The 56,868-nt window shown below is 59.2% G+C and carries 51 protein-coding genes, 2 tRNA genes and 4 pseudogenes (1 of these 57 cut by a window edge); 36 read left to right on the top strand and 21 right to left on the bottom strand.

Features of this window, described 5'->3' with window-relative positions; translation table 11 throughout:
• From JZ00_RS20240 to JZ00_RS31565, 3 genes and pseudogenes are all read left to right on the top strand, one after another.
• A protein-coding gene (locus tag JZ00_RS20240; RefSeq protein WP_200900493.1) for a methyl-accepting chemotaxis protein crosses the window boundary here: on the top strand, nt 1–1,222 show its 3' portion. The gene continues 671 nt to the left of window position 1, outside the view; only the last 1,222 of its 1,893 coding nucleotides appear in the window; the start codon falls outside the window, past its left edge; the stop codon is at nt 1,220–1,222.
• 98 nt (nt 1,223–1,320) lie between these two features.
• Nucleotides 1,321–1,601 (top strand): annotated as a pseudogene (locus JZ00_RS20235) (type II toxin-antitoxin system Phd/YefM family antitoxin).
• Nucleotides 1,592–1,714: pseudogene (locus JZ00_RS31565) on the top strand (type II toxin-antitoxin system RelE/ParE family toxin); the annotation flags it as partial. The pseudogenes JZ00_RS20235 and JZ00_RS31565, both read left to right, overlap by 10 nt.
• Nucleotides 1,715–1,722: 8 nt before the next feature.
• On the opposite strand, the gene JZ00_RS20225 reads toward JZ00_RS31565, so the two are convergent.
• From JZ00_RS20225 to JZ00_RS20205, 5 genes are all read right to left on the bottom strand, one after another.
• Nucleotides 1,723–2,319: a DUF924 family protein gene (locus JZ00_RS20225; protein WP_039592722.1), complete on the bottom strand. Its 597-nt coding sequence runs from the start codon at nt 2,317–2,319 to the stop codon at nt 1,723–1,725.
• 3 nt (nt 2,320–2,322) lie between these two features.
• A complete protein-coding gene (locus JZ00_RS20220; protein WP_030141457.1) occupies nt 2,323–3,333 on the bottom strand; it encodes a class 1 fructose-bisphosphatase in 1,011 nt (336 codons plus the stop codon).
• Between the two features lie 239 nt (nt 3,334–3,572).
• Entirely contained in the window at nt 3,573–4,943 is a 1,371-nt protein-coding gene (locus JZ00_RS20215) for a DUF3999 domain-containing protein (protein ID WP_039592721.1), read from the bottom strand.
• The gene (locus tag JZ00_RS20210; RefSeq protein WP_039592720.1) at nt 4,940–8,563 is read right to left on the bottom strand and encodes a DUF2339 domain-containing protein; all 3,624 of its coding nucleotides are present in this window, start codon (nt 8,561–8,563) and stop codon (nt 4,940–4,942) included. The genes JZ00_RS20215 and JZ00_RS20210 overlap by 4 nt, the downstream gene beginning before the upstream one ends.
• Nucleotides 8,564–8,758: 195 nt before the next feature.
• The gene (locus JZ00_RS20205) at nt 8,759–11,209 is read right to left on the bottom strand and encodes a glycogen/starch/alpha-glucan phosphorylase (protein ID WP_039592719.1); all 2,451 of its coding nucleotides are present in this window, start codon (nt 11,207–11,209) and stop codon (nt 8,759–8,761) included.
• Nucleotides 11,210–11,463: 254 nt separating this feature from the next.
• On the opposite strand from JZ00_RS20205, the gene JZ00_RS20200 reads away from it, so the two are divergent.
• Nucleotides 11,464–11,901, top strand: coding sequence for a YkgJ family cysteine cluster protein (locus JZ00_RS20200; protein ID WP_039592746.1), 438 nt, complete (start codon nt 11,464–11,466; stop codon nt 11,899–11,901).
• Nucleotides 11,902–12,008: 107 nt separating this feature from the next.
• On the opposite strand, the gene typA is transcribed toward JZ00_RS20200, so the two are convergent.
• Both typA and thiI read right to left on the bottom strand, forming a co-directional pair.
• Nucleotides 12,009–13,829 carry a translational GTPase TypA gene (typA, locus tag JZ00_RS20195; RefSeq protein ID WP_039592718.1) on the bottom strand — a complete coding sequence of 607 codons (1,821 nt, stop codon included), beginning with the start codon at nt 13,827–13,829 and terminating at the stop codon, nt 12,009–12,011.
• Between the two features lie 134 nt (nt 13,830–13,963).
• Complete coding sequence (thiI, locus tag JZ00_RS20190) at nt 13,964–15,418, bottom strand: tRNA uracil 4-sulfurtransferase ThiI (RefSeq protein WP_039592717.1); 1,455 nt, start codon at nt 15,416–15,418, stop codon at nt 13,964–13,966.
• A 328-nt stretch (nt 15,419–15,746) separates the two neighbouring features.
• Between thiI and glnA the strand changes: the two genes are divergently transcribed.
• From glnA to ntrC, 6 genes are all read left to right on the top strand, one after another.
• A complete protein-coding gene (gene glnA / locus JZ00_RS20185; protein WP_039592716.1) occupies nt 15,747–17,153 on the top strand; it encodes a type I glutamate--ammonia ligase in 1,407 nt (468 codons plus the stop codon).
• A 118-nt stretch (nt 17,154–17,271) separates the two neighbouring features.
• Nucleotides 17,272–17,829, top strand: coding sequence for a chorismate mutase (locus JZ00_RS20180; protein ID WP_039592715.1), 558 nt, complete (start codon nt 17,272–17,274; stop codon nt 17,827–17,829).
• A 101-nt stretch (nt 17,830–17,930) separates the two neighbouring features.
• Nucleotides 17,931–18,449: a DUF4124 domain-containing protein gene (locus JZ00_RS20175; protein WP_039592714.1), complete on the top strand. Its 519-nt coding sequence runs from the start codon at nt 17,931–17,933 to the stop codon at nt 18,447–18,449.
• Nucleotides 18,446–19,072 carry a DUF4124 domain-containing protein gene (locus JZ00_RS20170; RefSeq protein WP_039592713.1) on the top strand — a complete coding sequence of 209 codons (627 nt, stop codon included), beginning with the start codon at nt 18,446–18,448 and terminating at the stop codon, nt 19,070–19,072. The genes JZ00_RS20175 and JZ00_RS20170 overlap by 4 nt, the downstream gene beginning before the upstream one ends.
• Before the next feature lie 253 nt (nt 19,073–19,325).
• Nucleotides 19,326–20,411, top strand: a complete 1,086-nt coding sequence (glnL, locus tag JZ00_RS20165) for a nitrogen regulation protein NR(II) (protein ID WP_039592712.1) — start codon at nt 19,326–19,328, stop codon at nt 20,409–20,411.
• Entirely contained in the window at nt 20,408–21,844 is a 1,437-nt protein-coding gene (gene ntrC, locus JZ00_RS20160; RefSeq protein WP_039592711.1) for a nitrogen regulation protein NR(I), read from the top strand. Before glnL ends, ntrC begins: the two co-directional genes overlap by 4 nt.
• A gap of 407 nt (nt 21,845–22,251) precedes the next feature.
• Here ntrC and JZ00_RS20155 read toward each other — a convergent pair whose 3' ends face one another.
• The gene (locus tag JZ00_RS20155; protein WP_039592710.1) at nt 22,252–22,692 is read right to left on the bottom strand and encodes a hypothetical protein; all 441 of its coding nucleotides are present in this window, start codon (nt 22,690–22,692) and stop codon (nt 22,252–22,254) included.
• On the opposite strand from JZ00_RS20155, the gene trmL reads away from it, so the two are divergent.
• Complete coding sequence (gene trmL, locus JZ00_RS20150; RefSeq protein WP_039592709.1) at nt 22,691–23,146, top strand: tRNA (uridine(34)/cytosine(34)/5-carboxymethylaminomethyluridine(34)-2'-O)-methyltransferase TrmL; 456 nt, start codon at nt 22,691–22,693, stop codon at nt 23,144–23,146. The genes JZ00_RS20155 and trmL overlap by 2 nt on opposite strands.
• 142 nt (nt 23,147–23,288) lie before the next feature.
• Here the strand turns inward: trmL and secB are convergent, their stop codons facing one another.
• The 3 genes from secB to JZ00_RS20135 are packed head-to-tail and all read right to left on the bottom strand — an operon-like array spanning nt 23,289 to nt 24,474.
• Complete coding sequence (gene secB, locus JZ00_RS20145) at nt 23,289–23,768, bottom strand: protein-export chaperone SecB (RefSeq protein WP_039592708.1); 480 nt, start codon at nt 23,766–23,768, stop codon at nt 23,289–23,291.
• Nucleotides 23,769–23,804: 36 nt separating this feature from the next.
• Nucleotides 23,805–24,059 (bottom strand): glutaredoxin 3, encoded by a 255-nt coding sequence (gene grxC, locus JZ00_RS20140; protein ID WP_039592707.1) that lies wholly within the window; start codon nt 24,057–24,059, stop codon nt 23,805–23,807.
• A 1-nt stretch (nt 24,060) separates the two neighbouring features.
• Complete coding sequence (locus JZ00_RS20135; protein ID WP_039592706.1) at nt 24,061–24,474, bottom strand: rhodanese-like domain-containing protein; 414 nt, start codon at nt 24,472–24,474, stop codon at nt 24,061–24,063.
• 152 nt (nt 24,475–24,626) lie between these two features.
• On the opposite strand from JZ00_RS20135, the gene gpmI reads away from it, so the two are divergent.
• The 4 genes and pseudogenes from gpmI to JZ00_RS20110 all read left to right on the top strand — a co-directional run bounded on the left by gpmI (nt 24,627) and on the right by JZ00_RS20110 (nt 29,793).
• Nucleotides 24,627–26,156, top strand: a complete 1,530-nt coding sequence (gene gpmI / locus JZ00_RS20130; protein WP_039592705.1) for a 2,3-bisphosphoglycerate-independent phosphoglycerate mutase — start codon at nt 24,627–24,629, stop codon at nt 26,154–26,156.
• A gap of 215 nt (nt 26,157–26,371) precedes the next feature.
• Nucleotides 26,372–27,663: pseudogene (locus JZ00_RS30370) on the top strand (murein hydrolase activator EnvC family protein).
• A gap of 32 nt (nt 27,664–27,695) precedes the next feature.
• Nucleotides 27,696–29,012, top strand: coding sequence for a S41 family peptidase (locus tag JZ00_RS20115; RefSeq protein WP_039592703.1), 1,317 nt, complete (start codon nt 27,696–27,698; stop codon nt 29,010–29,012).
• Between the two features lies 1 nt (nt 29,013).
• A complete protein-coding gene (locus tag JZ00_RS20110) occupies nt 29,014–29,793 on the top strand; it encodes a divergent polysaccharide deacetylase family protein (RefSeq protein ID WP_039592702.1) in 780 nt (259 codons plus the stop codon).
• A 36-nt stretch (nt 29,794–29,829) separates the two neighbouring features.
• On the opposite strand, the gene JZ00_RS20105 is transcribed toward JZ00_RS20110, so the two are convergent.
• From JZ00_RS20105 to JZ00_RS20075, 7 genes are all read right to left on the bottom strand, one after another.
• Nucleotides 29,830–30,576: a substrate-binding periplasmic protein gene (locus JZ00_RS20105; protein WP_039592701.1), complete on the bottom strand. Its 747-nt coding sequence runs from the start codon at nt 30,574–30,576 to the stop codon at nt 29,830–29,832.
• A gap of 63 nt (nt 30,577–30,639) precedes the next feature.
• Nucleotides 30,640–31,410 carry an imidazole glycerol phosphate synthase subunit HisF gene (hisF, locus tag JZ00_RS20100; protein ID WP_003196830.1) on the bottom strand — a complete coding sequence of 257 codons (771 nt, stop codon included), beginning with the start codon at nt 31,408–31,410 and terminating at the stop codon, nt 30,640–30,642.
• 9 nt (nt 31,411–31,419) lie between these two features.
• Entirely contained in the window at nt 31,420–32,157 is a 738-nt protein-coding gene (gene hisA, locus JZ00_RS20095; protein WP_039592700.1) for a 1-(5-phosphoribosyl)-5-[(5-phosphoribosylamino)methylideneamino]imidazole-4-carboxamide isomerase, read from the bottom strand.
• A gap of 42 nt (nt 32,158–32,199) precedes the next feature.
• Complete coding sequence (locus tag JZ00_RS20090) at nt 32,200–32,454, bottom strand: DUF2164 domain-containing protein (RefSeq protein ID WP_039592699.1); 255 nt, start codon at nt 32,452–32,454, stop codon at nt 32,200–32,202.
• Nucleotides 32,454–33,092 carry an imidazole glycerol phosphate synthase subunit HisH gene (gene hisH / locus JZ00_RS20085; protein ID WP_003196824.1) on the bottom strand — a complete coding sequence of 213 codons (639 nt, stop codon included), beginning with the start codon at nt 33,090–33,092 and terminating at the stop codon, nt 32,454–32,456. The genes JZ00_RS20090 and hisH overlap by 1 nt, the downstream gene beginning before the upstream one ends.
• Complete coding sequence (hisB, locus tag JZ00_RS20080) at nt 33,092–33,685, bottom strand: imidazoleglycerol-phosphate dehydratase HisB (protein WP_003186751.1); 594 nt, start codon at nt 33,683–33,685, stop codon at nt 33,092–33,094. The genes hisH and hisB overlap by 1 nt, the downstream gene beginning before the upstream one ends.
• Before the next feature lie 216 nt (nt 33,686–33,901).
• The gene (locus tag JZ00_RS20075; protein WP_039592698.1) at nt 33,902–35,563 is read right to left on the bottom strand and encodes an OFA family MFS transporter; all 1,662 of its coding nucleotides are present in this window, start codon (nt 35,561–35,563) and stop codon (nt 33,902–33,904) included.
• 260 nt (nt 35,564–35,823) lie between these two features.
• Between JZ00_RS20075 and panM the strand changes: the two genes are divergently transcribed.
• From panM to JZ00_RS20020, 11 genes are all read left to right on the top strand, one after another.
• The gene (panM, locus tag JZ00_RS20070) at nt 35,824–36,222 is read left to right on the top strand and encodes an aspartate 1-decarboxylase autocleavage activator PanM (protein ID WP_039592697.1); all 399 of its coding nucleotides are present in this window, start codon (nt 35,824–35,826) and stop codon (nt 36,220–36,222) included.
• Nucleotides 36,223–36,331: 109 nt separating this feature from the next.
• Complete coding sequence (locus JZ00_RS20065; protein ID WP_039592696.1) at nt 36,332–38,557, top strand: AsmA family protein; 2,226 nt, start codon at nt 36,332–36,334, stop codon at nt 38,555–38,557.
• Nucleotides 38,554–39,621 carry an A/G-specific adenine glycosylase gene (gene mutY / locus JZ00_RS20060; protein WP_039592694.1) on the top strand — a complete coding sequence of 356 codons (1,068 nt, stop codon included), beginning with the start codon at nt 38,554–38,556 and terminating at the stop codon, nt 39,619–39,621. The genes JZ00_RS20065 and mutY overlap by 4 nt, the downstream gene beginning before the upstream one ends.
• Entirely contained in the window at nt 39,618–39,890 is a 273-nt protein-coding gene (locus tag JZ00_RS20055) for an oxidative damage protection protein (protein ID WP_039592693.1), read from the top strand. The genes mutY and JZ00_RS20055 overlap by 4 nt, the downstream gene beginning before the upstream one ends.
• A 102-nt stretch (nt 39,891–39,992) precedes the next feature.
• Nucleotides 39,993–40,068, top strand: a tRNA-Phe gene (locus JZ00_RS20050).
• A gap of 116 nt (nt 40,069–40,184) precedes the next feature.
• Complete coding sequence (locus JZ00_RS20045; protein ID WP_039592692.1) at nt 40,185–40,514, top strand: DHCW motif cupin fold protein; 330 nt, start codon at nt 40,185–40,187, stop codon at nt 40,512–40,514.
• Between the two features lie 61 nt (nt 40,515–40,575).
• Nucleotides 40,576–40,983 (top strand): hypothetical protein, encoded by a 408-nt coding sequence (locus JZ00_RS20040; RefSeq protein WP_039592691.1) that lies wholly within the window; start codon nt 40,576–40,578, stop codon nt 40,981–40,983.
• Between the two features lie 201 nt (nt 40,984–41,184).
• Nucleotides 41,185–42,282, top strand: a complete 1,098-nt coding sequence (locus JZ00_RS20035) for a PDDEXK nuclease domain-containing protein (RefSeq protein WP_046509944.1) — start codon at nt 41,185–41,187, stop codon at nt 42,280–42,282.
• 51 nt (nt 42,283–42,333) lie between these two features.
• Nucleotides 42,334–42,942: a biliverdin-producing heme oxygenase gene (locus JZ00_RS20030; protein WP_039592690.1), complete on the top strand. Its 609-nt coding sequence runs from the start codon at nt 42,334–42,336 to the stop codon at nt 42,940–42,942.
• On the top strand, nt 42,939–45,173 hold the full coding sequence (locus JZ00_RS20025; protein ID WP_039592689.1) for an ATP-binding protein: 2,235 nt from the start codon (nt 42,939–42,941) through the stop codon (nt 45,171–45,173). The genes JZ00_RS20030 and JZ00_RS20025 overlap by 4 nt, the downstream gene beginning before the upstream one ends.
• A 40-nt stretch (nt 45,174–45,213) precedes the next feature.
• Nucleotides 45,214–45,660, top strand: coding sequence for a hypothetical protein (locus tag JZ00_RS20020; protein WP_039592688.1), 447 nt, complete (start codon nt 45,214–45,216; stop codon nt 45,658–45,660).
• A 9-nt stretch (nt 45,661–45,669) separates the two neighbouring features.
• Here JZ00_RS20020 and JZ00_RS20015 read toward each other — a convergent pair whose 3' ends face one another.
• A complete protein-coding gene (locus tag JZ00_RS20015) occupies nt 45,670–46,110 on the bottom strand; it encodes a hypothetical protein (RefSeq protein WP_039592687.1) in 441 nt (146 codons plus the stop codon).
• Nucleotides 46,111–46,486: 376 nt separating this feature from the next.
• On the opposite strand from JZ00_RS20015, the gene JZ00_RS20010 reads away from it, so the two are divergent.
• The 6 genes from JZ00_RS20010 to JZ00_RS19985 all read left to right on the top strand — a co-directional run bounded on the left by JZ00_RS20010 (nt 46,487) and on the right by JZ00_RS19985 (nt 51,196).
• Nucleotides 46,487–47,260, top strand: coding sequence for an ABC transporter ATP-binding protein (locus JZ00_RS20010; protein WP_039592686.1), 774 nt, complete (start codon nt 46,487–46,489; stop codon nt 47,258–47,260).
• A 13-nt stretch (nt 47,261–47,273) separates the two neighbouring features.
• Nucleotides 47,274–48,029 (top strand): ABC transporter substrate-binding protein, encoded by a 756-nt coding sequence (locus tag JZ00_RS20005; RefSeq protein WP_039592685.1) that lies wholly within the window; start codon nt 47,274–47,276, stop codon nt 48,027–48,029.
• A gap of 78 nt (nt 48,030–48,107) precedes the next feature.
• On the top strand, nt 48,108–48,803 hold the full coding sequence (locus JZ00_RS20000) for an ABC transporter permease (protein ID WP_039592684.1): 696 nt from the start codon (nt 48,108–48,110) through the stop codon (nt 48,801–48,803).
• The gene (locus JZ00_RS19995) at nt 48,800–49,489 is read left to right on the top strand and encodes an ABC transporter permease (RefSeq protein ID WP_039592683.1); all 690 of its coding nucleotides are present in this window, start codon (nt 48,800–48,802) and stop codon (nt 49,487–49,489) included. Before JZ00_RS20000 ends, JZ00_RS19995 begins: the two co-directional genes overlap by 4 nt.
• Nucleotides 49,470–50,723, top strand: coding sequence for a methyltransferase (locus tag JZ00_RS19990; protein WP_039592682.1), 1,254 nt, complete (start codon nt 49,470–49,472; stop codon nt 50,721–50,723). The genes JZ00_RS19995 and JZ00_RS19990 overlap by 20 nt, the downstream gene beginning before the upstream one ends.
• Before the next feature lie 397 nt (nt 50,724–51,120).
• Nucleotides 51,121–51,196 (top strand) — tRNA-Thr (locus tag JZ00_RS19985).
• A 172-nt stretch (nt 51,197–51,368) separates the two neighbouring features.
• Here the strand turns inward: JZ00_RS19985 and JZ00_RS19980 are convergent.
• Complete coding sequence (locus tag JZ00_RS19980; RefSeq protein ID WP_039592681.1) at nt 51,369–52,010, bottom strand: BRCT domain-containing protein; 642 nt, start codon at nt 52,008–52,010, stop codon at nt 51,369–51,371.
• A gap of 132 nt (nt 52,011–52,142) precedes the next feature.
• Here JZ00_RS19980 and JZ00_RS31560 point away from each other — a divergent pair.
• The 4 genes and pseudogenes from JZ00_RS31560 to JZ00_RS19965 form a co-directional block, all read left to right on the top strand.
• Nucleotides 52,143–52,415 (top strand): annotated as a pseudogene (locus tag JZ00_RS31560) (integrase domain-containing protein); the annotation flags it as partial.
• Nucleotides 52,412–52,687, top strand: coding sequence for a hypothetical protein (locus JZ00_RS30360; RefSeq protein WP_082112114.1), 276 nt, complete (start codon nt 52,412–52,414; stop codon nt 52,685–52,687). The pseudogene JZ00_RS31560 and the gene JZ00_RS30360, both read left to right, overlap by 4 nt.
• Nucleotides 52,688–53,058: 371 nt before the next feature.
• The gene (locus JZ00_RS19970; RefSeq protein WP_039592679.1) at nt 53,059–53,790 is read left to right on the top strand and encodes an FRG domain-containing protein; all 732 of its coding nucleotides are present in this window, start codon (nt 53,059–53,061) and stop codon (nt 53,788–53,790) included.
• Nucleotides 53,787–54,296, top strand: coding sequence for a YfbU family protein (locus tag JZ00_RS19965; RefSeq protein ID WP_039592678.1), 510 nt, complete (start codon nt 53,787–53,789; stop codon nt 54,294–54,296). Before JZ00_RS19970 ends, JZ00_RS19965 begins: the two co-directional genes overlap by 4 nt.
• Before the next feature lie 453 nt (nt 54,297–54,749).
• Here the strand turns inward: JZ00_RS19965 and JZ00_RS19960 are convergent, their stop codons facing one another.
• Nucleotides 54,750–56,735, bottom strand: coding sequence for an ATP-binding protein (locus tag JZ00_RS19960; protein WP_039592677.1), 1,986 nt, complete (start codon nt 56,733–56,735; stop codon nt 54,750–54,752).
• Nucleotides 56,736–56,868: the final 133 nt, after the last annotated feature.

Raw genomic sequence — 56,868 nt, 5'->3', positions numbered from 1 at the left:
CGCGCCTCAAATCAGTCCGGGCGTTAAAGAAGTCGAGCTCGACGGTAAGACCCAGTTCATCTCTTTCACCCAGGTCAACGGCGTCCCCGGTGCCAGCTGGTACGTGGCGCTGGTGCTTGATAAAGACACCGCCCTGGCAATGCTCAGCGAATTCCGCACCTCGGCGTTGATTGCCATGGTCATCGCCGTGGTCTTCATCATCGCCCTGCTGGGCATGCTCATCCGCGTATTGATGCAACCGCTGCTGGCCATGGGCCGCGCCATGCACGATATCGCCGAAGGCGAAGGCGACCTGACCCGCCGCCTGACCATCCATGGCCATGATGAATTCGGCGCGCTGGGCACCTCGTTCAACCGCTTCGTCGAGCGTATCCACACCTCGATCCGAGAGGTGGCTTCTGCAACCGGCCAGGTCAATGAAGTCGCCCTGCGTGTGGTCAGTGCATCCAACTCGTCAATGTTCAACTCGGACCAGCAGGCGTCGCGCACCAGCAGCGTGGCCGCGGCCATCAACCAGCTCGGCGCCGCCGCCCAGGAAATCGCCCAGAACGCCGCCCTCGCCTCGCAACATTCCAGCGAGGCCCGCAACCTGGCCGAAGACGGTCAGCAAGTTGTGGATAAAACCATCACGGCGATGCAACAGCTGTCGGCCAAGATCAGCGATTCGTGCGGCAACATCGAAACCCTGAACAGCAACACGGTGAACATCGGCCAGATTCTCGAAGTGATCACCAGCATCTCCCAGCAGACCAACCTGCTCGCCCTCAACGCCGCCATCGAAGCGGCCCGGGCCGGTGAAGCCGGTCGCGGCTTCGCGGTGGTGGCCGACGAAGTGCGCAACCTGGCCCACCGCACCCAGGATTCGGCGCAGCAAGTGCAGAAGATGATCGAGGAGCTGCAAGTCGGTGCGCGGGAAGCGGTACTGACCATGACCGACAGCCAGCGCCAGAGTGAAAGCAGCGTCGGCATCGCCAACCAGGCCGGCGAACGCCTGGGCAGCGTGACCCAGCGCATCGGCGAAATCGACGGCATGAACCAGTCCGTTGCCACCGCCACCGAAGAACAGACCGCCGTGGTGGAGTCGATCAATGTCGACATCAACGAGATCAACACGCTGAACCAGGAAGGCGTGGAAAACCTGCAAGCCACCTTGCGTGCCTGTTCCGACCTTGAACAGCAGGCGGCGCGGTTGAAGCAGTTGGTGGGGAGTTTCCGGATCTAGCGCTTTGCGGGCCCTCAGCGGAAATCAGACCGACACCCTGACGAAAGACTGAATCAAGACTAAATTCAGTCCGTTCAACTCTTCCGAGGCCCCGCACCATGAAACTCTCATCACAAATCAAACCCATCAGCTATTTGAAGAGCCATACCGCCGAAATCGTCAAGAGCATCACAGAGAGCAGAGAGCAGAGAGCAGAGAGCCGTTGATCATCACCCAAAACGGTGAAGCCAAGCTCGTGGTCATGGATGTAAAAAGTTTCGAAGAACAAGAAGACACTATGGCCCTGTTGAAGCTGCTGGCGATGGGCAACCAGGAAATTGAAGAGGGTAAATTCAGGGAAATCGAGGATATCTTCAGCGAACTGGACAATCAGGGATGAACCGAATCATTTATGAGGTGCGGGGCCAAACGATCTATATCCATATCATCGCCGATAGCCGCAAGAGCTTGCCCGCCCTGCTGATGAAGCGATTGCTTCGAAGCAGCCCCTAAACAACTGACTAAAACCTCGACCCAGGCCTCTTCAAAAACTCCACTTCCTCAGCCGTGGACTCGCGCCCCAACACCGCATTGCGATGGGGAAAGCGTCCAAACCGGGTAATGATCTTCTGATGCCGCTCGGCATAATCCAGATTGTCTTCAAACACCGCCCGCTGCGCCTCGGGTTGCTCTCGAACCAGTTCGATGAACCGCGATACGGCTTCGTTCTGCACCGCGAGGTTTTCGCAGTGTTCGAGGACGAGGTAGATGAATACCCGCTGGATCGGTTTGAGTTGCTGGTCGAAACCCGCCGCCAAACCCTGGGCCACCAGCGCTTGGGCTCGCAGGTCGCCGGAAAAGCTCTTGGGCGTGTTGCGAAAGATCATCCGCGGGAGTTGATCCAGCAGCAGCACCAGGGCCAGCCAACCTTCCGGGCGTTGCGCCCAGTCGGTCAATCCGCCGGCCAGTGCTTGCTCGACCAGGTCGCCGAAGCGCTCTCGCGCCTGGCGATCATGGCCTTTGCCGAACCACAGCTTGCCCTTGTCAGCCGCGATCTCATCTGGTTTTTCGGCTGTGCCAAACCACCAATCGAGCAACGGCTGCCAGGGCTCGGCCATGGTTTACTCCTTGTGGTAAGCCGTGGCGCGGGCCACTTCTTCCTTCGAACCGAGGAACACGGCCACGCGCTGGTGCAGGCCTTCAGGCTTGATGTCGAGGATGCGCTGGTGGCCGTCGGTGGAAGCGCCACCGGCCTGCTCCACCAGGAACGACATCGGGTTGGCTTCGTACATCAGGCGCAGCTTGCCCGGCTTGGAGGGCTCGCGGCTGTCGCGCGGGTACATGAACAAGCCACCACGGGTCAGGATGCGGTGTACATCGGCAACCATCGCGGCGACCCAGCGCATGTTGTAGTTCTTTTTCAACGGGCCTTCTTCGCCGGCGAGCAACTCGCTGACGTAGCGTTGTACCGGGGCTTCCCAGTGACGCTGGTTGGACATGTTGATGGCGAATTCCTGGGTGGTTTCAGGAATGGTGATGTCTTCGTGGGTGAGTACGAAGCTGCCCATTTCGCGGTCCAGGGTGAAGCCCTTGACGCCGTCGCCCAGGGTCAGCACCAGCATGGTCTGAGGGCCGTAGATGGCATAGCCGGCGGCGACCTGCTCGGTGCCTGGCTGCAAGAAGGCCTTTTCATTCAGGGCTTCGTTCTGGCTCAGGTACTCGTTCGGGCAACGCAATACCGAGAAGATCGTGCCGACCGGCGCGTTGATGTCGATGTTCGACGAACCGTCCAGCGGGTCGAATACCAGCAGGTAGGCGCCTTTCGGGTATTTGCCCGGGATCTGGTAGGCATTGTCCATCTCCTCGGACGCCATGCCGGCCAGGTGACCGCCCCATTCGTTGGCCTCCAGCAGGATTTCGTTGGAGAGCACGTCGAGCTTCTTCTGCACTTCGCCCTGCACGTTTTCGGTGCCCATGCTGCCCAGGACACCGCCCAGCGCGCCCTTGGACACGGCGTGGCTGATTTCCTTGCATGCACGCGCCACCACTTCGATCAAAAAGCGCAGATCGGCAGGGGTATTGTTGCTGCGGGTCTGCTCAATCAAATAGCGACTCAAGGTAACGCGGGACATGGACGGCTCCGAAGAATAGGGGGCGGAAAACCCGCGCAGTTTAGCGCGAGTCGTGACTTAATTCCTCCTATGAGACGGGATATGGAGGATTGAGTTCACGGGGTGTCGGTTCGCTTGGGTATTTTGATGGAAGGAAAACCGCTTTCGCGAGCATGCCGGCTCCCACATGAGGAAAGCGGACTCCTGTGGAAGCCGGCTTGCTCGCGAAACGGGCGACTCGGTTTGTCGGTTGTCTCGACTCAGGATTTGACTGGCGGCTTGCGCAGCAGACTGAAGGCCATCGCCGCGAGGAACACCACGCTGAGCAGCAGCACCGCCCACAAGCCGATCTTTTTCCAGTCGGTATCCGCAGTCGCGGGTGTGGCTTCAACCACAGGCGTCGAAGTGGCCGTTCCGTTGACCGTCGCGGCGCCCAGCGTCGCCAGGCGCGACGGCTTGTAGTCTGGAATCAGCGTGGTCAACGGCAGGCTGGCCGCCTTTACCGTCGCGCTGCCCAGCGCCAGCGTATAAGGCCCTTCGCCACGAGCCAGGAACACCACCTGGGTCGCACGCACGGCAAACCGCAGTGCAGGGGCTTCGGTGCCGAGGCCGCCGCCGCGCTCATCCACCGTCAGCTTCAACTGTTGAACGGTCTGGCCGGACAGCTGCAGTTGGTTTTGCAGCACGTCCTGGCCGTTCTGCGTCAGGCGATAAAGCAAACCACCGCCCATTGGTTGCCAGGGATGGCTGCTTTCACGGCGACCGGCCAGGGTCACCGGCGCCAGGCTGTTGGCCTCGCTGAGATCCACCTGCACCTGTTCGACGTCCAACCCCATCGGCAACTGCCAGGTGTATTCGCCGGCCTTCGTCGTGCTGCCGGCGAGCGGTTGCGACCAGATCAACGGCAACGGCAGGCTTTCGCGGCTGGCGCTTTGCAGTTGGGCCGAGGTCAGCACCGGCGCCGAGGACGGCGAATCCCACAGCAACCGCAAGTACCGCGCCGATTGGCCGGGCAAGCTCACCTCGTGCTGCTCGACCCGCTCGTCGGCAAACGTCAGCCGTGCGACCTGGCCTTCACCCCAGGCCTGCCAGTGTTGCAAGTCGTCGCTGGCTTCGATGCTGAAACGCTGGAAGCCGTCGCGTTCGCTGGTCCAGTCGAGGATCAGTTGCTGCAGCGGGGCCTTGATTGCGCTGGCGTCGAGCAGCCAGCCGCGCAGTTCTTCTTCCCCCGCTTCGAGTCGGCTGGACGGTTGTACTTCAACCAGCGTGCCGTTGGCGTTCGATTGGACCCGCACGCTGGGCGCGCGCTCACTGTCATCGGCCGCGTTGTACAGCGGGAACCACTTCACATCGGTGAGGGTGCGATTTTCTCGACTCCGGGCCGACTCACGAACCAACGCGTAGGCCTGGGCCTGCCCGGCGGCGTTGAAGACCCGCAGATCACTGAGGTCGGTTTGTCGCGCCCGCAACTGGACATCCAAGGGCAACGGCAAGCGATACCACGGCCCCTCGCCGCTCAAGGCCAACGGCACCTGATGGGCGAAATCCTGCGGTTGCTCCTGCGCCGTCGCCGACAAGGCTGCCCACAGCCCGACCACGCCCAGCCCGATTCGACTCAACTTGCGACTCAAGACGACACTCCCTCACTGACAGGCATCGGCGGCTCGGCATCCGGGGCCGACTCCGGGCGCTTGGGCGGCAGCGGCGCAAAATAGCCGACCACCAGCAGCAACACCCCCACGCCGATAAACGACACGATCCGCGCCAGACCGCCACGGTTACTCAATTCAACGAAGAACAGCTTGGCCACGACGACAGCGATCAACGCCGCGCCGATCAGCCACACCTCTCGGCGATGGCGCAAGTGCCCGCCGATCATCAGGCCCAAGGCAATCAAGGTCCAGACGATGGACAAGCCGGCCTGTACGAACATGGACTCAAGCAACGCGTCCAGCTCGTACGGGACATCCATCCACTGGTGGGCCGTGCGCATCACCAGGGCGGTGAAGAACGCGAACAGCGACACACCGGCGATCAACTGGGCAATGTGACCGATACGACTCCAACGGGTCGTCGTTTGCTCCACGGCGTTGCGGGCCCACACATAGATACCGAACAAGGCGAACAACAGGCCCAGCTCCAGAGGATTGAGCAGCGGCACATAAGGCAGTGGCTCCGAGTTGCCGTCGCTGAAAGTGTTGGTCAGCCAGAACCAGCCGAGCATCAACAACGCCATGGGCGCCGCCGCGTAGACGCGGTATTCCCGTGGTTGTGCAGATACCGGCCACGGCAAGGTGCGCGGCGAGGACACCAGCACCAGGTAAAGGCCCGGCAGGATCGCCCAGGCCAGCCAGCGCCAGGCGTTGTACTGCTCGGACAACTGCAGCAGGCCGTAACGCAACTCCAGCATCAACACCGCCATCAGCAACCAGCAACCGAGTACATGAGCTGTGCTGCGCACCTGGGCCGGCAGCGCCGACGCCAGCCGCTTCAAGGAAACGAAATGCACAGCGAACACCGCCAGCCAGGCCAACCAGCCGAAATCCGCCGCCGGATGATAACGGCTGTGCCCGGTCGCCAACAGCACACAGCCCGCCGCAGGAATCAGCAAGGTGCACAACAGCCCCAACGCCGGCCATTTCAACCGCAGCGACAAGACGCTCCATACCGCCACGCTGGTCGCCGCCACGATCAACAGTAAGCTGCCTTGCAGGTTGGCCGGGGCAAAGCGCAGCACTTCGCTGACCCACGCCAGTGCCCACCAGCCGGCACCCCAGACCAGCAACAACTCGGACAGGCGCTGCAAGCTCAAGACGTCCAGCTCCTGCGTCGAGTGCGCACGTTGCAGTCGCCACGCGCCCACCAGCGCCGCCAGCCCCAGTACCAGTGGCGTCCAGAAGCCGCTATGGGCCAACGGACGGAGATCCTCGGCATTGAGCGGGCCCAGCAGTGCTGGCCCTGCCGTGAGGAACGCCGCACCGCCAAGCAACTGCAACAGCAGGCCGAAGACAAAGCTCACACGTTGCTTCAGGTACAGGCTCAACCAGATGATCAACAGGCCGCTGGCCGCCCATACGCCGCTCGCCGTTTGCCACGGCAGGACGAACAGCACCGCGAGATTGATCAGCACCAGCCCCGCCAGCAGTACCACGGACAAGCCGCGCAACAAGCGGACATCGTTGCGCACCATGTCGTCGCGAGCCGCCAGTAGCATGCCGCCGATCAGTGCCAGGCCGATCAGCGAAGCACTGAGCAAACCGCTCCAGCCAGCACTGAACACGGCCGTCGAATCCCCGTCCGCGCCTTGCAGGCGCATCAGGAACAACGCACCACCCAACAGTTGCACGGCGAACGCGGTAAACAGGAAGGTCCTTGATTGCAGGCGCAGGCCGACAAACAGCGTCGCCAGGCCGGCAAAGGCCCAGGCAATGGCGGTGCCGTGGGTAAAGAAGAACAGCGGCGCCAGCAAGTACAGGAAGCCCAGCCCCAATACCGCCAGCACAGGCTGAGCCTGACGCTCCCAGCTCGCGACATGCCCGGGCTCGGCCTTGTGCAATTGGTAGAAGCTGAACAGCAAGGCACAACCGAGCATCAACGCACCCAGCCACGATCCCTCCAGCAGGCTGCCTTCACCTGGATGCAATTCACTGACGAAGGCCAGCGCCGATCCCAGTTGCAGCAACAGGGCAAAGATGCGCGCGAAGGGTCGCTGCTGGCGCAGGCCCAGCCAGAAGATGCCGGCGCCCTCCACCGCCCACGCTGCGGCAGTCCAACGGGCATCGAGGCCAAGCGGAATCGCCAGGCTGCCGAAAATCACGCCCAAGGCGAGGCAGGTTTCAGCCAACAATACAGCGCGACCGCCCATCAAAACGCGGGCCAGCCCCATGTAGATCATGCCCAGGGCCAGGGCACTGAACGCCGCTGCGAACTCCAGATGCTGCACCAATGCGAACTGCAAGCCGAAGCCTACCAAGGGCGGGCCGAACAGCATGCTGCCGTCGACGTAGTCGCCCTTGCGTGCCGACCAGCGCAACATCGCGTCCCGGCTGTCATCTTCGGGCGCATCGCTCATTTCCAGCAGCTTGCGCCGGGTGAACAGCAAGCCGATCACCAGGTACAACAGGAAAAACACGATGAGGAACGGTTCGGTGCTCCACAGCAGTTCCGGCGTGTAGGAACGCAGGCCCCAGGCGAAACCGATACCGAAGGTGCCGACAAAGCCGATCAGGTTAAGCAGGCGCCAGGCCTTGAACCAGGCAATCGCGAGGATGCCGGCATTGAGCAGGATGAAATAGCTGAACAGCGCGACGTGGTTGCCACTGCCGGTGGAGGTCAGGATCGGCGCGGCAAACCCGCCCAGCGCCGCAGCCGCCGCCAGGCCCATGGCGTTCTGGGTAACCGCCAGGATCGCCGAGAACACCGTGACCGCCACCAGCAGGCCCAGCGCAGCCTTCGCATCGAGCAGCGGATGCAAGCGCATGGCGGCGAACACCGTCAGGTACAGCACGGCTATCCCGGTCCCCTGCAGCATCAGCGCATAGTTGCTGTTGCGGTGGCGCAACCACCACCCCAGGCCCAACAGGCCCAACGCGCTGGCCGCGACGCCGGCATAACGCAATTCGATCGGCACTACCATGCCTTCGGTGGCGTAGCGCAGCAGGAACGCCAGGCCGAGGAACAACAGCACCACGCCGACCCGCAGCACGGTGTTGCCGCCGAACAGCCAGTTGCGCGCGCCCGTGATGGCGCGGTCGAAGAGATTCGGGCCTTGGGGGGCTGCAGGCGCAGGCGCCGTCGGTTCAAGGGGCAACGGCGCGAAATCGCGATCGGCGCGCCGAGTGGAAGCGGCTGGCGCAGGGGTCCAGATATCGTCAGGCAGCGGCTGGCTGGCCTGGGTGCTCATCGTGGAAACGGGTTCGAGGTCTGGCGGCAATTCCCAGACCAGTTCCGGCTCGGTGCGGGTTCGTGGTTGCGCCACTTGAGGCGCGACAACCTCGGGGGCCGGCGCCGGAGCGCTCGGTTCGGCGACCTTGCCACGCTCGAGAACCGCCAGCCGCGCCTCCAACGTGAGCACGCTCTGCTGGGTCTCTTGCAACAGGATCTGTTGCTTGGCCGCCTGGTTACCCAGGCGCCCCAGGCGAAACGACTGGGCGATGCCGAGCCCGACCAACGCACCTATCAGCGCATCGGCGAACGACTCATCCACCACCCAGCCGAGTGCCAGGCCCAACAGTGTCAAAATCCATTGCATATGGTCGATATCCCTAAGCGGCCCGTTGCGGGCATGACCGGGAAGAGCGATGCCTGACTCAGTCTAGTGGAACAGCCCGCTCCCACATCGGCGCTGCCAATTACTGAATCCAGCCACACCACCCGGCGAATCTGGCGCTTAGTATATCGACGAAGCCCAACCGCCGTTGGGCTTCGCTCACATTTCTTGCAACGTTTACTCCAGAGCCTTCCAGATGTCGGTGGCGTATTCGCGAATGGTCCGGTCCGAGGAGAACCAACCCATGCGTGCGGTATTGAGCACCGCCGAGCGCCACCACTGCTTGGAGTCGTGCCACTTCTCTTCGACCTTGGCCTGGGCGTTCCAGTAGGCGTCGAAATCGGCGCAGACCAGGAAGCGGTCGTAATCCACCAGCGAGTCCACCAGCCCGGTGTAGCGCATCGGATCGTCCGGCGAGAACACACCGCCACGAATCGCCTGCAGCACATCGTTGAGACGATGGGACGCGGCGATGTCCGGCGCGGCGCTGAATTCACCGTTGCGCTTGCGCGCTTCCACTTGCTCGGCGGTCAGGCCGAAGATAAACATGTGCTCGCCACCGACGCGGTCGTGCATCTCCACGTTGGCGCCGTCCATGGTGCCGATGGTCAGCGCGCCGTTGAGGCCGAACTTCATGTTGCTGGTGCCCGAAGCCTCGAAACCGGCCGTGGATATCTGCTCCGACAGGTCCGCCGCCGGAATGATGCTTTCGGCCAGGCTGACGTTGTAGTTGGGCAGGAACACCACTTTGAGCAAGCCGCGCACGGTCGGGTCGTTGTTCACTACCCGGGCGATGTCGTTGGTCAGCTTGATGATCAGCTTGGCTTGGTGATAACTGGCGGCAGCCTTGCCGGCGAAGATCTTCACCCGCGGTACCCAGTCCACTTCCGGCTCGGCGCGAATTGCCTGGTACAGCGCCACGGTGTGCATCAGGTTGAGCAATTGGCGTTTGTATTCGTGGATCCGCTTGACCTGGACGTCGAACATCGCCGCCGGGTTGACGGCGATGCCCAGGCGCTCGTGAATCAGATAGGCCAGGGCTTTCTTGCTGTGCAGCCGCTGCTCGGCGAACTGCTTGCGGAACGCCGGCTTGTCGGCGAACGGCTCCAGTTCGATCAGGCGTTCCTCGGGGTTGTCGAGCACGCTTGGGCCGAGGGCGTCGACCATCATCGAGGTCAACTCGGCGTTGGCCTGGAACAACCAGCGGCGGAAGGTGATGCCGTTGGTCTTGTTGTTGATCCGCTCGGGGTAGAGTTTGTGCAGCTCGGAGAACACCGTGCTGCGCATCAACTGGGTATGCAGCCCGGACACGCCGTTGACGCTGTGGGAACCGAGGAATGCCAGGTTGCCCATGCGCACCCGGCGACCGTTGTCCTCTTCGATCAGCGACACCGAGCGCAGCACGTCGAAATCGTGCACGCCCTTGGCTCGCAGTGAATCGATGTGTTGGGCGTTGATCAGGTAGATGATCTGCATGTGCCGCGGCAACATGCGCTCCATCAGCCCCACCGGCCAGGTTTCCAGGGCTTCGGGCAGCAACGTGTGGTTGGTGTAGGACAGCGTGTCCTGGGTGATCTGCCAGGCCGCATCCCACGCCACATCGTAGACATCCACTAGTTGGCGCATCAGTTCGGCCACGGCGATGGATGGGTGCGTGTCGTTGAGCTGGATCGCGGCGTGATCGCCCAGGGTCAGCACCGAGGTGTGCATGTTGCGATGACGGCGCAGCAAGTCCTGCAACGAGGCGGCGACGAAGAAATATTCTTGGCGCAGACGCAATTCCTGGCCGGCCTCGGTGCTGTCGGCCGGGTACAGAACGCGGGAGATACTCTCGGCCCGGGCGACTTCGGCCACGGCGCCGAGGTGGTCGCCGGCATTGAAGCGCTCCAGGTGCAACTCTTCCATGGCCCGGGCCCGCCACAGGCGCAGGGTGTTGACGCTGGCACCGCGCCAACCCACCACCGGCGTGTCGTAGGCGATGGCGCGCACGGTTTCGGCCGGAGACCACACCTGGCGGGTCTTGCCGGTGTCGTCGGTGACGGTTTCGACGCTGCCCCCAAAGCCGATCGGGTAGACCACTTCCGGCCGTTCGAACTCCCATGGGTTGCCGAAATCGAGCCAGTGCTCGGTCTGCTCCTGCTGCCAGCCATCGACAATCGCCTGGCGGAACAAGCCGTGCTCGTAACGAATACCGTAGCCATGGCCGGCGATGCCCAGCGTGGACATGCTCTCCATGAAGCACGCCGCCAGACGGCCGAGACCACCGTTACCCAGGGCCGCGTCGGGCTCCAGCAGGCGGATGCGCTCAAGGTCCACGCCCAGTTCCGTCAACGCTTCGCGAGCGGTGTCCAGCAGGCCGAGGTTGCTCAGGCTGTCGTAGAGCAAGCGACCAATCAGAAATTCCAGAGAGAGGTAATAGACGCGCTTCTGGCCCTTGCGGTAGATCTGCCGCGTGTGGTCCATCCAGTGTTCGACCATGTGGTCGCGGGCGGCAAGGGCTATGGCTTCGAACCAATCGTGATCAAACGCATGATCGGGGTCCTTGCCGACGGCATAAGTGAGTTTGGTCAACACGGCGTCGCGAAATGCCGCAACCTCAGCTTCGCGAACAAGTGGTTCTTGAGTCATTGATGAGACCTCGAACGAGCATGGAATTGTCTGAGCCTAGTCGGTCTGACAGACGGTACAGGCTCTTGGTTCGGTGGTTTTTCCGCGAGCGTCGGAGAATCGTCGCCAAGGAATTGCCGATGGGCGAATGAATGCAGGGGCCGTGCCGCTGCGGGGAGGTTTTGTCGGGACGCAAAAAAAACCGGCAGATGGTCGTTCAAAATTTCACCAGTCCCGGTATGATCGCGCGCCCTGATGCATGCTGGTACACACCGATGATGAAGCCCAACCTGATCGCCGCCGCGGAGATCGACCGACTCGATACCTGGGCCAAGTACTCCGCCCCGATGTGCGGTTCCTGCATATCGAGCTGCTGCACGCTGCCGGTGGAGGTCAAGATCAAGGACCTGATCCGGATTGGCATCGTCGATGAGTTCGAACTGGGCGACCCGCCGAAGAACATCGCCAAGCGCCTGCAAAAAGAAGGGATCGTCGAGCGCTACAACCAGAAGTCGGAAATCTTCACGTTGCAACGCATGAGCAACAACGACTGCCTGTATCTGGACCGCAAGAGCCGGTTGTGCACCATTTACGAAAAGCGCCCGGACACCTGCCGCAACCATCCGCGGGTCGGGCCAAGGCCAGGCTATTGCGCCTATAAGCCCAAGGAAGTGGAGCGCGAGCGTAATCCGCGGACGCTGGATCGGTTTTGATTCCCTGATGGTTTGGCGCTGACAGACACAACATAAATCCCAGGCATAAAAAAACGCCCCCGGTCTCACAACCGGGGGCGTTTTTCATTCAGCCGAGGCTAAGGCAATCAGGCCTTGGCTTTCTTGGCGGCGCGGGTACGCTCGCTTTCGTCCAGGATCTTCTTGCGCAGGCGGATCGACTTAGGCGTCACTTCGCACAGCTCGTCGTCCTGGATGAATTCCAGGGCCTGTTCCAGGGTGAAGCGAACAGGTGGAACCAGGGCGATGGTTTCGTCTTTACCCGAAGCACGCATGTTGTCGAGCTTCTTGCCCTTGGTAGGGTTCACGCCCAGGTCGTTGTCACGGCTGTTCAGACCCACGATCTGGCCGCCGTAGATTTCCTGGCCATGCTCGACGAACAGCTTGCCACGCGCCTGGAGGGTTTCCAGGGAGTAGGTCAGTGCCTTGCCGGTTTCAACCGAAACCAGAACGCCGTTCTGACGGCCGGACATGTCGCCCGACTTCATCACGTCGTAACGGTCGAAGATCGAGGTCAGGATGCCAGCACCGTTGGTCAGGGTCAGGAACTGGTTACGGAAACCGATCAGGCCACGAGCAGGGATGTTGTATTCCAGACGTACACGGCCCTTGCCATCCGGCACCATGTTGGTCAGGTCGCCCTTACGCAGGCCCATCTCTTCCATCACCTTGCCCTGGGATTCTTCCGGCAGGTCGATGGTGACGTTTTCGAACGGTTCGTGCTTCACGCCATCGACCAGACGGATGATCACTTCCGGACGGCCTACAGCCATTTCGAAGCCTTCGCGACGCATGGTTTCGATCAGTACCGAGAGGTGCAGTTCGCCACGGCCGGAGACCTTGAACTTGTCAGCCGAGTCGCCTTCTTCAACGCGCAGTGCAACGTTGTACAGCAGCTCTTTGTCCAGACGTTCCTTGATGTTACGGGACGTCACGAACTTGCCTTCTTTACCGCAGAATGGCGAGTCGTTGACCTGGAAGGTCATGGAAACGGTTGGCTCGTCGACGGTCAACGGCTTCATCGCTTCGACGGTGTCCGGGTGGCACAGGGTGTCGGAGATGAACAGCGAGTCCATGCCGCTGATGCAGACGATGTCGCCAGCTGCTGCTTCTTCAACGTCTACACGGTGCAGGCCGTGGTGACCCATCAGCTTCAGGATACGACCGTTGCGGCGCTTGCCGTCGGCGCCGATAGCCACGACAGGAGTGTTCGGCTTGACGCGACCACGGGCGATACGGCCAACACCGATAACACCCAGGAAGCTGTTGTAGTCCAGTGCGGAAATCTGCATCTGGAACGGACCGTCACGGTCGACTTTCGGTGCTGGTACGTTGTCGACGATCGACTGGTACAGCGGGGTCATGTCTTCAGCCATTTCGGTGTGGTCCAGACCGGCAATACCGTTCAGGGCCGAGGCGTAGACGACTTTGAAGTCCAGCTGTTCTTCGGTGGCGCCCAGGTTGTCGAACAGGTCGAAGATCTGGTCCAGGACCCAGTCCGGACGCGCGCCTGGACGGTCAACCTTGTTGATGCATACGATCGGACGCAGGCCGGCTTCGAAAGCCTTCTTGGTCACGAAACGGGTTTGCGGCATAGGGCCGTCTTGAGCGTCAACCAGCAGCAGCACGGAGTCGACCATCGACATCACGCGCTCTACTTCACCACCGAAGTCGGCGTGGCCCGGGGTGTCCACGATGTTGATGTGGTAGCCGTTCCAGTTGATGGCGGTGTTTTTCGCCAGGATGGTAATACCGCGCTCTTTTTCCTGGTCGTTGGAGTCCATCACGCGCTCGTCGTTGAGCTCGTTGCGCTCCAGGGTGCCGGATTGACGCAAGAGTTTGTCTACCAGGGTGGTCTTACCATGGTCAACGTGAGCAATGATGGCGATGTTGCGTAGATTTTCGATCACTTGTGTATCTCGATCAGAGGATTCGGTGTGCTGACAGGTCGTGGCAGCGATTTACAGTAGAGTCCGACAGTTACAGCGTGTCGGCGGCGTCGGGGGGCCGGTGACGCAGGCCACAGGCAAACAGCCCCGGGCACTTAGCTCGGTCGATAAACGCGCACATTGGCATGCCCCTCACTGAGCAAATGGTGGGCATGCAGGCGACTCATCACGCCTTTGTCGCAATACAGCAGGTACTGGCGAGTAGGGTCCAGTTCCTTGAAACGCGCGTTCACTGCATAGAACGGCATCGTTTGTACCTCGACGCCGGCAACGCTCAGCGGATCGTCTTCAGCATCGTCCGGATGACGGATATCGATGATGATCTGACCGGCCAGCGCTTCGCCGACTTCTTCAATCTGGATGTCCTGGCCCAACTCGTCGATGACCCGATCGATCGGTACCAGCCTGGCGTTCTCGATCGCGCGTTCGAGTACCGCCATGTCGAATTCTTTCTCTTCGTGCTCCACGCGCCCGCGCTTGGCTGCCGTCTTCGGATTGACCGAGATGACTCCGCAATACTCCGGCATGTGCCGGGCAAAATCGGCGGTGCCGATCTCATTGGCCGTGTCGATGATGTCCTGCTTGTGGCTGGCAATCAGCGGACGCAGCACGAGCTTTTCGGTCACGCAGTCGATCACCGACAGGTTCGGCAGCGTCTGGCTCGACACCTGGGAAATCGCCTCGCCGGTCACCAGCGCGTCGATGTGCAGGCGGTCGGCGATGCTCGTCGCGGCACGCAACATCATACGCTTCAAAATGACGCCCATATGACTGTTATCGACTTTGCCGAGAATCTCGCCCAGGACTTCCTCGAACGGCACGCTCACAAATAACACGCGCTGGGAGCTGCCGTACTTCTTCCAGATGAAGTGCGCCACTTCCATTACGCCCAGTTCGTGGGCACGACCGCCAAGGTTGAAAAAGCAGAAATGGCTCATCAGGCCGCGACGCATAATCTGGTAGGCGGCAACGGTGGAGTCGAAGCCACCGGACATCAATACCAGGGTCTGCTCCAGGGAGCCCAGCGGGTAGCCGCCGATGCTGTCGTGCTGGCTGTGGATCACGAACAACCGCTGGTCACGAATTTCGATGCGCACTTCGATCTGCGGGTCTTTCAGCGAAATACCGGCGGCGCCGCATTGCCGGCGCAACTGGCTGCCGACGTACTTTTCCACGTCCATCGAACTGAACGGGTGCTTGCCGGCGCGCTTGCAGCGTACGGAAAAGATCTTCCCGGCCAGGGCATCACCATAATGGAGCATGCATTTGGCGAGGATGTCGTCGAAGTCCCCCAGCGGATATTCGTCGACCTGCAGGAAATGCGCGATGCCCGGCATGCAGCTCAGGCGCTCGGTCATTTCCTTGAGGAGCTTGGGTTCGCTGACGCGGGTTTCCAGTTCGAGATTGTCCCACACGCCGTTCACCACCACGGCCGGGTCCAGGTCACGGAGCACGGCACGGATGTTCTTGGCCAACTGGCGGATGAAACGCATCCGTACCGGGCGGCTCTTGATGGTGATCTCGGGGAAGACTTTTACGATTAGTTTCATGAAAACAGCGCGCGAACGGCCAGCCGAAAAAGGGGGGCGCGGATTATAGCGGAAATTGCTCAAGGTTTAACCAGTTAATGTGAAGATGGTTTTGCATGCACCAAAACAGGTCATTATCGATTGACTGCGCAACATTGCAGTGCGTTATTGTCTGACAATCTTTGATTTACGCCTTTAAAAGCGTGGATTTGGTGCAAAAAACCCATGGTGGGGCACTGGCATGCAATTTGCTCCCTTGTGAGGCAGGTTGCCTTGGCAGAGTATTCGCGCCGGCATCAACCATATCTAAGGGCACTCCACTACCCGCCCGAAGCCACCCGGAGGACATATGTCGAAGACGGTTCAACTCATCAAAGATCATGACGTCAAATGGATTGATCTGCGCTTCACTGACACCAAAGGTACTCAACATCACGTGAGCATGCCGGCCCGTGATGCGCTGGATGAAGATTTCTTCGAAATCGGCAAGATGTTCGACGGCTCCTCCATCTCCGGCTGGAAAGGCATCGAAGCCTCCGACATGATCCTGATGCCGGACGACGAAACCGCCGTCCTGGACCCGTTCACCGAAGAGCCGACCGTGATCCTGGTCTGCGACATCATCGAACCTTCGACCATGCAAGGCTATGACCGCGACCCACGCGCCATCGCCCACCGCGCCGAGGAATACCTGAAGTCCACCGGTATCGGCGACACCGCTTTCTTCGGTCCAGAGCCTGAGTTCTTCATCTTCGACTCGGTCAAGTTCAAGTCCGACATCTCCGGTTCCATGTTCAAGATCTTCTCCGAACAGGGTTCGTGGATGTCCGACCAGGACGTGGAAGGCGGCAACAAAGGCCACCGTCCAGGTATCAAGGGCGGCTACTTCCCGGTTCCACCGTTCGACTTCGACCACGAAATCCGTACCTCCATGTGCAACGCACTGGAAGAAATGGGCCAGACCGTCGAAGTTCACCACCACGAAGTGGCGACTGCCGGCCAGAACGAAATCGGCGTGAAGTTCAACACGCTGGTAAAGAAGGCTGACGAAGTCCAGACCCTCAAGTACTGCGTACACAACGTTGCCGACGCCTACGGCCGCACCGCGACCTTCATGCCGAAGCCTCTGTACGGCGACAACGGTTCGGGCATGCACGTGCACATGTCGATCTCCAAAGACGGCAAGAACACCTTCGCAGGCGAAGGTTATGCCGGCCTGTCTGACACCGCCCTGTACTTCATCGGCGGTATCATCAAGCACGGCAAGGCCCTGAACGGCTTCACCAACCCGTCGACCAACTCCTACAAGCGTCTGGTCCCAGGCTTCGAAGCCCCGGTGATGCTGGCCTACTCGGCTCGCAACCGTTCCGCCTCGATCCGTATCCCTTACGTGAACAGCCCGAAAGCCCGCCGTATCGAAGCGCGTTTCCCGGATCCGGCTGCCAACCCATACCTGGCCTTCGCTGCACTGATGATGGCTGGCCTGGACGGTATCCAGAACAAGATCCACCCTGGCGATGCCGCTGACAAAAACCTGTATGACCTGCCGCCTGAAGAGGCCAAGGAAATCCCACAGGTTTGTGGCAGCCTGAAAGAAGCCCTGGAAGAGCTGGACAAGGGCCGTGCGTTCCTGACCAAGGGCGGCGTATTCAGCGATGACTTCATCGACGCTTACATCGCACTGAAAAGCGAAGAAGAAATCAAGGTCCGCACCTTCGTACACCCACTGGAATATGAGCTGTACTACAGCTGCTGATCCGGTAAGCGCCGCCACGCACGGCGCGAACTAAAAAGAGGCCTCCTTCGGGAGGCCTTTTTCATGGGCGCAGGATAAGTGCATGATGCCTCGTCCCCCCTACAAGACGAGATTGCCAATGACTCCCCGCTTGAAGATTTGCCTCGCCCTGTCTGCCGCACTGCTGTGTTCCACAGCCGAGGCCGGCAACGCCCCGGACGCCCTGACCCCGTTACTCAATGCCATCGGCGAACGTCTGCTGATCGCCGATCAAGTGGCACTGAGCAAATGGGACAGTGGCAAACCCGTGGAGGACCGTCCGCGCGAGCGCGAAGTGATTGCCGCCGCCGTGGCCCAAGCGCCGATCTACAAGCTGGACGGCGAAACCGTGGAAACGTTTTTCGCCGCCCAGATAGAAGCCAACAAACTGGTGCAGTACATCAACCTGTCCGACTGGGCCCTGGATGGCAAGGCACCAGACCTGCCACGGCCGGACCTGGTGGGCGAGATCCGCCCCAAGCTCGACCGCCTGCAAAAGCGCCTGCTGCAACAACTCTCCGACTTCGCCCCATACCGCGCCGACCCGCAGTGCCCGCAATGGCTGGCCCAAGCCACCCACCACAACAAGCAGCATCCAGTGCACCGGCTGGCCCTGATCCGGGCGACCGGCGGGCTGTGCATCCCCCCAAAATCCTGAGCCACCCCACCTCCCTTCGTGGGAGCAGCACAACAACTTGGGCCAACCATCCGCCCTGGCCTATGCTGCATTCATCACTTTTTATTTTCGGTCGATTTTCCATGGGTCGTGGTTTTTCAATCCTGCTCTTGTTGCTGCTGGCCCTGCCCGCCGCCGCACAGATCTACAAATACACCGACGCCGACGGTAACACCGCCTACAGCAACCAGCCCCCCGACGGCGTGCCGGCCCAGGCGGTGGAGCTGCCGCCGCTCAACAGCGTTGAAACCCAGGCTCCGACCACCCAGGAAGCGCCCCCGCTCCGGGAAAGCGACGACGCGCCGCGCAACACCTACGACCTGCTGGAATTGGTCGACATCCCCACCGAAGAGGCCCTGCGCGCCAACAATGGCACGTTCACCGTCAGCGTCCGGACACAACCGCGCCTGCAAAGCCCCCATCTGTTCAGGTTGCTGCTGGACGGCCAGCCCTACGGCCAGCCGAGCAATGTGCCACGGCTGCAATTGGTGAACATCGACCGCGGCGAGCACAGCCTGGCGGTCCAGGTCATTGACGGTGAGCGCCTCGTGCAGCAGAGCGAAACGGTCACCTTCACCGTGCAGCGGGTACACCTTCCGTGAACCGCTGGCTGCTCGCCGTCGGCCTGTTATTGAGCGCATCGCCGGGCCTGGCGCAGGTCTATACCTACATCGACGCCCAAGGCAATCGCGTCTTCACCGATCAGCCACGCCCCGGCAATGCCAAGAAGCTGCAACTCTCGCCAGGCAACAGGATGCAGGTCCCGCCCTCCGGTGCGACCTCGACAGCGCCAGCCGAGGAATCAAAACCCGAACCCCTGTTTCGTTACGAGATGCTCCGGCTGCTGATTCCCGAACCGGACGCCACGATACGCAGCACCGCCGGGGAGCTGATCGTCACCGCCACCAGCGAACCCGGCCTGCAGAAAGGCCATCGCTATCGCCTGTTGCTGGACGGCAAACCCACTGGCGCACCGGGGCCCAGCCCGGTATTCGCGCTGAAAAACGTCGATCGAGGCACCCACCGCCTGGCCGTGGAGATCCTTGATGAGCGCGACCGGATCGTCGAACGCACCGCCAACCAACCCTTCCACATGCAACGTATGTCCCTGGCGCAGAAGCGCCGCGTCAAGCCCTGCGCAGAGGCCGACTATGGGAAACGTCCCGAGTGCCCACTCGCCGACAAACCAGAGGAAGAAGAAAGCAGCATCCTGCCGTTCTTCTAATGCCCTATAAAGTGGAGCACCATATTGGTGCACCGCTGCGCACCCTACTCAAATTCCAACCCATTTTGGTTCGAAACTACCCGAAAAAGCTGGCATAACGCCACGCAAACGGGCGCATAACGCCTGATTGAGGCTATAAACGCTTCTTTTCGGAGCCTTGGTTTGGTTTTTGCATTTTCCTGGTATCAGCGCATTAATCGCGCGCGCAATTTGAGGGCTTGCCTCCGATTGCTACGCTTTAAAAGAGGTCCTGATGACCATTAGCGACGCACTACACCGCTTGCTGCTCGACAACCTCACCACCGCGACGATCCTGCTCGACGCCGAATTGCGCCTCGAGTACATGAACCCGGCGGCGGAGATGCTCCTGGCCGTCAGCGGCCAGCGCAGTCACGGGCAGTTCATCAGCGAACTGTTTACCGAATCTGCAGAAGCGCTCAACTCGCTGCGCCAGGCCGTGGAACAGGCCCACCCGTTCACCAAGCGCGAAGCGATGCTCACCGCCCTGACCGGCCAGACCCTGACCGTCGACTACGCGGTCACGCCGATCCTGAACAACCACGCCACCCTCTTGCTATTGGAAGTCCATCCCCGTGATCGCCTGCTGCGCATCACCAAGGAGGAGGCGCAGTTGTCCAAGCAGGAAACCAGCAAGATGCTGGTACGGGGCCTGGCCCATGAGATCAAAAATCCGTTGGGTGGCATTCGTGGCGCGGCGCAATTGCTCGCTCGGGAGCTGCCGGAAGAAAGCCTCAAGGACTACACCAACGTCATCATCGAGGAAGCCGACCGCCTGCGTAACCTGGTGGACCGCATGCTTGGCTCGAATAAGCTGCCGTCGCTGGCCCTTTGCAATGTCCACGAGGTTCTGGAACGCGTCAGCAGCCTGGTCGAAGCCGAAAGCCAGGGATGCATCACTTTGGTGCGCGACTATGACCCAAGCATTCCCGACGTCTTGATCGACCGTGAACAGATGATCCAGGCGGTGCTGAACATCGTGCGCAACGCCATGCAGGCCATCAGTAGCCAGAACGAGCTGCGCCTGGGCCGCATCAGCCTGCGCACCCGCGCCATGCGCCAGTTCACCATCGGCCACGTGCGCCATCGCCTGGTGACCAAGATCGAAATCATCGACAACGGCCCGGGCATCCCTACGGAGCTGCAGGAAACCATCTTCTTCCCCATGGTCAGCGGCCGCCCGGACGGTACCGGGCTGGGGCTGTCCATCACCCAGAACATCATCAGTCAGCATCAGGGCTTGATCGAATGTGAGAGCCACCCCGGCCACACCACTTTTTCGATCTTCCTGCCACTGGAACAAGGAGCCACATCGACATGAGCCGTAGTGAAACCGTGTGGATCGTCGATGACGACCGTTCTATCCGCTGGGTCCTGGAAAAAGCCTTGCAACAGGAAGGCATGACCACCCAGAGCTTCGACAGCGCCGATGGGGTGATGAGCCGCCTGGCCCGTCAGCAGCCGGACGTGATCATCTCCGACATCCGCATGCCCGGCGCCAGCGGCCTGGACCTGCTGGCGAGGATCCGCGAGCAGCATCCACGGTTGCCGGTGATCATCATGACCGCCCATTCCGACCTGGACAGCGCGGTGGCGTCCTATCAGGGCGGCGCGTTCGAATACCTGCCCAAGCCGTTCGATGTCGATGAAGCCGTTTCCCTGGTCAAGCGCGCCAACCAGCACGCCCAGGAGCAACAAGGCCTGGAAGAAGTGCCGGCCCTGGCTCGCACACCGGAAATCATCGGCGAAGCGCCGGCGATGCAGGAAGTGTTTCGCGCCATCGGCCGCCTGAGCCACTCCAACATCACCGTGTTGATCAACGGCGAGTCGGGTACCGGCAAGGAGTTGGTGGCCCACGCCCTGCACCGCCACAGCCCGCGGGCGGCGTCGCCGTTCATTGCCTTGAACATGGCGGCGATCCCAAAGGATCTGATGGAATCCGAGTTGTTCGGCCATGAAAAAGGCGCGTTTACCGGCGCGGCCAACCTGCGACGCGGACGCTTCGAACAGGCTGATGGCGGCACGCTGTTCCTCGATGAAATCGGCGACATGCCGGCTGACACCCAGACCCGCTTGCTTCGGGTACTGGCGGACGGTGAATTCTATCGAGTGGGCGGCCATACGCCGGTGAAGGTCGATGTGCGAATTATCGCCGCGACCCATCAGAACCTCGAAACCCTGGTCCACGCCGGCAAGTTCCGGGAAGACTTGTTCCACCGCCTGAACGTGATTCGCATCCACATCCCGCGCCTGGCCGACCGCCGCGAAGACATTCCGACCCTGGCCCGGCATTTCCTTGGCCGTGCTGCCCAGGAACTGGCGGTGGAGCCCAAGCTGCTCAAGAGTGAAACCGAGGAATACCTCAAGAACCTGCCATGGCCCGGCAACGTGCGGCAATTGGAGAACACCTGCCGCTGGATCACGGTAATGGCGTCGGGTCGCGAAGTGCATATCAGCGACTTGCCACCGGAGCTGTTGAGCCTGCCACAGGATTCGGCGCCAGTGACCAACTGGGAACAGGCCCTGCGCCAATGGGCCGACCAGGCGTTGGCCCGAGGTCAATCGAGTCTGCTGGACAGCGCCGTGCCGAGCTTCGAGCGGATCATGATCGAAACCGCCCTCAAGCACACCGCCGGCCGCCGCCGCGACGCCGCCGTGCTGCTGGGCTGGGGCCGCAACACCTTGACCCGCAAGATCAAGGAATTGGGGATGAAGGTTGATGGTGGGGATGATGACGACGGGGATGAGGGCTGATCAGCCCGCTCCCACAACGGATTTATGCACCGCTTCAATGCACTGCGAGCTGCAATTGCCCACTGCGATAAGCCAAAAGCCGGTGGACCCAGCTCGGAAACCAGCCCATGGAAAAAGCCAAAGCCCCGGAATACGGGGCTTTGCGCATCTACAACGATGTTTTTGTGACAAGCCATTTAAAACTGGCACGCCCCCTGCAATAGCTAGATCACTACCCAGTTTTGGGGACCTTGGTACAGGCAGGCCGGGGATTCCCCTCTTTTATACCGGGCTCATCGAGCCCACTGTTTTGGGGGCCTTGATACAGGCAGGTCAAGGTTTCCCTTCTTTACACCCAGGGCCCTGCGCCGAGCGCGAGCCCCCCCGTTTTGGGGACCTTGGTACAGGCAGGCCGGGGATTCCCTCTTTTATTGCTCCTGGAGACGGATCTCCAGCCGCCAGCGGTCATCGACCTCGCTGCCGGTCCACTCTCCTCGCAACGGACGCGCCGCCACCAACGTCAGCAACAACCCCTTGTCGCTCAACCGCACCCGCCAGTTCACGTCCTTGCCGTTGAACTTGAGCTGGCCCTTCTGCGGCCGGCCTTCGGCCTGGAAGAGCAGCGCCACGGAGCCATCGATGGTTTCCCCGTGGAGCTTGGGTTCATTGTTGAACCAGGCGACAAGCACGCCATCACCCGCCTCGATCTGTTGCAGCGCACTCGGATCAGGCGTCGTCAGGCGGCCGATCATCAATCCGACCATCATGCCGAAGATCGCCAGCGAGCCCATCACCCGAGGCATTAGCTTCGAACGTTGATCGGTTTGCGGCGTAGAATGCCGCTCATCTTTATCTGCGGAGCCGTGCATGTTTCACGTCATCCTTTTTCAACCGGAAATACCGCCCAATACCGGCAACGTCATCAGGCTGTGTGCCAACAGCGGCTGCCACCTGCATTTGATCGAACCGCTGGGCTTCGACATGGACGACAAGCGCCTGCGCCGCGCCGGCCTCGATTATCACGAGTATGCCACCTTGCAGCGACACGCCGACCTCGCCAGTTGCCTGGAAAGCCTGGGGCATCCACGTCTGTTCGCCTTCACCACCAAAGGCTCGCGACCGTTCCACGATGCCAGTTTCGTCGCCGGTGATGCATTCCTGTTCGGCCCGGAAAGCCGTGGCCTGCCGGCCGAGGTGCTGGACGCCCTGCCGGCGGAACAACGCCTGCGCCTGCCGATGCGCGAAGGCTGCCGCAGCCTGAACCTGTCCAACACCGTGGCGGTGGCGGTTTACGAGGCTTGGCGGCAGAACGGCTTCGCCTGAAGCCCTTGCTGTCAGCCAGAAACACCTGTGGGAGCCAGCTTGCTTGCGATGAGGTCGAGACGGTTCAACTGCAAAACCGCGTCATCGTTCATCGCGAGCAAGCTCGCTCCCACAGGTTCTGTATCCAGGCCTGGAGCGCCGTTTACTGGACGGTCGCGCCGCCTTCTTCCTGCATGCGCTGCAGTTCTTGGGCATACAGGGCATCGAAGTTCACCGGCGCCAGCATCAGGGCCGGGAACGAACCGCGGGTCACCAGGCTGTCCAGGGTTTCGCGGGCGTAAGGGAACAGGATGTTCGGGCAGAACGCGCCCAGGGTGTGGCTCATCGAAGCCGCATCCAGGTTCTTGATCAGGAAGATCCCGGCCTGCTGCACTTCAGCGATGAATGCCACTTCGTCACCGTTCTTCACGGTCACCGACAAGGTCAGCACCACTTCGTGGAAGTCGTCTTCCAGGGCTTTCTGGCGGGTGTTCAGGTCCAGGGCCACGCTCGGTTCCCACTGCTGGCGGAAGATCGCCGGGCTTTTCGGGGCCTCGAAGGACAAGTCGCGGACATAGATGCGCTGCAAGGAGAATTGCGGTGCGGCTTCTTCAGTGGCAGCAGTGTTCTGTTGGTCAGTCATCGCAGATCCTTCTTACTTCAGTCTATTAATAGGAATTCAGGCCTTGAGCAGCGCGTCGAGCTTGCCGGCGCGCTCCAGGGCATACAGGTCATCGCAACCGCCCACGTGGGTGTCGCCGATCCAGATCTGCGGCACGGAGGTACGCCGGGCCTTCTGGCTCATCTGCGCGCGCAATTGCGGCTTGCCATCGACCTTGATCTCTTCGAAAGCCACGCCTTTGCTCTGGAGCAGGTGCTTGGCTCGGGAGCAGTAAGGGCAGTAATCGCTGGAATAGACAACTACGTGGGACATGTCACTTCACCAGGGGCAGATTGTCGGCTTTCCAACTTGCAACGCCACCGGACAGTTTGGCGGCGGTGAAGCCGGACTTCATCAGTTCGCGGGCAAGGGTACCGGCCTGCTGGCCTTGGGCGTCGACCAGGATCAGCGTCTTGGCCTTGTGTTTTTCCAGCTCGCCCACGCGTGCGATCAGTTTGTCCTGCGGGATATTCAGCGCGCCGACAATGTGACCAGCGGCGTAATCCTTGCTCGGACGGATATCGACCACGACACCAGCGTCCTTGTTGACCAGCGCGGTCAGCTCGCCAGTGCTCAGGCTGCGTCCGCCGCCCTGCATCGTATGGGCAACCAGCAATGCCAGCAGTACGACGAAGATACCGACGAGAATGTAGTGGTTAGTGGCAAATTCAATCAGGTGAGCAACCATCGAAGGAGGTTCCAGGGCGTTAAAATGTCGGCCAGTATACACAGCGCGCAAGGCCGGCCAAACCCCGCCCGGCGGTGACGGCACCGGAACTTACCTTTAAACTGCCCGTCCCTTTTCCATCGTCTTCTTTTAACCAGCCACGAGTGGATTCCATGACTACCACGCCTAAACCTTTGGTCCTGATGATTCTGGACGGCTTCGGTCACAGTGACAGCCACGAATCCAACGCCGTATACGCGGCCAGGAAGCCCGTGCTCGATCGCCTGTGGGCCACCGTGCCGAACGGCTTGATCTCCGGCAGCGGCATGGACGTCGGCCTGCCGGACGGGCAGATGGGCAATTCCGAAGTCGGTCACATGAACCTCGGCGCGGGCCGAGTGGTGTACCAGGACTTCACCCGTGTGACCAAGTCGATCCGCGACGGCGATTTCTTCGAAAACCCGACCATCTGCGCCGCCGTGGATAAAGCCGTGGCCGCCGGCAAAGCCGTGCATTTCATGGGCCTGTTGTCCGACGGTGGCGTGCACAGCCACCAGGATCATCTGGTCGCCATGGCCGAACTGGCCGCCAAGCGCGGCGCCCAGAACATCTACCTGCATGCCTTCCTCGATGGTCGCGACACGCCGCCCAAGAGCGCCGAGTCGTCGATCAAGGTACTGGACGACACCTTCAAGGCCCTGGGCAAGGGCCGGATCGCCAGCCTGATCGGCCGCTACTTTGCGATGGACCGTGACAATCGCTGGGACCGCGTCGCCCAGGCCTACAACCTGATCGTCGACGGCAACGCCGAATTCAACGCCGCCACCGCCCAGGAAGGCCTGCAAGCCGCCTATGAGCGGGGCGAAAGCGACGAATTCGTCAAGGCCACCACCCTCGGCGAGCCGGTCAAAGTCGAAGACGGCGACGCCGTGGTGTTCATGAATTTCCGTGCCGACCGTGCCCGCGAGCTGACCCGGGTGTTCGTCGAAGATGATTTCAAGGAATTCGAGCGCGCCCGCCAGCCAAAACTGGCCGGCTTCGTGATGCTGACCCAATATGCCGCCAGCATTCCCGCGCCATCCGCCTTTGCCGCCGGCAGCCTGGAAAACGTGCTGGGCGACTACCTGGCGAAAAACGGCAAGACCCAGCTGCGCATCGCCGAGACCGAGAAGTACGCCCACGTGACGTTCTTTTTCTCCGGCGGCCGCGAAGAACCCTTCCCGGGCGAAGAACGCATCCTGATCCCCTCGCCGAAAGTCGCCACCTACGACTTGCAACCGGAGATGAGCGCGCCGGAAGTGACCGATCGCATCGTCGACGCCATTGAAAACCAGCGTTACGACGTGATCGTGGTGAACTACGCCAACGGCGACATGGTCGGCCACAGTGGTGTGTTCGAGGCGGCGGTCAAGGCCGTGGAATGCCTGGACACTTGCGTGGGTCGCATCGTCGACGCCTTGGAGAAAGTCGGCGGCGAAGCCCTGATCACGGCTGACCATGGCAACGTCGAGCAGATGTCCGATGAATCCACCGGCCAGGCCCACACCGCCCACACCACCGAGCCGGTGCCGTTCATCTATGTCGGCAAGCGCGACTTCAAGGTCCGTGAGGGCGGTGTGCTGGCTGACGTTGCGCCGACCATGCTGATGTTGCTGGGCATGGAAAAACCGGCGGAAATGACCGGGACCTCGATCCTGGTCTGATCCAGACCTACCTGTGTGGGAGCGAGCCTGCCCGCGAAAACGGTATGACAGTCAACGTCACTGTTGGATGTTATGGCCTCTTCGCGAGCAGGCTCGCTGCCACAGAGGGTTTGGGGTTTTTTCGGCCAGTTATCACACAGCCCCAAATGGGCGTTTTTTTTGCAGCGTGGGGCGGGCATACTAGGCCGTCCCTTACCCTGGTGCCGCCCGCCTCTATGCTCCGCGTCCTGATAGCCCTTGCTCTGACCTGCCTGCTTCAACCGGCCTTCGCCGACGAGCGCGCGCAAACCCAACAACAGTTGGAAGCCACGCGTCAGGACATCGCCGAGCTGAAGAAACTGCTGGGCAAGCTGCAGGAAGAGAAATCCAGCGTGCAGAAAGACCTGCGCGGTACCGAGACCGAGATGGGCAAGCTGGAGAAGCAGGTCGAGGCCCTGCAGAAAGAGCTGAAGAAAAGCGAATCCGAGCTGCAGCGGCTCGATGGGGAGAAAAAAAACTCCAGAGCGCGCGCACTGAACAGCAAAAGCTGATCGCGATCCAGGCCCGGGCGGCCTACCAGAACGGTCGCCAGGAATACCTCAAGCTGCTGCTCAACCAGCAGAACCCCGAGAAATTCGCCCGCACCCTCACTTATTACGATTACCTGAGCCAGGCACGCCTGGAACAGCTCAAGAGCTTCAACGAGACCCTGCGCCAACTGGCCAATGTCGAAAAAGACATCGAATTGCAACAAGCCCAGTTGCTGGTGCAGAAAAGCAGCCTCGACACCCAGCGCGAAGAACTGGAGAAGGTCCGCAAGGAGCGCCAGGTGGCCCTGGCCAAGCTCAATGACGACGTGAAGGCTCGCGACAGCAAACTCAAGGCCCGCGAGCAAGACCAGGCCGAATTGGCCAAAGTATTGAAGACCATCGAGGAAACCCTGGCTCGCCAGGCTCGGGAGGCGGAAGAAGCGCGCCAGAAAGCGCTGATCGCCCAGCAGGAAGCCGAAAAAAAGCGCCTGCGTGAGGCCCAGGCCGACGCGGACGCCGGCGACGCGCCGCGCAAACCGGCAAAATCGAGCCCCGGCACACTGGTTTCCAGCAACGGCGAAACCTTCGGCGGTGCTTTTGGTTCGGCCCGGGGCAAACTTCCATGGCCGGTCAATGGTCGATTACTTGCGCGCTTCGGCGAAACCCGCGGCGACGACACCCGCACCAAGTGGGACGGCGTCATGATCAGCGCCTCCGCCGGTAGCCAAGTGCACGCCGTACATGGCGGGCGCGTGGTATTTGCCGATTGGCTGCGCGGCGCCGGCCTGCTGGTGATCCTCGATCACGGCAACGGATACCTGAGCCTTTACGGCCACAACCAGACGCTGCTCAAGTCAGCGGGTGACGTGGTCAAGGCCGGCGAGTCCATCTCCACGGTCGGCAACAGTGGCGGGCAGGATACGCCAGCACTGTATTTCGCTATTCGTCAGCAGGGTCGCCCCAGTGACCCGGCCCAATGGTGTCGTGCGCAAGGATAAGCGCGCCCATCCTATTAAGGAGTTCGTTCGACATGCTGCATTTGTCCCGCCTCACCTCGCTGGCCCTGACGATCGCCCTCGTGATCGGTGCGCCCCTGGCTTTCGCCGCGCAACCCGCGCCTGCGTCGACGGCCGCTACGGCAGCCACCACCAAGGCCCCGCTGCCGCTGGATGAACTGCGCACCTTTGCCGAAGTCATGGACCGGATCAAGGCCGCGTACGTGGAACCGGTGGACGACAAGATGCTGCTGGAGAATGCCATCAAGGGCATGCTCAGCAACCTCGACCCACATTCCGCCTACCTGGGCCCTGAAGATTTTGCCGAGCTGCAGGAAAGCACCAGCGGCGAGTTCGGCGGCCTGGGCATCGAGGTCGGCAGCGAGGACGGTTTCGTCAAGGTGGTCTCGCCGATCGATGACACCCCCGCTTCCAAGGCCGGCATCCAGGCCGGTGACTTCATCGTCAAGATCAATGGCCAGCCGACCCGCGGCCAGAGCATGACCGAAGCCGTGGACAAGATGCGCGGCAAGATCGGCGAAAAAATCACCCTGACCCTGGTGCGCGACGGCGGCACGCCGTTCGACGTGACCCTCACGCGGGCCGTCATCCAGGTCAAGAGCGTGAAGAGCCAGTTGCTGGAATCGGGCTACGGCTACATCCGCATCACCCAGTTCCAGGTCAAGACCGGCGAAGAAGTCGCCAAGGCCCTGGCCAAGCTGCGCAAGGACAACGGCAAGAAACTCAACGGCCTGGTGCTGGACCTGCGCAACAACCCCGGCGGCGTGTTGCAATCGGCTGTCGAAGTGGTGGACCACTTCATCACCAAGGGCCTGATCGTCTACACCAAGGGCCGCATCGCCAATTCCGAACTGCGCTTCTCGGCCACCGGCAACGACCTGAGCGAAGCCGTGCCATTGGTCGTGCTGATCAACGGCGGCAGCGCCTCGGCCTCGGAAATCGTCGCCGGCGCCCTGCAAGACCAGAAGCGTGGCGTGGTCATGGGCACCACCAGTTTCGGCAAAGGCTCGGTGCAGACCGTGTTGCCGCTGAACAACGAGCGTGCCCTGAAAATCACCACCGCGTTGTACTTCACGCCTAACGGCCGCTCCATCCAGGCCCAGGGCATCGTCCCGGACATCGAAGTGCGCAAGGCCAAGATCACCAGCGAGGCGGACAGCGAGTACTTCAAGGAAGCCGACCTGCAAGGTCATTTGGGCAATGGCAACGGCGGCGCCGACAAACCGACCGGTTCCGGTGCCAAGGCCAAGCCAATGCCGCAGGATGACGATTATCAGTTGGCCCAGGCCTTGAGCCTGCTCAAGGGATTGAACATCACCTCCGGCCGCTGAGATGGGCCTGCGTTCGATTTTCATCCTGCTGTGCCTGTTGGCGGGTGCCGTTAACGCGGCCTCCGCCACCGCCTCCTCGCCGCGCAAGGCGTACCTGAGCCTGATCATCGACGACCTGGGGCAAAACCTGCCTCGGGATCGCCGGGTGCTGGCCCTCCCTGGCCCCGTCACCGCCGCGATCATGCCCGACACGCCCCATGCCGCCGAATTCGCTCGCGAAGCCCATCGCGCCGGCAAACTGGTCATGCTCCACATGCCCATGGACCCGGCCACCGGGCCGTTCGCCTGGCATCCGGAATTGCCCATCGAAGAATTGGGCAAACGCCTGGACGCCGCGTTTGCCGCCGTGCCCTACACCAGCGGGATCAACAACCACATGGGCAGTCGCATGACCGCCCAACCCCAGGCCATGGCGTGGTTGATGGCGAACCTGCAACAACGACACAAGTTTTTTGTCGACAGCCGCACCAGCGCCAAGACGGTTGCCGCCGCCGAGGCGCAGAGGATCGGCCTCGCCAGTGTCTCGCGGGATGTATTCCTGGACGACGAACGCACCGAAGCCGCCATCGCCCAGCAACTCCAGACCGCCATCGACCTGGCTCGCCGGCAAGGCTCGGCCGTGATGATCGGCCACCCCTACCCGCAGACCCTGGCCGTGCTCGAACGCGAACTACCCAAGCTCAAGGCACAGGGCATCGAATGGATCGACATCAAGTCGATGATCAGCCTGCGCAGCAATCGGGCGATGGTCGGGCATGGAAAGGATGGGGTTTATCGGTAGCGGCGACCGCGTCGCCGCCATCGTCGGGTGGAATGCCTACAGATACCGCGCCATGATTGCATCCACCGCACCTTCCTTGCGCAGTTCATCCAGCGCCGCTTGAAGCCGGGCAACCACGTCGTCAGGCACGTCCTTGTTCAAGGCCAGGTACAGCTCGGCACTGTGGAATCGCAGCACCGTCTTGAGATCGTCCACCCCTTCCTGACGCGCCAGGTAACGCCCGGCGGGGTCGCCGGTGGCCCAAAGGTCGATCTGGCCATTGACCAGCTTCCTGGCGTTGTCCTGATCGCGCAACACGACCATCGGCTTCAGCCCTTGCTTGGCCAACGTCTCGGCAATCGCATCGCCTTTGTAGGCACCGATCCTGTATTGGCGCGCCTGCTCCAGCGAGTCGAGGGCGATCTTGCTGTCGGCCTTGGCGAGCATGATCCAGTCGTCCGGACCGATGGGGCCGACCCATTTGAAGCGCTTTTCACGCTCCGGCAGCCGCGCCATGACGAACACGCCGTAGCCCGGATTCTCCAGGGCGAGTTTGTAGATCCGCTCCCAAGGGAAACGCAATGTCAGGCTGTAGGAGATATCGGCGCGCTTGAATATTTCGCGGACGATGTCCACGGCAATGCCATGGATATTTTCGTCCTGGGCGAAGTTCTTGCCGTTCTTGGCCATGTTGTACGGGGGGAAATTTTCCGTTAGCAACACCAGCGATGTATCAGCGGCACGGACGGTGCCCGCAAGCAACAACGTGGCACCGGCAAAGGCAAGAACGAGGCGTTTGAGCATGTCGGGCTACCGCAATCCATGGTGTGCCCAAGAGTGCCTTGGGCTCGCCATGGTGTCCAGCGATCAGCGAATGCAGATACCGCGATGCGCCATGTAGGCCTTGGCTTCCGGCACGGTGTATTCACCGAAGTGGAAGATGCTCGCCGCCAGCACCGCACTGGCATGGCCCTCGAGGATGCCATCGGCCAGATGCTGCAGGTTGCCGACGCCACCGGATGCAATCACCGGGATGCCCAGGGCATCGCTGATGGCGCGGGTGACACCGAGGTCAAAGCCGTTTTTCATGCCATCCTGGTCCATGCTGGTCAGCAGGATTTCACCGGCGCCCAGGCCTTCCATTTTCTTCGCCCACTCGACGGCGTCCAGGCCCGTGGGCTTGCGCCCACCGTGGGTGAAGATTTCCCAGCGAGGGGTTTCGCCCGGGCCGGAGACCTTCTTCGCGTCGATGGCCACGACGATGCACTGCGAGCCGAAGTGCTGGGCCGCTTCGCCGACGAATTCAGGGTTGAACACCGCTGCGGTGTTGATCGAAACCTTGTCCGCCCCGGCATTGAGCAGGTTGCGGATGTCCTGCACGGTGCGCACGCCGCCGCCCACTGTCAGTGGAATGAACACCTGGCTGGCCATGCGCTCGACGGTATGCAGCGTGGTGTCGCGGCCATCGACGCTGGCCGTGATGTCGAGGAAGGTAATTTCGTCGGCACCCTGCTCGTCGTAGCGACGAGCGATTTCCACCGGGTCGCCGGCGTCACGGATGTTCTCGAACTTGACGCCCTTGACCACCCGGCCGTTGTCCACGTCCAGGCAAGGGATGATGCGTTTGGCCAGCGCCATGGTGAGTCCTCAGCCTTTGTACGAATCGCAGAAAGCTTGCGCTTCAGCGACATCGAGGGTGCCTTCATAGATCGCACGGCCCGTGATTGCGCCGATGATGCCCGGCGCCTTGGCGTCGAGCAGCGACTTGATGTCGCCCAGGTTATGGATGCCGCCGGAGGCGATCACCGGGATCTTGGTGGCGGCAGCCAGGGCGGCGGTGAACGGCACGTTGCAGCCCTGCATCATGCCGTCCTTGGCAATGTCGGTGTAGACGATGGCAGACACGCCGTCGGCTTCGAAACGCTTGGCCAGGTCGATCACCTGCACGGTGCTGACTTCAGCCCAGCCATCGGTGGCGACAAAACCGTCCTTGGCGTCGAGGCCGACGATGACCTTGCCCGGGAAGGCGCGGCAGGCTTCGGCGACGAACTCGGGCTGTTTCACGGCCTTGGTGCCGATGATCACGTAGCTCACGCCGGCCTTGACGTAGTGTTCGATGGTTTCCAGCGAACGAATGCCGCCGCCAATCTGGATCGGCAGGTTCGGATAGCGCTTGGCGATGGCCGTGACCACTTCGCCATTGACCGGCTGCCCTTCGAAGGCACCGTTCAGGTCGACCAGATGCAGGCGACGGCAGCCGCCCTCCACCCACTTGGCGGCCATGCTCACCGGGTCATCGGAAAACACCGTGGAGTCTTCCATACGGCCCTGGCGCAGACGTACGCAAGCGCCGTCCTTGAGATCGATAGCGGGGATAATCAGCATCTGGCAAACCTTCAAATACGAATATTCAGCTTGGCTCGAAAATCAATTTTTCTCGAGCGCCCACAAGTCGCTTTCAATGCTTTCGAACCTTTCTTTAAGGTGCGTCTGCACATCGAAAATCGCCCTGTTGTAATAATGCGGAGCAATTTCGCGGGTAAACAGGTCAAGAATTTCCGCCGCTTCGAACGAGCCCAGGTCCAGCTCGAAACGTTCCTCCATGAACCGCTGGATCTTGCGGTTCGCCTCATTCTCCTGTTCCGGCGTGAGGGTGAGGATCGGCGGTTTCTTGCGGGCCATTACCAGCGACCGTCCCACGCCGCGAAGTTCTGCAACAGTTGCAGGCCATGGGTATGGCTCTTCTCCGGGTGAAACTGCACGGCGAAGCGCGAACCGTCGGCCAGGGCCGCGGCGAAATCGACGCCATAGTGACCGCTGCCCACCACCTGCCGCGCATTGCCGGCGGCGATGTAGTAACTGTGCACGAAGTAGAAGCGCGCCAGGTCCGGGATGTTGTGCCACAGCGGGTGATCGACCGTCTGCTTCACTTCGTTCCAGCCCATGTGCGGGACCTTCAAGTGCTCGCCGTCTTCATGCAGGCCCTTGCCGAAAAACTTCACCTGGCCGGGAAACATGGCAATGCAATCGACGCCGTCGTTCTCTTCGCTGTGCTCGAGCAATGCCTGCATGCCCACGCAGATGCCGAGGAACGGCCGGTCCTGGCTGACTTCGTGCACCAGCTTGTCGAAGCCCAGGCGACGAATCTCGGCCATGCAGTCGCGAATCGCACCAACACCGGGAAATACCACCCGGTCGGCTTCGCGAATCACGTCGGCATCGCTGGTGATCAGCACCTTGCCGGCCCCCACATGCTCGAGGGCCTTGGCCACCGAGTGCAGGTTGCCCATGCCGTAGTCGATAACCGCGACCGTCTGCATTACAGCACGCCCTTGGTGGAAGGCATCTGGCCGGCCATGCGGTCATCGAGTTCGACGGCCATGCGCAGCGCGCGGCCGAAAGCCTTGAACACGGTTTCGATCTGGTGGTGGGTGTTGTGCCCGCGCAGGTTGTCGATGTGCAGGGTCACGTTGGCGTGGTTGACGAAGCCCTGGAAAAATTCCTGGAACAAGTCAACGTCAAAGCCGCCGACGGTGGCACGGGTGTAAGGCACATGCATCTGCAGGCCAGGGCGGCCGGAGAAATCGATGACCACGCGCGACAGCGCTTCATCGAGCGGCACGTAGGCATGGCCGTAGCGACGGATGCCCTTCTTGTCGCCGATGGCTTTGGTGAAGGCTTGCCCCAAGGTAATACCGACGTCTTCCACCGTGTGGTGGTCGTCGATATGCAGGTCGCCCTTGCTGACGATGTCCAGGTCGATCAGCCCGTGACGGGCGATCTGGTCCAGCATGTGCTCAAGAAAAGGCACGCCGATATCAAATCGGGCCTTTCCGGTGCCATCCAGGTTGATCGAGGCTTTGATCTGGGTTTCCAGAGTGTCGCGCTCGACAGATGCCTTACGTTCGGCCATCACCAGCTCCGCAAAATCATTGGGCGAAAAAGGCAGCCATTATAGGGGTGCGAGCGACAAACAGAAACAAAAGAGGTGACATCACTGACGGGCTGAAACCCGGGCTGTCGGTGATAGACATGTGCATACAAGCCTGTGCCATGCCCATGAATGACTGTGGGAGCGAACCCGCTCCCACATGAGATATGCCCCGGCCTGATGGCCAGGGCCAAGCTCTTAGCGGAACAACACCGCCGTCTTCTGCAGCGTTACCCACACACCCCACGCCAACGGAATGCCCACCACCAGCCAGGCGGCGATCGCCAGGGGCTTGGTGCCCGGTGCGGCTTTCCATTCCAGCGAAGTAGTGCTGTCGGCGCCCTTGTCATGGCCCAGCGCCTGTTCGGCGGCCAGTTCGGCGTCGGTCATGAAGTACTTGTCGGCGACCGGACGGACCATCAGGTTGCAGAGGAAGCCCAGCACCAGCAGGCCGGCAAGGATGTACAAGGTGATGTCATAGGCCGCGGCACGTTCAACGCCGATGCTCAGTTGATATTCACGCAAGTAGTTCACCAGTACCGGACCCAGCACGCCTGCCGCTGCCCAGGCAGTCAGGAGACGACCGTGGATTGCGCCAACCATTTGGGTACCGAACAGATCCGCCAGGTAGGCCGGCACGGTAGCGAAACCGCCGCCGTACATCGACAGGATGATGCAGAACGCCGCCACGAACAGCGCGACGCTGCCCAGGTGACCCAGGTTCGGGATCAGCGCGTACAGGGCAAAGCCCAGGGCGAAGAACACGAAATAGGTGTTTTTGCGACCCAGGTAATCCGAGAACGAAGCCCAGAAGAACCGGCCGCCAATGTTGAACAGGCTCAACAGACCGGTGAAGCCGGCCGCGATGGCAGCGATCTGGCCCAGTTGCACGGCGTCCAGCTGGCCGAAAGGCAGGTCATTGCCGAGCAACTTGCCGCCAAACACTTCCTGCAGCAGTGGCGAAGCCATGCCGAGAATGCCGATACCAGCGGATACGTTCAGGCACAGCACCAGCCATACCAGGCGGAACTGCGGGGTCTTCCATGCAACGTTCACGTGAACGTGGCGATGGGTGATCATCGCGTTCGCGGCTTTCTTCGGTGCCGGGGTCCAGCCCTCGGGCTTCCAGCCGGTTGGCGGGACGCGGTAAGACAAGGCGCCACCGATCATGAACACGAAGTAGATCGCGGCCATCACCAGGAAGCTCTGCCAAACGCCTACATCGGTCGGCGTAGCGAAGTGGCTCATCAGCGCTGCGGCCAGTGGAGCACCCACCATCGCACCGCCACCGAAGCCCATGATCGCCATGCCGGTCGCCATGCCGCGCTTGTCCGGGAACCACTTGATCAACGTCGAGACTGGCGAGATGTAGCCCAGGCCCAGGCCGATACCACCGATCACCCCAGAGCCGACCCACATCAGCCAGATCTGGTGGGTATAGATACCCAGCGCCGAAATCAGCAGGCCACCGCACCAGCACAAGGCCGATACAACGCCGGCCTTGCGTGGCCCGGCGTGTTCCAGCCAGCCACCCCAGATGGCTGCCGAGCAACCCAGGAAGATGAAGAACAGCGTGTAGATCCAGCCGAGCATCGAGATCGGCCAGTCACATTGGGACGAAAAGACTTGCGAGATGAAGCTCATATCCGGCGCACAGGCGACAGGCTTGGAGATACCCAAGGCCTTGGACAGTGGTAGCCAGAACACCGAAAAGCCATAGGCCATGCCGATGCAGAGGTGAATGGCCAGCGCGGCCGGTGGAACCAGCCAGCGGTTGAAGCCGGGCTTGGCAATAATGCGTTCCTTGGAGAGGAACGCAGGCTGGTCGGCGATGCCGTCCGCCGTAATGCTCGTGCTCATTGTGTATCCCCCAGTTATTGGAATGGTTCGCCAGCCACGCATCACCCTCAGCCTTTTTGCACGCAGGCATGGCTGTATTCTGTGGTGAAGCTCCATTTTGGTGCGACATCACGCCGCAGAAGGACGGGCGAACTGACAAAGGTTACCATTTGCTCGTGACAGAAAAACCAAAGTGCTATCACCTTTTTTCTGTCATCCGTCTTATCGCGCCTCTGCTCACTTTCTGTAGGGGGCAATTCGTTTATTTTTCAGGAATTTCCATGCCCATCGTTGTCGAGCAACTCAATGAAGCCATTCGTCAGGACGATCAGGATCTGCAGAAAATCTACCAGGACGCCCCGGCTTGGCTGTTCGAGCCGTTCAGCGATGCCACGCAACTCATTGGGAAATGTCTCGAGGAGGGCTCGTTGATCGCGGCACGCTTCAATAATCGCCTGCTCGGCGCAGCAAGGCTGCAACGGCACCAGGACGTCTGGCGCTTGTCCCACCTATGCGTACGAAACGTCACTCGTCGCCGGGGCGTGGCGGAACGACTGGTGAGCGAAGCCCGGAGGATGGCGCTGCAGGAAAATGCCGAGCTTCGACTTCGGGCACCTGCCGGGCATCTGGAAGCCCAGGCATTGGCGGCAAAGTTGAAACTGCCGCTGGATGTCGACTAGCACACCTGTGGCGAGGGGATCTGCCTCAGGACAGATCACCCAACGCTCCACCAACCCGGGACGTTATACTCCCAGGCAAAATTTGAACTCAACCTACAAGGATTCGCCCATGAAAGCGTTCGGCAAAATCCTGGGTCTGGTACTTCTCGGGCTGTTGCTGATCATTGTGGCCCTGGGCTTTGCCCTGACCCACCTCTTCGATCCCAACGACTATAAAGAAGAGATCCGCCAGATAGCCCGCGACAAAGCCCACATTGAGCTGACACTCAATGGGGACATCGGCTGGAGCCTGTTTCCATGGCTGGGTCTGGAATTGCACGAAGCCAGTGTCGCCACCCTGGCCAACCCGACCCAACCTTTCGCCGACCTGCAGATGCTCGGGCTGTCTGTCCGGGTGATGCCACTGCTGCGCCGCGAAGTGCAGATGAGCGATGTCCGGGTCGAGGGCTTGAACCTGCGCCTCAACCGTGACAAGAACGGCCACGGCAACTGGGAAGACATCGGCAAGGCGCCTGCCTCAGCGTCCACCCGGGAAGCACCGACGCCCGTCGAGCAAACCACCCCGCCTGCCAACGCACCCGCAGAGAAGCCGGCCCAGCCAACCCGGCTGGACATCGACAGCCTGACCGTGAACAACGCGCGGGTGGAATACACCGACGAGCAGACCGGCAAGCAGTTCAGCGCCGAAAGCATCCAGTTGAGCACCGGCCCGATCCATGACGCGACCAACATTCCGGTCACTCTCACAGCGTTCCTGTCCAGCAACCAGCCGGCCGTCCGCGTGCGTACCGAAGTCACTGGCGAACTGCGCTTCGAACGCGCTTTACAGCGCTATCGGTTCGAAGACTTGAAGCTCTCCGGCGAAGCCACCGGCGACCCTTTGCAGGGCAAGACCGTGAGTTTCGCGGCCCAAGGGCAACTCCTCCTGGACAAGGCAGCGAACGTCGCCGAATGGACCGGCATCAAGCTTTCCCTGAACCAGCTGCGTGCGTTGGGCGAGTTGAAGGTCAACGACCTCGACAAGACACCGCAATTGAACGGCGGCATTTCGATCGCCCAATTCGACCTGGCGAAATTTGTCGACAGTGTCGGCCAGCAATTGCCGGCCATGGCTGAAGGCAGCCTGAGCAAGGTCGAACTGGCCAGCCGCATTACCGGCACGCCGAGCAGCGTCGAACTCAACGACATCAACCTGAAGGTTGATGACAGCCACTTCAGCGGTCGTATCGCCGTGGAAGACTTTGCCAAACAGGCCCTGCGCGTGCAGCTCAAGGCCGACACTTTCAACGTCGACCGCTACCTGCCGCCAAAATCCGCCGAAGCCGACAGTTCCAAGGCGGCCCGCGAGGCCGAAGTCAGCAACACCGAGGCCAGCGCCATGGCCGGTGCCGGCAGCACGCCGCTGCCGAGCGCTCCAACCCAAGGAGCTTGGAGCAATGATCGGCTATTTCCGGTGGAGCGCCTGGGCAAGCTGGACCTCGATGCCGACCTGACCTTCGGGCAACTGACCCTCGAAAAACTGCCGATCCAGAACGCTGCGCTCAAGGCCACCGGCCTGGGTGGCCTGTTGACCCTGGAGAATCTGCGGGGCGATTTGTACAGCGGCAATTTCGAAACCAAGGGCACCCTGGATGTGCGCCAGCCTACGCCGCAGTTGAGCCTGCAGACCCGCATCAATCGGGTCCCGGTCGAGAAAATCATCGAGGGCCAGGGCAAGAACCCGCCAGTCAAGGGCCTGGTCACGCTCAATAGCGCGATCACGGCCAACGGCAACAGCCAGAAAGCCCTGATCGACAGCCTCAACGGTACCGCCGGGTTCGTCATCAACGACGGCGTATTGCTCAATGCCAACCTCGAACAGCAACTGTGCAAAGGCATCGCGACCCTCAATCGCAAGTCCCTCAGTGGCGAACCCCGGGGCAAGGACACGCCTTTCCAGCAGCTCAACGGCAATCTCACCTTCAACAACGGCGTTGCCAGCAACCCGGACCTGAAAGTGCGCATTCCCGGCATGACCGTCAACGGCAACGGCGATATCGACCTGCGCGTGCTGGGCATGGACTACCGCGTCGGTGTCATCGTCGAGGGCGACAAGAGCGACATGCCCGACCCCGCCTGCCAGGTCAACGAGCGCTACGTCGATGTCGAGTGGCCATTGCGCTGCCGCGGCCCACTGGAACTAGGCGCTAAAGCCTGCCGCCTGGACAACGACGGGCTGGGCAAGGTCGCGGCGAAACTGGCCGGCGACCGTCTCGGCGACAAGATCGATGAGAAGCTGGGTGACAAGGTCAGCCCCGAGCTCAAAGATGCGCTCAAGGGGTTGTTCAAGCGATGACATCCGAGCAGTTTTCCACCGCCGTACTGGACTGGTTCGATCGTCACGGGCGCCATGATTTGCCCTGGCAACAGGGCATCACGCCGTATCGGGTGTGGGTCTCGGAAATCATGTTGCAGCAGACCCAGGTCAGCACCGTGCTCAATTACTTCGACCGTTTCATGGCCTCGCTGCCCACCGTCCAAGCCCTGGCCGCCGCGCCGGAGGATGAAGTGCTGCACCTGTGGACGGGCTTGGGCTACTACACCCGTGCGCGCAATCTGCAGAAAACCGCGAAAATCGTCGTCGAGCAGTACGGCGGCGAGTTTCCCCGGGACGTGGAAAAACTCACCGGACTGCCTGGGATTGGCCTGTCGACCGCAGGTGCCATCGCCAGCATCAGCATGGGCCTGCGGGCGCCGATCCTCGATGGCAACGTCAAGCGAGTACTGGCGCGCTTCACCGCCCAGGAGGGCTACCCAGGCGAACCCAAGGTTGCGAAACAACTATGGGCCGCCGCCGAGCGCTTCACACCGCAAGACCGCGTCAACGCCTACACCCAGGCGATGATGGACCTGGGCGCCACGCTCTGCACCCGCAGCAAACCCAGTTGTATGCTCTGTCCGCTGAAGCAAGGCTGCGAGGCGCACATGCTGGGCCTGGAAACCCGCTACCCGATTCCCAAGCCGCGCAAGGAAGTGCCGAAAAAGCGCACCTTGATGCCAATGCTGGCCAACCGCGAGGGCGCGATCCTGCTTTACCGTCGCCCTTCAACCGGGCTGTGGGGCGGTCTGTGGAGCCTGCCGGAACTCGACGACCTCGACGATCTGCAACATTTGGCCTTGCAACACGCGCTGGAACTGGGCAGCCAGCAGCCAATGCCTGGCCTGGTGCACACTTTCAGCCACTTCCAGTTGGCGATCGAACCCTGGCTGGTCCGGGTCCGGGAAACCGGTCATCACGTGGCCGAGGCCGACTGGCTCTGGTATAACCTCGCCACCCCGCCGCGCCTGGGCCTTGCCGCCCCGGTCAAAACCTTGCTCGAACGCGCGGCCGCCGTAATGAACGCAGGAGAGTTGCAATGACCCGCACCATCATGTGCCGCAAGTACAAAGAAGAACTCGAAGGCCTGGAGCGAGCTCCGTTCCCGGGCGCAAAGGGCCAGGACATCTACGACAACGTCTCGGCCAAGGCCTGGGGCGATTGGCAGAAACACCAGACCCTGCTGATCAATGAAAAACGCCTGAACATGATGAACGCCGAGGATCGTAAATACCTCCAAGGCGAGATGGAGAAGTTCTTTTCTGGCGAAGAATACGCCAAGGCCGAAGGCTACGTACCACCGTCCGAATAAGCTGTTAAATGCGGGGGCGGATCGTAAGCGACGGTAATAATTAAATATTTTTTGATAACGTGCTTGACGCCCCCCTGAAAAACCCGTTTAATGCGCCCCGTTGCCCAGATAGCTCAGTCGGTAGAGCAGGGGATTGAAAATCCCCGTGTCGGCGGTTCGATTCCGTCTCTGGGCACCAAATACCGAAAACCCCGATCAAGAAATTGATCGGGGTTTTTTTATTGCCCGGATTTTCTTCCGCCGCCTTATCGACTCAGCTACATTCGTCCGCTCCCCTCCAGCAAGCGAGTCGACATGGACATCACCGGCATCCCCTTCGGCACCACCGATTGGTCAACCATCGAGCCCACCGAACACAAAGGCGTCACCGGGACCGCCTATTGGCGCACGCAACAGTTCGGGAACATCCGGGTACGGATGGTGGAATACACGGCGGGTTATCTGGCCGACCATTGGTGCACCAAAGGTCACGTCCTCTTTTGCCTCAAGGGCGAGCTCAATACCGAGCTCGAAGATGGCCGGCAATTTTTGCTCAAGCCAGGCATGAGCTACCAGGTGGCGGACCAGGCCGAGCCCCATCGCTCTTTCACTTCATCGGGGGCCACGCTTTTCATAGTCGATTGAGATTCGAAGCGTTCGCGTTGAAGCTGTAGGATAGATCGCCTTATTCATCAGGAATCCGACCATGTCATCGGCGAACAAACAGCAGAAACGCAACCAGCGCGCCAAGGCGAAAGCCAAGAAGAACCGCATTCAACGTGCTGCTGCGCCAAACGATTTCCTGGACCCGAACGACGAGCGCATCGACTTGGAAACCGTAGACTTGTCGGAGATGTTCCAACTGATGAGCGCTGCCGAGAAAATCAGCCAGCAGGCCATGTGCACGGTCTTCCTGGCGCACCCATTGCTGGAATTGGTGCTAGAACAGGAAGGTGAGGACGAAGCCACCGACTTCATCATTACCGCCTTGATCGAGTACCGTCGCCTGACCACTGGCGTCGATGAGCAGACCGCGCTGGACTGGGTGGAAAGCAAGCAATTCCAAGCCGATTATGTGGCCGCCTCCCAGGCACTGGCCCAAGGCCAAGCCTGACGTCACGACAGAGCCCGAGGTGGATTACGCCCGGCGAGGATCCCTCCTACAGGCTAGGTTCCAACTACATGGGACGGCGTCATACCCGTCCTGCATAAACCCGCTATTTTTCCTCCCGCACAATCAGCTGCGTCCGGCATCCACCCAATTTCTTTTAGAGCATCCTCCTGGTCCGCCCCCTCTCAACGGCTGGACACTCCAATGACACCGACACCTACCCAGGATGATCCACAGCTCGCTCCCCTGATCGACGAACTTGGCGAGCTGATCCGCCAGGCTCGCCAGAAAGTCCTGCGCGCGGTCGATACGCTTCAGGTGCAAACCTGTTGGCAGATTGGTCGACATATCATCGAGTTCGAGCAAGAGGGCGCCGAACGAGCGGCCTACGGGGCAAGGCTGCTGCCGTCTTTGGCGAAGGTGCTGACGGCGCGGTTTGGGAAAGGGTTTGATGAACGTAACCTGCGCCACATGCGGGACTTTTATCAAAAGTTTCCAATTTGGAACGCAGTGCGTACCGAATTGAGCTGGACTCATTACCGGACGCTCTTGCGGATAGAACCCGACAGTACCCGCCAGTGGTACATGAACGAAACCGCCGTTCAAAACTGGTCGACCCGTGCCCTGGAACGCCAGATTGGCACGTTCTATTACGAACGCCTTCTAGCAAGCCGCGATCGGTCCGCGGTGGAGCAGGAAGCAGCAACCAACATAGGAAAACTCGATTTCGGCCCACGGGACATTGTCAGGGACCCGGTGGTCCTGGAGTTCCTCGGATTGCCCAATGCCGGCATGCTGCAGGAGAGCGATCTGGAACAGGCCTTGATCGATCAGCTACAGGGCTTTCTGTTGGAACTCGGCAAAGGCTTCGCCTTCATTGCGCGTCAACAGCGCATCAGTACCGAAAGCAAGGACTTCTATCTCGACCTGGTCTTCTACAACTACGTGCTCAAGTGCTTTGTCATCGTCGACCTCAAGCGTGGCGAACTGAGCCATCAGGATATCGGGCAGATGGATATGTACGTGCGCCTCTACGATGACCTCAAGCGCGGCCCCGACGACAAACCCACCGTTGGCATCATCCTTTGCGCCCAGAAGGACGAGTCGGTTGTGCGTTATTCGGTGCTACAGGGCAATGAACAGCTATTCGCCAGCCAGTACCAACTGGTGCTGCCCTCCGAAGAAGAACTGCGCAGGGCGCTGGATTGCGAACGGGCGCGACTGGAGGAACGACAACCCGACCGCGCTACCGGAACAATAAAGCCCGCAATTGACGATCGCCCACCCAATAAACCTGTGTAAGATTGATGCGCTTTTTTTCTGCAACGCTCCACTTGAAGAGCTTCATTCTGCATGTCTGCACCGTCCGCCCCTCCGTCCTCCCTGATCCAGGCCTTGCGGACTGAAACCGCTGAACTGCACGTTGCCTTGGAGAAACGCCTGCCGTTTTTCTCCGAGCAACTGGATGTTGACCTGTACCGGCGCTTGATAGCGGCCTACCACGGTTTTTATCAGCCACTGGAACGCCAATTCCAGGTCCTCGCGCTCGCTCCGACCGGACTGGACCAGTCCCTGCGCATCAAGCTGCCGGTACTACGCATGGATCTCATGGCGCTGGGCCTGGACGAAACGGCGATTGAAGCGCTGCCCGCCTGCCAGCGTTTGCCGCAGATCGATTCACCGGCCGCCGCCCTCGGTGTTTCCTATGTGCTCGAAGGGGCAACATTGGGTGGACAGATCCTGCGACGCAGGGTGGCCGAACAGTTAGGCCTCGATGCATCCAGCGGCGCCGCCTTCCTCGACGTCTATGGAGAACTCACCGGCCGGCGCTGGAAGGATTTTCTTCAGTATCTAGGCGATCGGAACCTTGGCGACGAGCAGATGCTCGAAGCCACACGCGCCGCCAGGGCGACATTTATCTGTTTTGAACGCTGGCTGGACAGTCAGGAGGTCCTGTTATGAAACCGGAAGACCAAGAAGCCTTCGAACAACTGCTGGCCAATTGCTCAGACGAACCGATTCGCTTCCCCGGGGCCATCCAGCCTCACGGCGTATTGCTGATGCTGTCCGAGCCCGATTTCTTGATCCGCCAGGTCAGCGCGAATGCACAAGAATTGATCGGTCAGCCCGCCCAAGGACTTCTTGGCCTGCCCCTGGACGTTCTGTTCGGGCAAGAACAGGCCGTGAACCTTCTGGAAGCTTTCCGCAGCGACGCTGAAAGAGACAACCTTCCCCTCGACATCGTAGTGAACCAGCAGCGCTTCGACGCCCTGATCCACCGCCACCAGGGCGCCTTGATTGTCGAACTGGAACAGCACCTGACCGACTTCCGTCCCGAGGGAGTCAGCGGCGAGGCCAACCTGGGCCGCATGTTGCAGCGCCTGCAAAGCGCCAAGTCCCTTCAGGCCCTGTACGAAATCAGCGTGCGCGAAATCCAGGCCATGACCGGCTACGACCGTGTGTTGATCTATCGTTTCGAGGAAGGCGGCCACGGACAAGTCATCGCCGAGGCCAGCGCACCTTCGATGGAGCTCTACAAGGGTTTGTTTTTCCCAGCGTCGGACATCCCTGAGCAGGCCCGCGAGCTGTATCGCACCAATTGGTTGCGCATCATCCCCAACGCCGACTACACCCCGGTCCCACTGGTACCCGAGCTGCGTCCCGACACGCAGGCACCGCTGGACCTGAGCTTCTCCACGCTGCGCAGCGTCTCGCCGATCCACCGCCAATACATGAAGAACATGGGCGTGCTGTCATCCATGAGCATCTCGCTGATGAAGGGCGAGCAATTATGGGGACTGATCAGCTGCGGCAATCGCCAGCCGCTTCATGTGCCACACGAGATGCGCATGGCCTGCCAGACGATCGGCCAGATCCTGTCGCTGCAGATCAGCGCGATGGAAGCCATTGAGCTGGCGGGACAACGGGATGCCAAGCTCGAAGGGCTCCAGGCGCTTGCCACTGTCATGGCGCAATCCAGCGAAAACGTTTTCGAAGGCCTGTCCCTCGCGCCCCAGTGCCTGATGAATCTCACCGGGGCCAATGGCGTCGCGATCATCGAGGACAACAAGCTGTATCGCCACGGCCAGTGTCCGGAACCAGAACAGATCCGTGAATTGCACAAATGGATAATGGAAACCGGCCAACCGGTCTTCTCCCACCATAACCTGGGCGGTGTCTTCGAGCCGGCCAAGGCTTATCAGGACGTTGCAAGCGGAGTGCTGGCGATTCACCTGCCCAAGCCCGTGGAAAACGGCGTGCTGTGGTTCCGCCCCGAGGTGAAACAAACCATCAATTGGAGCGGTGACCCGCAAAAGCCCCTCGACCTGGAACAAAGCGAGACCGGTTTGCGCTTGCGTCCGCGGACATCGTTCGAAATCTGGAAAGTCGAGATGGACGGCATCAGCACCCAATGGAGCCATGGTGACCTGTTCGCCGCCAATGACCTGCGTCGCTCGGCCCTGGAAACCGACTTGGCACGTCAGGTTCGCAAGGAGCGGCAGGCAGTGCAGGCCCGGGATGAGCTGGTGGCAGTGGTCTCCCATGACCTGCGCAACCCGATGACTGTCATATCCATGCTTTGCGGCATGATGCAAAATTCCTTCAGCTCCGACGGGTCTCACAGCTCGAAGCGAATTTCCTCGGCCATCGACACCATGCAGCAAGCCGCCAGTCGCATGAATTCGCTGCTGGAAGACCTGCTCGACACCTCGCGCATCGACGCCGGCCGCTACACCATCCACCCCAAGCCGATGGACGTCAGCCAGATCTTCGAAGATGCCTGCTCGCTGTTGACGCCGCTGGCCTCTGCCAAGGCCATCGATATCTCTTTCCATGCCGAACCCAATCTCAAGATCAACGCGGACCCGGAGCGGCTGTTCCAAGTGCTGTCCAACCTGATCGGCAACGCCATCAAATTCACGCCGCAGCGAGGCAGTGTAGGCATCAGCGCAATGTCGGTAGGCGATGAGATAGTGTTCAGCGTCCGCGACACGGGAGAAGGTATCGCACCCGAACAATTGCCCCATGTGTTTGACCGCTACTGGACCACCAAGGAGGGCAACCCGAACGGCACCGGACTCGGGCTTTATATTTCCCAGGGGATTGTCCAGGCTCATGGCGGTAAACTGCAGGCCGAAAGCCAGCCAGGCAAAGGCAGCGAATTTCGCTTTACCGTGCCGAAAATCGATTGAGCCGGGCACCGCCCCCTAACGAATTGGAAACCGAAGCCCAATGGCCTCACTGAACAAACAGCAGAAACGCGCCAAGCGCGCCAAAGACAAAGCCAAGCAAATCCGCATGACGGGACGCAAATCCATCCCGATGTACGGCGATCCGGCCCACGCCACCGCCCAGCCACCAGTCTACGTGCTGGAACTGTTTGCCAAGCTGCGCGAAGCCGAGGCGGTCAGCCGCAGCCAAATGCTTGACACGCTGCTTAGCAATGTCAGCGAGATGATCATCGAGCGCCCGGCCCTGCTGGACCTGAAAAACGCCGAAAACGAGAGCATGGCCGCGACCAACCTGGCCGCGGATATGCTGGTGGACTATCGCATGTGGGCCGATGACATGGATCGCGAAACCGCCCAGCGCTGGCTCAGCACGCCGGAGTTCATCAAGGATTTCAGCGAGGCGCTGGACCGTTATCGTCAATCCATGGAAGAGCCCGCCAGCGAGTAAGCTCCCCGGCTACTCGCTACTGTTCCAGTGGAACACCAGCTTTCGCGCGGCTCCGCCGGCCACGTTGGCGGTGTCGCGACGCTCCACGCCGTTACGCGTCGCCACCACGCCGTACTTGCCCGGCGGTAGCTGTACATACACCAACGGGCCTGCATCGCTGAGCGTCAGCAATGTTTGCCCCGATGCGTTCTGCACGGTCACGTCCACATCCGGGACGTATTTGTTCTCGGGGCCGATCGCAAACGTCATGTGCAGGTTGTAGCCCTGGGCCTGCTCGATGGCCCGGGCTTCGTCCTCGCCGATGCCTCCGGACAGATAGGTGATACCGTTCTGCTGCATGGGTTGGACCTGCACGCCCGAGTTGTCGATGGGCGTGAGGTTGGTGGCGTTGACGACGATGGGGAACAGCAGCGTCCCCATCAAGACGATAGTGGACGCTAGCGACTTCATGGCAACAAACTCCTGAAATGAGTGCCATCTCGTTTGAGCACTACATGAGCCTCGCCGTTTAGATCAATTGGGAGTTGAGCCGAACGCCAGTCGGAATAGACAACGCTCATCCGATTAACCCTTCCCACCCCCGCCCAAAGCTGGCACCATCGCGCCTTTTTTTAGCGACTCCCAGGCATTTTGCCGGTGTGCATGGTTAAAACAGCCGTTCGGTTGTTGATAGCGCGACAGTCTGCTGTGTCGATGCGACAACCTGATGCACATCATTGGCCTACCGTCCGAAGCGCTGTTGGCTGTCATTCGGACGCATGCTAGCTTGGCCGCCTCGCCAGGAAGGCTGCCAACAGCAAGGGAGCACATATCATGAGGACCGCACATGGCCCAGGCCACGCCCGCGCTTGAAATCCGCAACTTGCATAAACGCTACGGAAAGCTGGAGGTGCTCAAAGGCGTCTCGCTGACCGCTCGCGACGGCGACGTGATCTCGATCCTGGGCTCCTCCGGTTCCGGCAAGTCCACGTTTTTGCGCTGCATCAACCTGCTGGAAAATCCCAACCAGGGCCAGATTCTGGTGGCCGGCGAAGAACTCAAGCTCAAGGCCGCGAAAAACGGTGAACTGGTGGCCGCCGACGGCAAACAGATCAACCGCATGCGCAGCGAGATCGGTTTTGTATTTCAGAACTTTAATCTCTGGCCCCACATGAGCGTGCTCGACAACATCATCGAAGCCCCGCGCCGGGTGCTGGGCCAGAGCAAGGCCGAAGCCGTCGAAGGCGCCGAAGCCTTGCTGGCCAAGGTCGGCATCGCCGACAAGCGCCACGCCTACCCGGCCGAACTGTCCGGCGGCCAGCAGCAACGTGCCGCCATCGCCCGCACACTGGCGATGCAGCCCAAAGTGATTCTGTTCGACGAGCCAACTTCCGCCCTTGACCCGGAAATGGTCCAGGAAGTACTAGGTGTGATCCGCGCCCTGGCCGAGGAGGGTCGCACCATGCTGCTGGTGACCCACGAAATGGGCTTCGCCCGTCAGGTTTCCAGCGAAGTCGTGTTCCTTCATCAAGGCCTGGTCGAGGAGCAAGGATCGCCACAGCAGGTCTTCGAAACCCCGCTTTCGGCGCGCTGTAAGCAATTCATGTCCAGCAACCGCTAACGGAGCAGTACCCATGCAGACTTACAAGAAGTTCCTCCTGGTCGCAGCGGCCAGCCTGATCTTTTCGGCAAACGCCATGGCGGCCGAAAAACTGAAGATGGGCATCGAAGCGGCTTATCCTCCGTTCAACAACAAGGATGCCAGCGGCCAGGTCGTGGGTTTCGATAAAGACATCGGCGATGCTCTGTGCGCCAAGATGAAAGTCGAGTGCGAAGTGGTTACGTCCGACTGGGACGGCATCATTCCGGCCCTGATGGCCAAGAAGTTCGACTTCCTGATTTCTTCGCTTTCGATCAATGAAGAGCGCAAGCAAGCGGTGGACTTCACCGACCCGTACTACTCTAACAAACTGCAATTCATCGCCCCTAAAAACGTCGATTTCAAGGTCGATAAAGAGTCCCTCAAAGGTAAGACCATCGGGGCACAGCGCTCCACGCTTGCCGGCACCTGGCTGGAAGACGAACTGGGCAGCGACGTGACCACCAAACTCTACGACACCCAGGAAAACGCCTACCTTGACCTGGTTTCCGGCCGCGTCGACGCGATCCTGGCGGACAAATACGTCAACTACGACTGGCTGAAAACCGACGCTGGGCGTGCTTACGAATTCAAGGGCGATCCGGTGGTTGAGGGCGACAAAATCGCCATTGCGCTGCGCAAGGGTGACAACGAGCTGCGCAACAAGCTGAACGCCGCGCTCAAGGAAATCATTGCCGACGGCACCTATAAAAAAATCAACGACAAGTACTTCCCGTTCAGCATCTATTGATACTGACGTGCCTGGCTGGCGCCCGCTCCTGCGCGGCGCCGGTCCTTAGCCAAGCCTGCCGCGATATAACAAATACCCATGATGATCGACCTATATGGATTCGGCCCGGCGCTTGCCGCCGGCGCGCTGATGACGGTCAAGTTGGCCCTGTCGGCCCTTTGCCTGGGGCTCGTGCTCGGCCTGCTCGGCGCCCTTGCCAAGACCTCCCCGTACAAGCCGCTGCAATGGCTTGGCGGCACCTATTCGACACTGGTCCGCGGCATTCCGGAATTGCTCTGGGTGCTGTTGATCTACTTCGGCACCGTCAACCTGATGCGTGCCTTGGGTGAATATTTCGGCAACCCCGACCTTGCCCTCAACGCCTTCGCCGCCGGCGTCATCGCCCTCGGCCTGTGCTTTGGCGCCTACGCGACGGAAGTGTTTCGCGGTGCGATCCTGGCGATACCCAAGGGGCACCGTGAAGCCGGCGTAGCTTTGGGCCTGTCGAAATGGCGAATCTTTACTCGGTTGATCCTGCCGCAGATGTGGCGCATCGCCCTGCCCGGCCTGGGCAACCTGTTCATGATCCTCATGAAGGATACCGCGCTGGTTTCGGTGATCGGCCTGGAAGAAATCATGCGTCACGCGCAAATCGGCGTGACCATCTCCAAGCAACCGTTCACGTTCTATATGGTCGCCGCACTTATGTACCTGGGCCTGACAGTGCTCGCCATGCTCGGCATGCACCTGCTGGAAAAACGCGCCGCCCGCGGCTTTGCCAGGAGCACCCAATGAACTGGGACGTCATCATCAAGTGGCTGCCGAAGCTGGCCCAGGGCGCCACATTGACCCTGGAGTTGGTGGCTATCGCCGTGATCGCAGGGCTACTGCTGGCGATTCCGCTGGGCATCGCCCGCTCATCGCGCCTGTGGCAGGTGCGGGCATTGCCCTACGCCTACATCTTCTTTTTCCGTGGCACGCCGCTGCTGGTCCAGTTGTTCCTTGTCTATTACGGCCTGGCACAATTCGATGCCGTGCGCAGCAGTGCGTTGTGGCCGTATTTGCGGGACCCATTCTGGTGCGCCACGGCCACCATGACCCTGCACACAGCCGCTTACATCGCCGAGATCCTGCGCGGCGCGATCCAGGCCATCCCTCGTGGCGAAATCGAAGCCGCACGGGCCTTGGGCATGTCGCGGCCCAAGGCGCTGTTCTACATCATGCTGCCCCGCGCCGCGCGCATCGGCCTGCCGGCCTACAGCAACGAAGTGATCCTGATGCTCAAGGCCAGCGCCCTGGCGAGTACCGTGACCTTGCTGGAACTTACCGGCATGGCCCGCACCATCATCGCCAGGACCTACATGCCTGTGGAGATTTTCTTCGCGGCCGGCATGTTCTATCTGCTGATGTCGTTCGTTCTGGTGCAAGGCTTCAAGCAGCTGGAACGCTGGTTGCGCGTTGATGCCTGCCAGGGACGCTGACAGCCGCGTCCTGACGGGCGAGGCATTGCTCGCCCGTTTCATGGCGCTGGACGTTTTTCTCACCACTCATCAGGCACTATGGAAACCGCGTCCCTTCATCCATCTGCAGATGCCTTGGGAAACGTCCCACCCGGAATTGGCCCAATGGCTACGCCAGCGTTCGCTTGAGACTGCGGAAAACGACCATCACCAGCCATGGTTAATGGAGGATGCGCCAGCGCCGTTTCCAGAATTGGCCGCTATCTCCCGCACCCTCGGCGCGGTCGCAGAATTGCCGGCCAATGCGCTCGAAGCATCAAGCCACCGCCTCAACGTCGACGTACCCGGGCGCAAATGGCAGCAGATCGAAGCCTTCGCCAGCCGCCTGCGCTTCTCCACCGCACCGACCCACTGGCTCGATTGGTGCGCCGGCAAAGGCCACCTCGGTCGACGCTTGCTGCACGATGAGCAGCAACTGACCTGCCTGGAATACGATCCTGCCTTGATCGCCAGCGGCCAGTTGCTGAGCCAACGCCACCACCTGCCCGCCACGCACCTGCAACAAGACGTACTGGCAGCGGACGCGAACCAGGTGCTGCATCCGGAACACACCCCCGTAGCCCTGCACGCCTGCGGCGACTTGCACGTGCGCCTGATGCACCTGGCCAGCGCCGCTGGCTGTGCACAACTGGCGATCGCGCCGTGCTGTTACAACCGCATCAACAGCGAGCGTTATCAAGCGCTGTCCGACGCCGCCAAAGGCTCCGGCCTACAACTGTCGCTCGACGATCTCAGCCTGCCGCAGACCGAGACCGTCACCGCTGGCGCCCGCGTAAGAAGGCAACGGGACCAATCCATGGCATGGCGCCTGGGCTTCGACCTGCTGCAGCGACAAATCAGAGGGTGCGACGACTACCTGGCCACCCCCTCATTGCCCAGCGCCTGGCTGGAAAAATCTTTCGCCCAGTACTGTACCGATCTGGCAGCCCTGAAAGGCTTATCCACAGTCGGCACACCTGATTGGGCCGCCCTGGAAGCAGCAGGCCAGCAGCGCCTGGCCGAGGTGCGAAACCTGGAATTGGTGCGAGGCCTTTTCCGCCGACCACTGGAGCTTTGGCTGGTGCTGGACCGGGCACTTTTCCTCAGCCAAAAAGGCTACGACGTCCGCCTCGGCACCTTCTGCGAAACCCTCCTGACGCCGCGCAACCTGCTGTTGCTGGCAGAGCATCGCCAAGGCGAAACAGCCTGTGGATAACTCTGTTGATGAAATAAACCTGGATCCAAGAAAACCGTGATTTTCGGGTTGAAACTTAGCTGGTCATTTTTTGTTCACATGGATAAAAAACCATGAAAACAGCAGCTTGCGAGCAAACCGGGAAATTGTCACAAAACCGAAAGATATCACTCGCAACGTCCTATCGATTGTGCATAAGCAGCTGAGCAAACCAGCATAAACGTTGGGTCCGGCAGCATTTTCGCCCCGCCCCACAGGCGCTTTGGCTTGCCCCGCATGAGTAAAGCAACCGCCCGCCGCCAAGCCCCTCACGCCCCGCCCAACCGCGCCCCATCCACCGGAACTGCTGCCCGTCTAAAAATAGTCAGAATTCAGGGGTTTACAGAACCTTCCCAATCGCTATAATCGTCGCCCACACGCCGGTATAGCTCAGTTGGTAGAGCAACTGACTTGTAATCAGTAGGTCCCGGGTTCGACTCCTGGTGCCGGCACCATACAAAACAAAGCCCTCGCAGAAATGCGAGGGCTTTGTTGTTTCTGGACCGTCCACTTTTACCCCATGCTGAAACCTGCGGGAACAAGCTTGCTCGCGATGAGGCCGTCAACCCATCGAAAATCTTTCGGCCAAGATGGGCAATCTTTTAGAACACCACGACGGAAGCAATCTCAACCAAACAGCATCTTTTGCCAGTGGTCCTCACCCACAATCGCAATCGAAGCCCCCGCCTCCCGCAGCTCCACTGCCTTCATAATCTTCGTTCCGTAAGTACTGTGGCGCCACTGCTCATTACCCACGCTGCCGACCACTAGGTAATGCACCTTCTTGCTCACACCACCACCAATCAAACCGCCACGCTCCTCGACCAATGCCTGACAATCTTTGCGCGGGCCAAAAGCCATTACGCCTGTAAATACAAACAACCGGCCGTCCCACATCAAGTCAGGAGCCGGTGAATTGAATGGAAGGTCCGTAGGAGCAACAGCCATAGCTCCGCCGACCTGCGACTTCTCAATGCCTACTCCAGAAAAACTACGTAGGATGTTAAGCAGCTCAAGAGATTCGTCAGGGTCCAGAGCATCGTCCTGAAGCATGGAGGCCAAACGCGAATAGAGCAGATTGATCACCGGGTCATTCAGATGTGCGAGATTGTTTTCCAACCATTGCTTTAGAAAAACCGCTTCGTTGACGTTCACGACACCGTCGGCCGTAATCCCAGCGGCCAGCCCGACCAAGGCATCGGCAGCACGTCGATCAATACGAGCGTTGTGAAAGAATTTGCTGTTTTCGAACTCGTTGTGTAGGTCCATTACGGGGCTCCTTCGGGTGTGTTGGCCCGGCATTGAAGCGGTGCTGCCTGAGGAATGGTGTGTTCAAACCTAGCATTCCTGCGCGCAGAACCCCGTTTTTGATAAGAAAATAAATCCGTCCCCTTTTTTACGCCACACGAAAGCTACCTAAATTTTCTGCAAGAAATCATCCGCCCTGCGCGGGACATCCTGCATGCACACGACCTCAAAGGTTTCCATGAGCTTCGAGCCGCGTACGCATGTGAGCGCTACGAGCAAATTACCCAACACCGTGCGCCTATCAACGGTGGCCAATGTTATCTGGCAGATAGGAACCTTGATCGTGATGCCCAGAGGCAAATCAGCTATGAGCTGGGGCATCGACGGATTGAAGTGGTCGGTGCTTACATTGGTGGTCGAGTATGAGCAAGCCGTTCGATATGGAGTTGTTCTTGGCTGGCGTGCTGACCGGCTCGCACACGACGCGGCAACGCCATCTGCGGCAGGCGATGCTAATCCAAGCTGAAATTTCAAAGCGCTGGCGGCGAGAAACACCTTGGGCTTGGCAGCAAAAGCACTTGATTTGGTTTCTTGATCATTGTCTTTCCGACCGCAACCAGGTGACAAGGCATTACTATGTGCTTACAGCTCGGCGACTTGCCCGGCATCTAGGAAAGTCATGGGTATTTAATCTCTGAATGGAAGCTGGTGCTAATAATCACGTTCCGCAGATATAGCCTCAATAGAACCAAAGATAGCTATAGACTTTAGACTAATTCGACTGTGAATAATTAACTGAGTACGATTGCAAGAAATCTTAAGCTGAGCTAGAGTCATAAGACGCCTAGCTATGACTGGAGCGTATTTTTTACCCGATACTCTGCCATTCGGAATCTCACACAATGGCTAGAGTAGAAGCAAAGTCGATCTAGATGGAGGCTTTAGCTCACAAGAAACAAGTTTTTCAGTCCTGACTCATTAGACCTGCACGTCAATTCGACTGCAGGAAGCTTCGCCAACAAGCAGATTAAAAACTACTTAATAGTGGTCATAACTATAGAGAAACCGAATGTCAGCATGGAATGATTTTCTGGCCAACGTAAGAGAAGCTGAACTTGAGTTAGGTAGCCCTTTAGAGACTTGGTATCGCGGACATTCCGACCCCTCTTGGCATCTAATCCCAAGCCTGCCAAGAGAGCAGAACTGGGAGGAAAAAGAGAAAGCTTTATTTTTTGAGTTCACACAAACAGCCTCTCGACTGTTCGACAAACGCGCGAATGATTGGGAAACGCTTTTTGACATGCAACACTACTGGATACCAACTCGACTTTTAGACTGGACCACTGTATTAGGAGTTGCAATAGCTTTCATTTTACATAGTGACTACTCAGACGAAAATGATAGCGCACTTTTTGTATTAGACCCGATTGCATTGAATCGCTTGAGCAGAAGAGAAAATGTAATCTCAGTACCTGAAGAGAAAGAATTCGAATACAAAAAGCTTTACTGGGAAAATCGACCAGTTCAAATTGAAAAGCCTCTAGCCATTCGTCCCACTCAAATTAGCGAAAGACTTCGAGCACAAAACGGCACTTTCACAATCTTTGGTACTCAGGACGCTACATTTGAAGCTGCAGCGACATCTTGCTTTCGTAAAATCATACTCCCGAAAGAAGCTAAGGCCGAGGCCCGAGAGTTCTTAAAGTGGTCTAATCTAAACGAATACACGATATACCCTGATATCGTGGGGATGGCCCGCCACATCAAACACAAAATACTGACCCAAGGAGGCCAACAATGACCACCCTAGATAAGAAAGATCGCATAATCCTGATAAATCAATACAAGATTCTTGCTGCACTTGATACTGATGATCGCAGCCACTACAAAGAACTGATTGATATCCTAGAGAATGGCTACTCCATTTTCTACAATATGATTGACCAATGGGTTGGCGATGACATGCCTTCTGAAGAGGGTCGCTTTGTACTTGACATTCTCGACCTGTACCGTGCAATTGAAGACTTGAAGCGTTCAAGCAAAAGCTCAGTCATCACTTCTCATCCTTACTCGTTCTTCAGAGGCTTTGATGGAAATAACGAAACTGAATACATGGGATTTTGTCGCTTTCTAATTGAGACACAAGGTAAGTTTCAAGAACAGAAACCATACTTACTAAAGAATGACAATTTAAACAGCCACATGCCCATGATTCCAAAATACTCACGTATGCTTCAGAAGCGAGCAGAGCTAGGTATAGATTTCAGCCTAACGAAAGACGATGCCATCCAAATATTGGACGCCTAACTGCAGGCACCCGTAATATACGCTCCGCACCTCTCTACACCGAAGTCAATCTGACTAGCGGAACATGGTAGAAAGTTGCCACAAAGTAGTGGCAACTTTCATGACCTTTGGTATCTTATTCGATAATAATTGCATACGAAAAAAGGGGACTGATTTATTTTCTGAGAAGTAAATCAGTCCCCTTTTCTGTCCCCGCCTTTTTTAAATACCGAGTAACCCAATCGCGCCCTCAAAAGCTGAGTTTTTGTGAAGCATGCAGCCACCTACAAAACTCCGTGATGGCAAAGCATTATGAACCTGGATGGGAATTGGACTGTGGTCACCGATCTCTTCACCAAACTCGACGGCAGGGACCGACTCCCCCCACTTGTGTAAATCTGCACAGAAACCGTGTTATTTCTGAGAGCGGGCTACCGCCCCGATAGCCTGACTTTAAGAAGACTAAATATTCGGCTAGGCGACCATTTCTTTCGGAGCGTCAGAGGTTCTCACCGCAGCCACTATGTCGTCTGCAGAATCATGCCTGCCATCAGTAAGCCGCTCCAATTCGAGTTGGAGATTTTTATTTAAAAAATCGTGCTTCAACTCAAATTCAGTAAAAATCTCACTCCATCTAAATGCGTACACCCGATATTCACCAATAAACATCAATCCAGGTTCACCATGGTTTTTATGACTCTTTATCTGGCTTTCAATATAGCCAGTCGAGTCAAATTGATTCCCTATCAAATAAAACTTCCAATCCATATTGGAACCATTAAACTGATCAATCGATCTAATTACCTGATAATAATCATAAACCTGATCAAACTCTTTCTTGCCCAGACGAATATTCGTAGGATGCTTTAACTCAAGCACAATATTCTCTACTATGCTTTGCTTCTTCCCTTGTCTAACAAGGAACAAATCCATTTCTCTGTTTTTGCTCTCATGATCAACTGCGCCCTTACTATCTATACCATGCAGCAAGTATGTATATCGGCGTAAAGCTTCTTCAAATTTTGGCTCAGCTGCGGTTAGAAGTTGGTACTCCTCACCTATTAGCCAGTAATTTTTCTCCATCATCTTCTGTAGATGTGGGACTTCTCCGGCATACATATTCGGATCGAATACCAACTTCTTAAATTCCGCGACAGACTTATATCGATCGCTTATCAACTCGATAGTGTTTACTATCGATGACATTTTGGTTGTCTGCAGTTGACGCGCAAAGCGCTCCCTCTCTCCTGAGGACAAATCAACTACACCGTCGAGTATTTTAAATAAATCCTCAACCTCACCGCTATCAACAATTAAAGATATAAACCTAATGAAGGTAACCTTTTGAGTAGGGTTCAAATTGGAAAATATTTTTGGTTCTACCTGATAGAGTTGAGTAATGGTCTCTTTCAAATCTTCATGCCGCGCTAGCTCCCAATTATTCTTCGAATTAAACTCAGGAAAATAGCCTTTAGCCTCAAACTCTTCTACTAGCTTCTTAGCATGATCAACAATGAAAGGTTTACGCTTGCTTCTCAGGAATGAATTAATGTTCTTTATCATCTCCTTGAATTCCTCAGATTGATCCGTCGTAGCGGATAACAGATCAATTTGCCCGCCTTCCTTGCCAACACTAAAATCTTTAAAGTAATCGCTCACCACAAAAACACTATGATAAAATTCATCCCCTTTATTATTAAGGGTCGTCGGACGTGAGTACTTAAAGCCACCCACAAGATCTGAACAATAGAACCTGGAGAAATGGCGATTCAACTTTCTAGACCACCTTACAAACTTAACATCAAAGAGGTGATCAGCAATATTGAGAGTAAATTCCTCTGAATCTCTAACGAGAGACTCACAGGGTATATCAGCGCCATTAATGCGAATCGCAAAACCTTGATCTTTTTTCAGTTCCAACAGCCATGCGAAATCCTTAATCAGATAGGAAGTCAACTCATCTTTAATGTAAGACTCAGACAGGCCGATAATATTTTCGAAACTAACACACGTGCCCACCTCTTTACCGGAAACTTTTTCCTCGGAGGAGAAGCTGTAGTTATCAATATCATCATCGCTTACTTTAATTTCATATTCATATACTTCATCGCCGCTGGCATATCGGGTTCTCCATATTGCTCTTTGTGCAAAATGAAAAAAGGTCAAGCGTCCAAGGCCATTTTTACCATGTACGAGCGAGTGTTGTACCTCAAGATCTCTTTTTTCAGAAGATAGAATAGGCTTAAACTTATTCTCAACCTGATGGTGTGGAATTCCCGAGCCATTGTCCTGCACAGCGAGATATTTGATCCCCCCCAGATCATCAACTTCGTACCTAACATCAATAGAAGTCGCGCCCGCGTCAAAGCCATTCCATATATATTCAGCTACAGCCCTATAAGATTTGATAGCCTTAAGCCTATTTTTAATCCCTTTTGCCTTGACTTCAACTTTGGCCATTATCCCCGCCTTACACTCTCACTGACATAGACAACATAGCAACGACGTTATATGCGCGCAAATATAGCACCACCTTGATTTTTTGGCCACACCTACACTAACAACTACAACTTCGCCAACCTTCTCTAGGCAT

Source organism: Pseudomonas frederiksbergensis, from assembly GCF_000802155.2.
GTDB lineage: Bacteria > Pseudomonadota > Gammaproteobacteria > Pseudomonadales > Pseudomonadaceae > Aquipseudomonas > Aquipseudomonas frederiksbergensis_A.
The sequence above is the reverse complement of the archived record's forward strand: the minus strand, read 5'-3'. Positions and strand labels throughout refer to the sequence as shown.

Coding starts and splice junctions, on each gene's coding strand:
- JZ00_RS20010 (WP_039592686.1), top strand. CDS start 46,487: ATGGCCCAGGCCACGCCCGCGCTTGAAATCCGCAACTTGCATAAACGC.
- ntrC (WP_039592711.1), top strand. CDS start 20,408: ATGAGCCGTAGTGAAACCGTGTGGATCGTCGATGACGACCGTTCTATC.
- JZ00_RS20040 (WP_039592691.1), top strand. CDS start 40,576: ATGTCATCGGCGAACAAACAGCAGAAACGCAACCAGCGCGCCAAGGCG.
- hisB (WP_003186751.1), bottom strand. CDS start 33,685: ATGGCCGAACGTAAGGCATCTGTCGAGCGCGACACTCTGGAAACCCAG.
- hisH (WP_003196824.1), bottom strand. CDS start 33,092: ATGCAGACGGTCGCGGTTATCGACTACGGCATGGGCAACCTGCACTCG.
- JZ00_RS20105 (WP_039592701.1), bottom strand. CDS start 30,576: ATGCTCAAACGCCTCGTTCTTGCCTTTGCCGGTGCCACGTTGTTGCTT.
- JZ00_RS20045 (WP_039592692.1), top strand. CDS start 40,185: ATGGACATCACCGGCATCCCCTTCGGCACCACCGATTGGTCAACCATC.
- JZ00_RS19990 (WP_039592682.1), top strand. CDS start 49,470: ATGCCTGCCAGGGACGCTGACAGCCGCGTCCTGACGGGCGAGGCATTG.
- JZ00_RS30360 (WP_082112114.1), top strand. CDS start 52,412: ATGAGCAAGCCGTTCGATATGGAGTTGTTCTTGGCTGGCGTGCTGACC.
- JZ00_RS20115 (WP_039592703.1), top strand. CDS start 27,696: ATGCTGCATTTGTCCCGCCTCACCTCGCTGGCCCTGACGATCGCCCTC.
- hisF (WP_003196830.1), bottom strand. CDS start 31,410: ATGGCGCTGGCCAAACGCATCATCCCTTGCCTGGACGTGGACAACGGC.
- glnA (WP_039592716.1), top strand. CDS start 15,747: ATGTCGAAGACGGTTCAACTCATCAAAGATCATGACGTCAAATGGATT.
- gpmI (WP_039592705.1), top strand. CDS start 24,627: ATGACTACCACGCCTAAACCTTTGGTCCTGATGATTCTGGACGGCTTC.
- JZ00_RS20110 (WP_039592702.1), top strand. CDS start 29,014: ATGGGCCTGCGTTCGATTTTCATCCTGCTGTGCCTGTTGGCGGGTGCC.
- JZ00_RS20220 (WP_030141457.1), bottom strand. CDS start 3,333: ATGTCCCGCGTTACCTTGAGTCGCTATTTGATTGAGCAGACCCGCAGC.
- JZ00_RS20180 (WP_039592715.1), top strand. CDS start 17,272: ATGACTCCCCGCTTGAAGATTTGCCTCGCCCTGTCTGCCGCACTGCTG.
- grxC (WP_039592707.1), bottom strand. CDS start 24,059: ATGTCCCACGTAGTTGTCTATTCCAGCGATTACTGCCCTTACTGCTCC.
- panM (WP_039592697.1), top strand. CDS start 35,824: ATGCCCATCGTTGTCGAGCAACTCAATGAAGCCATTCGTCAGGACGAT.
- JZ00_RS19995 (WP_039592683.1), top strand. CDS start 48,800: ATGAACTGGGACGTCATCATCAAGTGGCTGCCGAAGCTGGCCCAGGGC.
- JZ00_RS20210 (WP_039592720.1), bottom strand. CDS start 8,563: ATGCAATGGATTTTGACACTGTTGGGCCTGGCACTCGGCTGGGTGGTG.
- JZ00_RS20000 (WP_039592684.1), top strand. CDS start 48,108: ATGATGATCGACCTATATGGATTCGGCCCGGCGCTTGCCGCCGGCGCG.
- JZ00_RS20075 (WP_039592698.1), bottom strand. CDS start 35,563: ATGAGCACGAGCATTACGGCGGACGGCATCGCCGACCAGCCTGCGTTC.
- JZ00_RS20135 (WP_039592706.1), bottom strand. CDS start 24,474: ATGGTTGCTCACCTGATTGAATTTGCCACTAACCACTACATTCTCGTC.
- glnL (WP_039592712.1), top strand. CDS start 19,326: ATGACCATTAGCGACGCACTACACCGCTTGCTGCTCGACAACCTCACC.
- secB (WP_039592708.1), bottom strand. CDS start 23,768: ATGACTGACCAACAGAACACTGCTGCCACTGAAGAAGCCGCACCGCAA.
- JZ00_RS19970 (WP_039592679.1), top strand. CDS start 53,059: ATGTCAGCATGGAATGATTTTCTGGCCAACGTAAGAGAAGCTGAACTT.
- JZ00_RS20020 (WP_039592688.1), top strand. CDS start 45,214: ATGGCCTCACTGAACAAACAGCAGAAACGCGCCAAGCGCGCCAAAGAC.
- JZ00_RS20005 (WP_039592685.1), top strand. CDS start 47,274: ATGCAGACTTACAAGAAGTTCCTCCTGGTCGCAGCGGCCAGCCTGATC.
- mutY (WP_039592694.1), top strand. CDS start 38,554: ATGACATCCGAGCAGTTTTCCACCGCCGTACTGGACTGGTTCGATCGT.
- JZ00_RS19960 (WP_039592677.1), bottom strand. CDS start 56,735: ATGGCCAAAGTTGAAGTCAAGGCAAAAGGGATTAAAAATAGGCTTAAG.
- hisA (WP_039592700.1), bottom strand. CDS start 32,157: ATGCTGATTATCCCCGCTATCGATCTCAAGGACGGCGCTTGCGTACGT.
- JZ00_RS20065 (WP_039592696.1), top strand. CDS start 36,332: ATGAAAGCGTTCGGCAAAATCCTGGGTCTGGTACTTCTCGGGCTGTTG.
- trmL (WP_039592709.1), top strand. CDS start 22,691: ATGTTTCACGTCATCCTTTTTCAACCGGAAATACCGCCCAATACCGGC.
- JZ00_RS19980 (WP_039592681.1), bottom strand. CDS start 52,010: ATGGACCTACACAACGAGTTCGAAAACAGCAAATTCTTTCACAACGCT.
- JZ00_RS20025 (WP_039592689.1), top strand. CDS start 42,939: ATGAAACCGGAAGACCAAGAAGCCTTCGAACAACTGCTGGCCAATTGC.
- JZ00_RS20015 (WP_039592687.1), bottom strand. CDS start 46,110: ATGAAGTCGCTAGCGTCCACTATCGTCTTGATGGGGACGCTGCTGTTC.
- JZ00_RS20200 (WP_039592746.1), top strand. CDS start 11,464: ATGATGAAGCCCAACCTGATCGCCGCCGCGGAGATCGACCGACTCGAT.
- JZ00_RS20055 (WP_039592693.1), top strand. CDS start 39,618: ATGACCCGCACCATCATGTGCCGCAAGTACAAAGAAGAACTCGAAGGC.
- JZ00_RS19965 (WP_039592678.1), top strand. CDS start 53,787: ATGACCACCCTAGATAAGAAAGATCGCATAATCCTGATAAATCAATAC.
- JZ00_RS20205 (WP_039592719.1), bottom strand. CDS start 11,209: ATGACTCAAGAACCACTTGTTCGCGAAGCTGAGGTTGCGGCATTTCGC.
- thiI (WP_039592717.1), bottom strand. CDS start 15,418: ATGAAACTAATCGTAAAAGTCTTCCCCGAGATCACCATCAAGAGCCGC.
- JZ00_RS20090 (WP_039592699.1), bottom strand. CDS start 32,454: ATGGCCCGCAAGAAACCGCCGATCCTCACCCTCACGCCGGAACAGGAG.
- JZ00_RS20175 (WP_039592714.1), top strand. CDS start 17,931: ATGGGTCGTGGTTTTTCAATCCTGCTCTTGTTGCTGCTGGCCCTGCCC.
- JZ00_RS20030 (WP_039592690.1), top strand. CDS start 42,334: ATGTCTGCACCGTCCGCCCCTCCGTCCTCCCTGATCCAGGCCTTGCGG.
- JZ00_RS20155 (WP_039592710.1), bottom strand. CDS start 22,692: ATGCACGGCTCCGCAGATAAAGATGAGCGGCATTCTACGCCGCAAACC.
- JZ00_RS20225 (WP_039592722.1), bottom strand. CDS start 2,319: ATGGCCGAGCCCTGGCAGCCGTTGCTCGATTGGTGGTTTGGCACAGCC.
- JZ00_RS20035 (WP_046509944.1), top strand. CDS start 41,185: ATGACACCGACACCTACCCAGGATGATCCACAGCTCGCTCCCCTGATC.